Source organism: Streptomyces sp. NPDC047085, assembly GCF_040643735.1.
Taxonomy (GTDB): domain Bacteria; phylum Actinomycetota; class Actinomycetes; order Streptomycetales; family Streptomycetaceae; genus Streptomyces.
In genome coordinates this window covers 816,954-871,387 of sequence record NZ_JBEYUW010000003.1, presented here as the reverse complement: position 1 = coordinate 871,387, position 54,434 = coordinate 816,954, and the positions used below count along the sequence as shown (strand labels likewise).

58 protein-coding genes and 2 pseudogenes (2 of these 60 cut by a window edge) are annotated in these 54,434 nt (G+C 69.0%); 24 read left to right on the top strand and 36 right to left on the bottom strand.

Annotated elements, in window-relative coordinates:
* On the top strand, positions 1 to 5 hold the end of the coding sequence (locus ABZ865_RS15010) for a hypothetical protein (protein ID WP_361229346.1). It extends 208 nt beyond the left edge of the window; the window shows 5 of its 213 coding nt (coding positions 209-213); its start codon lies off the left edge, out of view; its stop codon occupies positions 3 to 5.
* 138 nt (positions 6 to 143) lie between these two features.
* Positions 144 to 335, top strand: coding sequence for a hypothetical protein (locus ABZ865_RS15005; RefSeq protein ID WP_067045490.1), 192 nt, complete (start codon positions 144 to 146; stop codon positions 333 to 335).
* A gap of 497 nt (positions 336 to 832) precedes the next feature.
* Here the strand turns inward: ABZ865_RS15005 and ABZ865_RS15000 are convergent, their stop codons facing one another.
* Positions 833 to 1,009 carry a hypothetical protein gene (locus tag ABZ865_RS15000; protein ID WP_356318074.1) on the bottom strand — a complete coding sequence of 59 codons (177 nt, stop codon included), beginning with the start codon at positions 1,007 to 1,009 and terminating at the stop codon, positions 833 to 835.
* A gap of 278 nt (positions 1,010 to 1,287) precedes the next feature.
* Between ABZ865_RS15000 and ABZ865_RS14995 the strand changes: the two are divergent.
* A pseudogene (locus ABZ865_RS14995) lies at positions 1,288 to 1,608 on the top strand (replication initiator); the annotation flags it as partial.
* 10 nt (positions 1,609 to 1,618) lie between these two features.
* Here the strand turns inward: ABZ865_RS14995 and ABZ865_RS14990 are convergent.
* From ABZ865_RS14990 to ABZ865_RS14975, 4 genes and pseudogenes are all read right to left on the bottom strand, one after another.
* Positions 1,619 to 2,617 (bottom strand): transcriptional regulator, encoded by a 999-nt coding sequence (locus ABZ865_RS14990; RefSeq protein ID WP_361229341.1) that lies wholly within the window; start codon positions 2,615 to 2,617, stop codon positions 1,619 to 1,621.
* 290 nt (positions 2,618 to 2,907) lie between these two features.
* Positions 2,908 to 3,735 carry an MBL fold metallo-hydrolase gene (locus tag ABZ865_RS14985; protein ID WP_361229338.1) on the bottom strand — a complete coding sequence of 276 codons (828 nt, stop codon included), beginning with the start codon at positions 3,733 to 3,735 and terminating at the stop codon, positions 2,908 to 2,910.
* A 520-nt stretch (positions 3,736 to 4,255) separates the two neighbouring features.
* Positions 4,256 to 6,064 carry an AAA family ATPase gene (locus tag ABZ865_RS14980; protein WP_361229742.1) on the bottom strand — a complete coding sequence of 603 codons (1,809 nt, stop codon included), beginning with the start codon at positions 6,062 to 6,064 and terminating at the stop codon, positions 4,256 to 4,258.
* Positions 6,065 to 6,151: 87 nt separating this feature from the next.
* Positions 6,152 to 6,274 (bottom strand): annotated as a pseudogene (locus ABZ865_RS14975) (AAA family ATPase); the annotation flags it as partial.
* Between the two features lie 573 nt (positions 6,275 to 6,847).
* Between ABZ865_RS14975 and ABZ865_RS14970 the strand changes: the two are divergent.
* Complete coding sequence (locus tag ABZ865_RS14970; protein WP_361229335.1) at positions 6,848 to 7,705, top strand: hypothetical protein; 858 nt, start codon at positions 6,848 to 6,850, stop codon at positions 7,703 to 7,705.
* Positions 7,706 to 8,368: 663 nt separating this feature from the next.
* Here ABZ865_RS14970 and ABZ865_RS14965 read toward each other — a convergent pair.
* Positions 8,369 to 9,112, bottom strand: coding sequence for a PaeR7I family type II restriction endonuclease (locus tag ABZ865_RS14965; RefSeq protein ID WP_361229332.1), 744 nt, complete (start codon positions 9,110 to 9,112; stop codon positions 8,369 to 8,371).
* 10 nt (positions 9,113 to 9,122) lie between these two features.
* Entirely contained in the window at positions 9,123 to 10,805 is a 1,683-nt protein-coding gene (locus tag ABZ865_RS14960; protein ID WP_361229329.1) for an Eco57I restriction-modification methylase domain-containing protein, read from the bottom strand.
* Positions 10,806 to 10,992: 187 nt separating this feature from the next.
* Between ABZ865_RS14960 and ABZ865_RS14955 the strand changes: the two genes are divergently transcribed.
* Positions 10,993 to 11,499: a hypothetical protein gene (locus ABZ865_RS14955; RefSeq protein ID WP_361229326.1), complete on the top strand. Its 507-nt coding sequence runs from the start codon at positions 10,993 to 10,995 to the stop codon at positions 11,497 to 11,499.
* 432 nt (positions 11,500 to 11,931) lie between these two features.
* On the opposite strand, the gene ABZ865_RS14950 is transcribed toward ABZ865_RS14955, so the two are convergent.
* Positions 11,932 to 13,008, bottom strand: coding sequence for a zinc-dependent alcohol dehydrogenase family protein (locus ABZ865_RS14950; RefSeq protein WP_361229323.1), 1,077 nt, complete (start codon positions 13,006 to 13,008; stop codon positions 11,932 to 11,934).
* A gap of 12 nt (positions 13,009 to 13,020) precedes the next feature.
* Positions 13,021 to 13,467 (bottom strand): hypothetical protein, encoded by a 447-nt coding sequence (locus ABZ865_RS14945; protein ID WP_361229320.1) that lies wholly within the window; start codon positions 13,465 to 13,467, stop codon positions 13,021 to 13,023.
* A 796-nt stretch (positions 13,468 to 14,263) separates the two neighbouring features.
* On the opposite strand from ABZ865_RS14945, the gene ABZ865_RS14940 reads away from it, so the two are divergent.
* Positions 14,264 to 14,464, top strand: a complete 201-nt coding sequence (locus tag ABZ865_RS14940) for a DUF6221 family protein (protein WP_361229317.1) — start codon at positions 14,264 to 14,266, stop codon at positions 14,462 to 14,464.
* On the opposite strand, the gene ABZ865_RS14935 is transcribed toward ABZ865_RS14940, so the two are convergent.
* Together ABZ865_RS14935 and ABZ865_RS14930 are read right to left on the bottom strand one after the other, a co-directional pair.
* Entirely contained in the window at positions 14,461 to 14,919 is a 459-nt protein-coding gene (locus tag ABZ865_RS14935) for a DUF5958 family protein (RefSeq protein WP_361229314.1), read from the bottom strand. The genes ABZ865_RS14940 and ABZ865_RS14935 overlap by 4 nt on opposite strands.
* A 92-nt stretch (positions 14,920 to 15,011) precedes the next feature.
* Positions 15,012 to 16,070, bottom strand: a complete 1,059-nt coding sequence (locus ABZ865_RS14930; RefSeq protein ID WP_361229311.1) for a Ku protein — start codon at positions 16,068 to 16,070, stop codon at positions 15,012 to 15,014.
* A 54-nt stretch (positions 16,071 to 16,124) separates the two neighbouring features.
* On the opposite strand from ABZ865_RS14930, the gene ligD reads away from it, so the two are divergent.
* Positions 16,125 to 17,012 carry a non-homologous end-joining DNA ligase gene (gene ligD, locus ABZ865_RS14925; RefSeq protein ID WP_361229739.1) on the top strand — a complete coding sequence of 296 codons (888 nt, stop codon included), beginning with the start codon at positions 16,125 to 16,127 and terminating at the stop codon, positions 17,010 to 17,012.
* A 679-nt stretch (positions 17,013 to 17,691) separates the two neighbouring features.
* On the opposite strand, the gene ABZ865_RS14920 is transcribed toward ligD, so the two are convergent.
* On the bottom strand, positions 17,692 to 18,507 hold the full coding sequence (locus ABZ865_RS14920; RefSeq protein ID WP_361229308.1) for a nuclease-related domain-containing protein: 816 nt from the start codon (positions 18,505 to 18,507) through the stop codon (positions 17,692 to 17,694).
* A 100-nt stretch (positions 18,508 to 18,607) separates the two neighbouring features.
* Here ABZ865_RS14920 and ABZ865_RS14915 point away from each other — a divergent pair, with 100 nt between their 5' ends.
* From ABZ865_RS14915 to ABZ865_RS14885, 7 genes are all read left to right on the top strand, one after another.
* Positions 18,608 to 19,123 carry a dual specificity protein phosphatase family protein gene (locus ABZ865_RS14915; protein WP_361229305.1) on the top strand — a complete coding sequence of 172 codons (516 nt, stop codon included), beginning with the start codon at positions 18,608 to 18,610 and terminating at the stop codon, positions 19,121 to 19,123.
* 285 nt (positions 19,124 to 19,408) lie between these two features.
* Positions 19,409 to 20,203: a hypothetical protein gene (locus ABZ865_RS14910; protein ID WP_361229736.1), complete on the top strand. Its 795-nt coding sequence runs from the start codon at positions 19,409 to 19,411 to the stop codon at positions 20,201 to 20,203.
* Entirely contained in the window at positions 20,200 to 21,462 is a 1,263-nt protein-coding gene (locus tag ABZ865_RS14905; RefSeq protein ID WP_361229302.1) for a HAMP domain-containing sensor histidine kinase, read from the top strand. The genes ABZ865_RS14910 and ABZ865_RS14905 overlap by 4 nt, the downstream gene beginning before the upstream one ends.
* A 146-nt stretch (positions 21,463 to 21,608) precedes the next feature.
* Entirely contained in the window at positions 21,609 to 22,037 is a 429-nt protein-coding gene (locus ABZ865_RS14900) for an SH3 domain-containing protein (RefSeq protein WP_361229299.1), read from the top strand.
* Between the two features lie 49 nt (positions 22,038 to 22,086).
* Entirely contained in the window at positions 22,087 to 23,448 is a 1,362-nt protein-coding gene (locus ABZ865_RS14895; RefSeq protein WP_361229296.1) for an FtsW/RodA/SpoVE family cell cycle protein, read from the top strand.
* 85 nt (positions 23,449 to 23,533) lie between these two features.
* Positions 23,534 to 24,991, top strand: a complete 1,458-nt coding sequence (locus ABZ865_RS14890; RefSeq protein WP_361229733.1) for a penicillin-binding transpeptidase domain-containing protein — start codon at positions 23,534 to 23,536, stop codon at positions 24,989 to 24,991.
* Between the two features lie 60 nt (positions 24,992 to 25,051).
* Positions 25,052 to 25,540, top strand: a complete 489-nt coding sequence (locus ABZ865_RS14885) for a DUF3291 domain-containing protein (protein ID WP_361229293.1) — start codon at positions 25,052 to 25,054, stop codon at positions 25,538 to 25,540.
* Here ABZ865_RS14885 and ABZ865_RS14880 read toward each other — a convergent pair.
* Entirely contained in the window at positions 25,524 to 26,384 is an 861-nt protein-coding gene (locus ABZ865_RS14880; protein WP_361229730.1) for a hypothetical protein, read from the bottom strand. The genes ABZ865_RS14885 and ABZ865_RS14880 overlap by 17 nt on opposite strands.
* A gap of 91 nt (positions 26,385 to 26,475) precedes the next feature.
* A complete protein-coding gene (locus ABZ865_RS14875; RefSeq protein ID WP_361229290.1) occupies positions 26,476 to 27,585 on the bottom strand; it encodes a ferritin-like domain-containing protein in 1,110 nt (369 codons plus the stop codon).
* Positions 27,586 to 27,707: 122 nt separating this feature from the next.
* Between ABZ865_RS14875 and ABZ865_RS14870 the strand changes: the two genes are divergently transcribed.
* Positions 27,708 to 28,646, top strand: coding sequence for a diiron oxygenase (locus tag ABZ865_RS14870; RefSeq protein WP_361229287.1), 939 nt, complete (start codon positions 27,708 to 27,710; stop codon positions 28,644 to 28,646).
* A 54-nt stretch (positions 28,647 to 28,700) separates the two neighbouring features.
* On the opposite strand, the gene ABZ865_RS14865 is transcribed toward ABZ865_RS14870, so the two are convergent.
* Positions 28,701 to 29,180: a hypothetical protein gene (locus ABZ865_RS14865; RefSeq protein ID WP_361229284.1), complete on the bottom strand. Its 480-nt coding sequence runs from the start codon at positions 29,178 to 29,180 to the stop codon at positions 28,701 to 28,703.
* Between the two features lie 155 nt (positions 29,181 to 29,335).
* Here ABZ865_RS14865 and ABZ865_RS14860 point away from each other — a divergent pair, with 155 nt between their 5' ends.
* The 3 genes from ABZ865_RS14860 (at position 29,336) to ABZ865_RS14850 (ending at position 31,484) form a co-directional block, all read left to right on the top strand.
* Positions 29,336 to 29,986 (top strand): TetR/AcrR family transcriptional regulator, encoded by a 651-nt coding sequence (locus tag ABZ865_RS14860; RefSeq protein WP_361229281.1) that lies wholly within the window; start codon positions 29,336 to 29,338, stop codon positions 29,984 to 29,986.
* Positions 29,987 to 29,996: 10 nt separating this feature from the next.
* Positions 29,997 to 30,326 (top strand): hypothetical protein, encoded by a 330-nt coding sequence (locus tag ABZ865_RS14855; protein WP_361229278.1) that lies wholly within the window; start codon positions 29,997 to 29,999, stop codon positions 30,324 to 30,326.
* Between the two features lie 111 nt (positions 30,327 to 30,437).
* Positions 30,438 to 31,484 (top strand): C40 family peptidase, encoded by a 1,047-nt coding sequence (locus tag ABZ865_RS14850; protein WP_361229275.1) that lies wholly within the window; start codon positions 30,438 to 30,440, stop codon positions 31,482 to 31,484.
* A 122-nt stretch (positions 31,485 to 31,606) separates the two neighbouring features.
* Here the strand turns inward: ABZ865_RS14850 and ABZ865_RS14845 are convergent, their stop codons facing one another.
* From ABZ865_RS14845 to ABZ865_RS14785, 13 genes are all read right to left on the bottom strand, one after another.
* Complete coding sequence (locus tag ABZ865_RS14845; protein ID WP_361229272.1) at positions 31,607 to 32,845, bottom strand: tyrosine-type recombinase/integrase; 1,239 nt, start codon at positions 32,843 to 32,845, stop codon at positions 31,607 to 31,609.
* A complete protein-coding gene (locus ABZ865_RS14840) occupies positions 32,845 to 33,042 on the bottom strand; it encodes a helix-turn-helix domain-containing protein (RefSeq protein WP_361229269.1) in 198 nt (65 codons plus the stop codon). The genes ABZ865_RS14845 and ABZ865_RS14840 overlap by 1 nt, the downstream gene beginning before the upstream one ends.
* 2 nt (positions 33,043 to 33,044) lie before the next feature.
* Entirely contained in the window at positions 33,045 to 34,466 is a 1,422-nt protein-coding gene (repSA, locus tag ABZ865_RS14835; protein WP_361229266.1) for a replication initiator protein RepSA, read from the bottom strand.
* Between the two features lie 7 nt (positions 34,467 to 34,473).
* On the bottom strand, positions 34,474 to 34,656 hold the full coding sequence (locus tag ABZ865_RS14830; protein ID WP_361229727.1) for a hypothetical protein: 183 nt from the start codon (positions 34,654 to 34,656) through the stop codon (positions 34,474 to 34,476).
* Positions 34,657 to 34,747: 91 nt separating this feature from the next.
* A complete protein-coding gene (locus tag ABZ865_RS14825) occupies positions 34,748 to 35,059 on the bottom strand; it encodes a SpdD protein (protein ID WP_361229263.1) in 312 nt (103 codons plus the stop codon).
* An 18-nt stretch (positions 35,060 to 35,077) separates the two neighbouring features.
* Positions 35,078 to 35,236 carry a hypothetical protein gene (locus tag ABZ865_RS14820; protein ID WP_361229260.1) on the bottom strand — a complete coding sequence of 53 codons (159 nt, stop codon included), beginning with the start codon at positions 35,234 to 35,236 and terminating at the stop codon, positions 35,078 to 35,080.
* Positions 35,237 to 35,253: 17 nt separating this feature from the next.
* Complete coding sequence (locus ABZ865_RS14815) at positions 35,254 to 35,442, bottom strand: mobile element transfer protein (protein ID WP_361229257.1); 189 nt, start codon at positions 35,440 to 35,442, stop codon at positions 35,254 to 35,256.
* 19 nt (positions 35,443 to 35,461) lie between these two features.
* Positions 35,462 to 36,124: a DUF2637 domain-containing protein gene (locus tag ABZ865_RS14810; protein WP_361229254.1), complete on the bottom strand. Its 663-nt coding sequence runs from the start codon at positions 36,122 to 36,124 to the stop codon at positions 35,462 to 35,464.
* 78 nt (positions 36,125 to 36,202) lie between these two features.
* The gene (locus tag ABZ865_RS14805; RefSeq protein WP_361229251.1) at positions 36,203 to 36,370 is read right to left on the bottom strand and encodes a hypothetical protein; all 168 of its coding nucleotides are present in this window, start codon (positions 36,368 to 36,370) and stop codon (positions 36,203 to 36,205) included.
* 5 nt (positions 36,371 to 36,375) lie between these two features.
* Positions 36,376 to 36,594, bottom strand: coding sequence for a hypothetical protein (locus ABZ865_RS14800; RefSeq protein ID WP_361229248.1), 219 nt, complete (start codon positions 36,592 to 36,594; stop codon positions 36,376 to 36,378).
* Positions 36,595 to 36,671: 77 nt separating this feature from the next.
* On the bottom strand, positions 36,672 to 38,012 hold the full coding sequence (locus tag ABZ865_RS14795) for an FtsK/SpoIIIE domain-containing protein (RefSeq protein WP_361229245.1): 1,341 nt from the start codon (positions 38,010 to 38,012) through the stop codon (positions 36,672 to 36,674).
* A 2-nt stretch (positions 38,013 to 38,014) separates the two neighbouring features.
* Positions 38,015 to 38,344 carry a hypothetical protein gene (locus ABZ865_RS14790; RefSeq protein WP_361229242.1) on the bottom strand — a complete coding sequence of 110 codons (330 nt, stop codon included), beginning with the start codon at positions 38,342 to 38,344 and terminating at the stop codon, positions 38,015 to 38,017.
* A gap of 175 nt (positions 38,345 to 38,519) precedes the next feature.
* A complete protein-coding gene (locus ABZ865_RS14785) occupies positions 38,520 to 39,254 on the bottom strand; it encodes a GntR family transcriptional regulator (RefSeq protein WP_361229239.1) in 735 nt (244 codons plus the stop codon).
* A 511-nt stretch (positions 39,255 to 39,765) separates the two neighbouring features.
* Between ABZ865_RS14785 and ABZ865_RS14780 the strand changes: the two genes are divergently transcribed.
* From ABZ865_RS14780 to ABZ865_RS14770, 3 genes are all read left to right on the top strand, one after another.
* Positions 39,766 to 40,242 (top strand): hypothetical protein, encoded by a 477-nt coding sequence (locus ABZ865_RS14780; protein WP_361229236.1) that lies wholly within the window; start codon positions 39,766 to 39,768, stop codon positions 40,240 to 40,242.
* Positions 40,243 to 40,611: 369 nt separating this feature from the next.
* Positions 40,612 to 40,779, top strand: a complete 168-nt coding sequence (locus ABZ865_RS14775) for a hypothetical protein (protein ID WP_361229233.1) — start codon at positions 40,612 to 40,614, stop codon at positions 40,777 to 40,779.
* Positions 40,780 to 41,049: 270 nt separating this feature from the next.
* A complete protein-coding gene (locus tag ABZ865_RS14770; protein WP_361229230.1) occupies positions 41,050 to 41,496 on the top strand; it encodes a hypothetical protein in 447 nt (148 codons plus the stop codon).
* A 339-nt stretch (positions 41,497 to 41,835) separates the two neighbouring features.
* Here the strand turns inward: ABZ865_RS14770 and ABZ865_RS14765 are convergent, their stop codons facing one another.
* The 5 genes from ABZ865_RS14765 to ABZ865_RS14745 are packed head-to-tail and all read right to left on the bottom strand — an operon-like array spanning position 41,836 to position 47,720.
* Positions 41,836 to 43,089: a styrene monooxygenase/indole monooxygenase family protein gene (locus ABZ865_RS14765; RefSeq protein WP_361229227.1), complete on the bottom strand. Its 1,254-nt coding sequence runs from the start codon at positions 43,087 to 43,089 to the stop codon at positions 41,836 to 41,838.
* Positions 43,090 to 43,119: 30 nt separating this feature from the next.
* Complete coding sequence (locus ABZ865_RS14760; RefSeq protein WP_361229223.1) at positions 43,120 to 43,776, bottom strand: ATP/GTP-binding protein; 657 nt, start codon at positions 43,774 to 43,776, stop codon at positions 43,120 to 43,122.
* Positions 43,757 to 44,182, bottom strand: a complete 426-nt coding sequence (locus ABZ865_RS14755) for a DUF742 domain-containing protein (RefSeq protein WP_361229220.1) — start codon at positions 44,180 to 44,182, stop codon at positions 43,757 to 43,759. Before ABZ865_RS14755 ends, ABZ865_RS14760 begins: the two co-directional genes overlap by 20 nt.
* Entirely contained in the window at positions 44,179 to 44,700 is a 522-nt protein-coding gene (locus ABZ865_RS14750) for a roadblock/LC7 domain-containing protein (protein WP_361229217.1), read from the bottom strand. Before ABZ865_RS14750 ends, ABZ865_RS14755 begins: the two co-directional genes overlap by 4 nt.
* Positions 44,697 to 47,720, bottom strand: coding sequence for a nitrate- and nitrite sensing domain-containing protein (locus ABZ865_RS14745; RefSeq protein ID WP_361229724.1), 3,024 nt, complete (start codon positions 47,718 to 47,720; stop codon positions 44,697 to 44,699). Before ABZ865_RS14745 ends, ABZ865_RS14750 begins: the two co-directional genes overlap by 4 nt.
* Before the next feature lie 390 nt (positions 47,721 to 48,110).
* On the opposite strand from ABZ865_RS14745, the gene ABZ865_RS14740 reads away from it, so the two are divergent.
* On the top strand, positions 48,111 to 48,899 hold the full coding sequence (locus ABZ865_RS14740) for a protein phosphatase 2C domain-containing protein (RefSeq protein ID WP_361229214.1): 789 nt from the start codon (positions 48,111 to 48,113) through the stop codon (positions 48,897 to 48,899).
* Positions 48,900 to 48,941: 42 nt separating this feature from the next.
* Here the strand turns inward: ABZ865_RS14740 and ABZ865_RS14735 are convergent, their stop codons facing one another.
* Positions 48,942 to 49,433, bottom strand: coding sequence for a MarR family transcriptional regulator (locus ABZ865_RS14735; protein ID WP_361229211.1), 492 nt, complete (start codon positions 49,431 to 49,433; stop codon positions 48,942 to 48,944).
* A 228-nt stretch (positions 49,434 to 49,661) separates the two neighbouring features.
* On the opposite strand from ABZ865_RS14735, the gene ABZ865_RS14730 reads away from it, so the two are divergent.
* Both ABZ865_RS14730 and ABZ865_RS14725 read left to right on the top strand, forming a co-directional pair.
* Complete coding sequence (locus ABZ865_RS14730) at positions 49,662 to 50,486, top strand: lysozyme (RefSeq protein ID WP_361229208.1); 825 nt, start codon at positions 49,662 to 49,664, stop codon at positions 50,484 to 50,486.
* Positions 50,487 to 50,659: 173 nt separating this feature from the next.
* Positions 50,660 to 53,080, top strand: coding sequence for a SpoIIE family protein phosphatase (locus tag ABZ865_RS14725; protein ID WP_361229205.1), 2,421 nt, complete (start codon positions 50,660 to 50,662; stop codon positions 53,078 to 53,080).
* A 76-nt stretch (positions 53,081 to 53,156) separates the two neighbouring features.
* Here the strand turns inward: ABZ865_RS14725 and ABZ865_RS14720 are convergent, their stop codons facing one another.
* Both ABZ865_RS14720 and ABZ865_RS14715 read right to left on the bottom strand, forming a co-directional pair.
* On the bottom strand, positions 53,157 to 53,696 hold the full coding sequence (locus ABZ865_RS14720) for a hypothetical protein (RefSeq protein ID WP_361229202.1): 540 nt from the start codon (positions 53,694 to 53,696) through the stop codon (positions 53,157 to 53,159).
* Positions 53,697 to 53,826: 130 nt separating this feature from the next.
* Positions 53,827 to 54,434 carry the 3' portion of a serine/threonine-protein kinase gene (locus tag ABZ865_RS14715; protein WP_361229199.1) on the bottom strand. It continues 400 nt past the right edge of the window, so the window shows 608 of its 1,008 coding nt (coding positions 401-1,008); its start codon lies off the right edge, out of view — the gene reads right to left on this strand; its stop codon occupies positions 53,827 to 53,829.

The following is a 54,434-nucleotide window of genomic DNA, read 5'->3' as shown; positions in this document are numbered from 1 at the left end:
GCTGAACGCCCGTCGGTGGGCCGGCGGCCGTCGTCACCTGTTCGACGCACAGCGGTCGCTGACGCACGCGGGTTCGCGTTCGCTGGGAGCGAGCCCGGCATGCGACCGGAGCTCGCCCCCCATCAAGCCAAGGAGACACAGCCATGGACCAAGGCAAGATCCATGAGTGGAACGCGGACCCGGGCGAGGGAAGCATCAAGAACGACCAAGGTGGTCCCGTGCTGTACTTCACGGTAGACGACCTCGTGATCGACCCCGACGAGATCCATCCCGGGGACACCGTCTCGTTCCAGATCCAAGGACCGGGACGCGCGGCCAAGGTCAACAAGGCCTGAGTCTCGACAGCAGCGCGCGGCAGGCACCTACCCGAAGGTGAACGGGTGGTGCCTGCGTGGGTTTCTGGGCCGTGCAGATCGGCCGCGGCCTGGTCGTGAAGGAGGGTTCGAATCCTGCCGGGGGCACCCACTATGAGGTGCCCAAAGACCCCGTCACCAGCGGAAACGCTGAGGCCGGGGTCTTCGCGTTTGTGCAGCCGCATGCCGTCCGAAGCGGCCCTATGTCGGGGTCCGTGGACGAGCTGTGGACGGGATCTTGGGGCATCGGCGCAGGTGAAGCCCGGAAACGGACGAGGCCTCTGACACGGGGCGGCCAGGTGCTCCTACACCCAGCGCGGCAGCCGGCGAGTCTCATCTCGTAACGGGTGTGGAGGCGCCGATGGATGAGCGCAAGGCCGTGCCGAGCGGCGACCGCCGGCGTCGGCTGCCGGACAGGTAGTACCTCACGCCGATGAGTCGCCCACCCTCGCAGGGGGCGACTCATCACGCTGCTGTGGTTACAGCGACCGCTCGATCTTCCGCTCCTCGACCTGCTCTTCCGCTTTGGTCTTCTCGTCGCGGACGGTGTACCTCGCCTGGGGCGACTCACCCTGGATACGCCGGATCTCTCCGGTGTGCTTCTGGTTGTCCTGCCCCTTGTACTCCACACGATCGCCCTTGTTGAACTGCGTCACTGTCTCCACCTTCCAAAGCCGACTTGCACGGGTTCGCCCGTCTGAAGCGCGAGGCCCGCCGCGCATCCGCTCTGAGCGCGGGGCGCAGTGTCATGACACCGTGACTCATCCGCCGCAGCGACCGCTGTGGGCCGAACGAGGTAAAGCGGTCCACGTTTGCCAGCTCGCACTGCTCAAAATGGCCAACCGTAGCTGACAATCGTCCGCTCACCTGCGGCGTTCTCACCACGACTGGCCATCTATTGCTGACGGTCACAGCAAAGCGGCCGTACTAAGGCGTGGCTCCAGGCCACAAACAGGGCGCTGGCGAGGTCGCCGAACACGTGGCGAGCCATCCACGCGTTTTCGCCACCTTCACCGCCCCGAGCTTCGGGCCGGTCCACAACCGTCCCTCTGGCGGTCGGAACTGCCGGTGCCGCATTCGCCACGACGAGCAGGATCCCGCGCTGGGCACTCCGCTCGATCCGGACAGGTACGACTACGAAGCGGCCGTTCTCTGGAACGCCCACGCCGGTACTCTCTGGCGACGCTTCTCGATTTACCTCCGACGGGAGGTCGCCAAGCGCGCCGGCCTCACCCAGCGCGCGTTCCGCGATCACGTCTAGTACTTCAGGTACCAGTCCGTACTTCGTGTACGCCCAACTCCGCCGCCAGGGTGCGAAGTTCCTCAGAGGGCGGCTGGGCCATGGTCAACAGGTCCGCCGCAAGCTGCTTCACCATCGGCAGGGCCCGCACCATCTCGGGCGATAGCTGACGCGCCCTCAGCAGGGCCGACACCGCGTCAGCGACCTGCCGGCGCTGGGCATAGGCCCTGGCGACATCGATCTGAAACCGCGTCTGCCGTTCGGCAGACAGTCCCGTTTCATCCACGCCCTGGGCAGCTCGCAGAGCGACTCCGGCATCCCCGAGGTCGACCGCGACAGCCACCTCGTGCAAGCCGACGTTGGTCGGTCCGAACTCGGTGTTGTAGTCGTTGCGTCCATCACCGACCCGTTCGGCCATCTCGCGAGCCTCGCCGAGATACCCGTAGGCCTCATCGGCCAGGTTCAGCCGAGCGGCAGCCACCGCCCGCTGGAGGGTCAGCGCACCTCGCAGCGCCACCGCCTCGATCTGCCCGGACTCCGCCAGAGGCCCCAGCGCATCAGCCGCACTTCCGGACACCTGGGCCGCCTGCTCGAAATGGCGGGCACCGAGAAAGACGAGCGACAACCTGAACTCGCCGGCCGCCATCAGGAGCGGATCATTGGCCCGCTCGGCAGCGACCACGGCACGGTCGACGGCGATCCAGGCCGCCTCGGGCTCCCCCATGTTCGCGAGCGCGCCGCTACACGTGTGGTACATGACCGCCAGCAGCCGGAACAGCTCGGGACGCTCCACCTCTGGAACCGAACGGGTGGCCGACTCCAGCTGAGGGACCAGCCCTTCGAGCAACTCGGCCAGGTCGGCGTAGTTGCCCTGGTGGGTAAGCGACCAGGCACGGTCCACCTCAGAACGCAGTGCCGGGATGTCAGGGGAAGCGTTCTGCTGCCCAAGGACAGCCTTCAGTGAGTGCGCAGCGCTCAGCACCATCCGCAGCCGACTCGCCCCGGGCGGCTCACCTTCGGCCACCTACGCAGCTCTCCTGCGCGCCGAGCCCTGCACCGTGTCAGTCACCCAGGCCAGCACCCGTATTACCTGGACGATTCGCCCAGTACTCTTCGTGCCGCTCGCTCACCGACAGGGCACCGAACTGCCAGCTTGCGCATACGACTTCACGCCCCACGCAACAGATGTCTAGGTTCAGTTGTACCTCTGCGGATGCGTGTCAGTTGATGCTCAGCGGTTCGCAGTGGCTCGTCTCGCGCCGCTGACCAGGCATTCGACGTGCTACGCCGATTCCAGGGGCTACATGGCCGAGTTCACGCAAGACCGGTGAGAGGAGCACTGGGTTGCCAGGAGACGGGCAGGACGACGTCGACACCGTCACGGCGGGCCAGGGGCAGCAGTCGGCTCATGGTGGTGCCGAGGTCGTCGAGCAGATAGGGCATGGGACGCAGCGGCCGGTCCAGACCGAAGAAGAAATCGTCCCAGTGCACCAAGACGACCCGCCTGGCCCCGGTCGCGACCACGACCTCGTCCCAGTAGGTGTGAAGGAACTCGGCGGGCTGTTTGCCCAGCATGCCGACGCCCAGATAGATGACGTCGGCGCGGTGACCGCGCAGCGCGCCGGGCCGGTAGTTGGCGCTGGCATGCAAGAGCACGCGGCCGTGGGGGTGGGTAACGAGCACGGAGTAGGCAGTGCCGGTCTTCCAGGCACCGGCCCGGGCCGGCGGGACCAAGGGCTCGTCGACGGTGCCTGGGTAGTGGTCGCCCGGGCTGTGCACGGAATCCAGGAAGGTCAGCGTGAAGCTGCCGTAGGTGGCGGTGTCGCCGTCGCCAACCACCCGCAAGGACGACTCGGGGACCCTCAGGCCTCGCCCGATGTTGGCGGTGGACTCCGACCCGACCAGTTCGGCGCCGGTCTCCAGCGCCCACACCGGTGCGTCGAGGGCGTGGTCGTAGTGGGAATGCGCGCACACCACAGCGGCGAGGTCGTTTGCCCGCAGCCGCTCGATGGCCGCACGGACCAGCGCGCGGTTCGGGGCGATCTTGCCCATGCCCACTCGCAGCATCCCCGGGCGGGTGACGAACCCGTCGCTGAGTACCGAGGTCTCGCCGTCCGACAGCAGCACTGAACTGGTGCCCAAGAAGTGAGCGGTCAGCCCCTCACGGTGCGCTGCAGCGCGCTGCTGGTAAGGCAGGTAGGGCCGCAGACTCGGTCGACCGATCGGCAGCTTCATACAAGCATCCTCGGCCCCCAGAGGTAGGAGTGCTAGCTCAGGATTTCGTGTGTCCTCTCACAACGGTCCGTTCCGCAAACCCCCGTTGTCACGCGCTGATGCCGCCACCAGGTCCGGACTCCCCTGCACGCGCCGATCAGACGCGCGCATAGCCAAGCCGAGGCAAGCGGTGTCAAGCATCGGGTGAAGCCACAACGTCAAGCATCAACCGAGACAAGACAAGCATCACGACGAGCCCTGAGTTACAACTTTCTCTACGGGTTCAAGGCGGCTCGCTCCGCTCCCCGCGCGCGGCCCGGCCCCCGGCCGGGCCTGCGCTCCTGCCTACGTCCCGCTCCAGCCCGGCCGGCGTCCGTGCCACGCGCACAGCAGTCAGCCGCCTGACGTCAGAGAAGGGGTACGTCGTGGCTGGGGCGGTCGGCTCATGTCATCTCAGCAGCCTCTCGATGGACAGGTGCAGATCCTGCAAGGTGGAAATGTGCGCCCGTGACAAGATATTGCCTTTCCGTGCCCTCCTCGCGACGACTTGCGCAACTAGCCGCTTACTAGGGACTGGGATTGAACGCTCTTCGCACCACTCCTTGACCGCCGAATGTCTCGCCGCCGCCGGAAATTCAAAGGACTCAGGAAGCTTTTCTTCGCTTCCTCCATCAAGGAGCTCGTTAACGCAATCTCTATATACGACCTCGTCGATCAGGTCTTCTAGTGTGAGTCCCGACTTCTCACCTCCCAGAGAAAGTACGCGTCCAACAGGCACCCCGCTATCTTGCAATTTTCGAGAAAGCGCAACACCACCCACATCTCCATCAACCAAAAAACAACTGCGTGCAGCTTCCAGATCCAACTCCTCCGCCATTTTTGGAGAAACCTCTGAAAGTCCGGGGGCGATTTGATAACCGAGCGACTTGCGACTTGTCGCCTCTCGCAGCAAAGAGGGCATCAGCAACATGTCACTAGGGCCCTCCGTCAGCACGACTCGTCGCACGGACGCAAATGCCAGTGATGCTGCACCCATGGAGATCAGCAGCGGAGAAAACCCCGCACCCTCGCTCCAAAACCAGTTTCTAATTACACTCTTCGACGTGCCCGGGATAGGGTGAACAACGCGCACACCAGTGCCGATATCTTCCGGTAGGCACCCTGCAGAGTGAGTAGAATAGATGATCTGCTTCACGATTTGCTGCTTACTGAAGACGTCAATCAGATCTGCCTGGGCGTCGTAATGAAGGTGGTTTTCCGCTTCGTCGATCACGACGATTACATCGCCGCTTTCATTGCCCTTTTCGAAGTATCGCGCCGAACTCACGCAGGCAACCAGCGCAATGAACTGGCGGAAACCGTCACTCCGGTCGTGCAAATCAGTGTACGACGTGCCATGTTCCGCACGCACCAGGATATGCAGTTTGTGGTTCGAAATATACAAGCTCGGCCATACGGAATCTTGGCGCCACGCCTGAAACGCCTGCTTCAGCGCCTGATTCGCTTTGTCGACCAGTTCAGCTACTTTGAGATGCTGGTCGGCCAGTACGGCCTCCCGCAATACCGTGCTGTCCAGACGTGCGAGCCTCAAGAGGCTAGTCAGCCCCCTCGGCATATCTTCGAAATTGAGATCGAAGGAACCAGGAAGGCTCCTATCCTCTTCGGTGAACTTAACGATCCTTGGAACTCTTGCCATAAGCGCGCTCACGATCACGCTCGCCGGCGGATTCGCGCTGAGTGAAGCCTTGAGAGCTGCAAGCTCCCGCCCAAGCTCCTTCATCGGCGCTACGGCATAACGCCCTCGCTCCATCCGGGAAAATTCGCGAATCTCCTCATCCGGAACGTCGACACCAAGTTCACCAGTGAAAGCCTCAGCGTTCCCATGTACTACTATACCCAAATGTCGCAAGGCAGAGTCAATAGACTCCATCTTTGCCGAACCGAGCGTGCCCCTTTTAAGAGATTCGAAGCTTTCAAGGTCTCGAACGAGACGCACAAGAACCTTATGGAGAGGGTCTTGAGAACTCAAGGGAGATACGATTTTCGCTTCATCTTGCTTAAAGGTTCGCCCATTCGAAAGCGCATCCTGGATTAGCTTCCTCACCTTCCTGTTTTCTTCGGGGTCGCGCCCAGGCATCGGCGATAGGGCGAGGTTTCGACGCTCGACTCCATGTCTAATGAGGAGCCACTTGGGGGTCTCCGAGTGCGGAATCTGCGAAATGACCGCCAAGTCATCTTCTTCGAGAAGAAACTTCAAGGTTACAATGGGACCCCTGTATTCCGCGCCCTGAGATACGTCGCCTGCCTTAAATGAGTTTCTATCAACTCCTCTAGCGATCGCATTCAGGATGCTCGACTTTCCTGCCTCATTCGGTCCAACGAGGGCGACGATGGGGTCGTCGATAATGAGTGAGCATTCCTCCCGGAAGCGTCGATAATTTTCGAGGATTACGGAGTGAAGTCTCATTGTCGCTCCCCGTCGATGTTCGGATTAGCAGTTATAGACCAAGGGCGACCTGTGGGTGTGACGATTCCAGAAACATCCCGGAATGTTCGATAAGTCCTCCTGTCGCGTCACTGCATACACCGACGACGGCGCAGCATGCGAACACTGCAAGAGGTAGTTGTGCCAGCGTCACGGGCTGCCCGGTCGCTTCTTCTCCGCCAAGCTACAGACGGCAGTGACGGCAACGTTGACGGCAACGACAACGGACGTCAGCGGCGTTGGGCGGCCCGGCACGGGAGCAGCAGAGTACCGCCGGACCCTGTCACCCCGGGGCGCCCACATCTTCTAAGCGCCCGCACACACCGCTCCCAGTGCTGGGCCGTCTCTGGACCATCCAGCAGTGACCAACGTCGACAGGCGACGACAGATGGCGCGCATGTCAGCGCAGGTCAGGCCAACGCTGTGCAGCATCCGTCGACTTGGGCACCCATTGAAACCAGTTCTTCGGCTACTGACCGCGGGCTCTGCCGTTTTGCCACGATCAATGGGACTCCCCCGACCCATCGTGCAACGAGGCCCTACGGTTGCGGCACCATGACCGACATGGACCTTCAGGGGATAGGTGCGGTGTCCGCAGCCGCAGTAGCGCTCATCGGGATTCCCGCCAGCGTGCTCATCGGCCGATGGCAGATGAAGGCCGCCTTGCGCACGGCGGAGGCCACCCACGAGGCCGGACTGGCTCAAGCAAGGTCCGCATACCGTGCAGCGTTGGATGCTGTTCGCGCCGAGGCGAACGCTGCTCGCCTGCACTGGCGCCGTGGCATCCAACGGGAGGCGTACGCCTCATTCCTCCTTGCAGCGAATCGCGTAAAGGAGCTGGGCGAGCGATTCGTCATGGACAACGGGGGAGATCTATCAGCGGAGAGGATCAGAGCCGGAAAGGACGCTATTGACGACGCTCTCACGACCCTTAAAGCGACTCAAACGATCATCGAATTGGAAGGTCCTGATGACGTAGCCGGCCCTGCTGCGGGGATGACTGACGCAGCTGAGACGATGGCCTATCACTTCGGCAGGCAGGCCATTTACGAGAGAGCGTGGGGCAAACTCGGTCGAATAATGAATGATCAATCGCAGAGCGTGAGAGCTCCTGCCGTGGAACTCATGCAGGCGCTGGCCGCCTTGGGCCGTCTCCGCTCTACTAACTCCTCAGGACCCGATGAGCTGGGTATGCCGGATACTCCTGAAACCCGAGCGGCGGTGCGGTCCTGTCAGGCGGCCCGGAGCACGCTGTCACCTGATGCTCTGGACGACGAGGAGTTCGAAGCCCTGCTGGAGAGCTGGCAGTCTCGTCCTCCAACAGCTAGCAGGTCACACCTCGATGCCGCTGACCAATTCAGTGAGGCAGAAACACGCTTCGTCCGTGCTGCCAAGATCGAACTGCATGGCTAAGTGGTTAAATCGGTGCGGGCTAGACGCCCCTGGGCGCCAACGCCCCGCGTGCCCAAGGCGAAGCCGATCTCTTGGCCGGTTACGGCTAGTCAACCACCGCCTGAGGCGTGGCTGACAGGGCTCCAGAAGTGACCACACCGGATCATGCGGGTCCAGTCGATCGCAGCTGGCGGATCCCGACGGCAGTAGATGACGGCAACAGAGCCGTACGCATGGGGACCTTGGCGGTAGCAGAAGGACTGCCTTGAGCCTTTGGAGTAGCAACGCGGCAGCGCGCATGTAGCCGAGAATGAACTCCTAAAGCGGGTTTCGCAGGTTCGAATCCCGCCGGGACGCCAGGAAAAGCGCCCCCGGCGCCTTTGACCTCTATCTCTCCCGAGAGATCGCGCCGACGGCGATGTGCTCTCCGGTAATGGTCCCCTGCTGTGTGGTGAACAGCAGAGAACTTGTGCCATTACCTGGCTGCAGTCGCCGGTCGCGAGTGCCTTGAGCGGAATCGTGAAGTAGAACGTTCCGGCGCCCCCACAACCCCATCCATGTTCGGCGTCCTCGGCAAACTGGAGGAAGCGCGGGGCAGACACGCCCTCAAGCTTAACGAGCCTGTCTGCCCCGGCGAATGGGCTGCGCGTGGTGAGCGGCCAGCTTGGTCAACAACTCCGAGTTTCAGAAGGGCAGTGTGCGCTCGTAAGGCAAGCCAAGATCTGCCAAGTATTTGATGCGAGCATTGATGGCTGCGGCAAAGTGGCGCCAGTCAAGGTGCACCGCCGGCTCCATCGGCTCAGGATTAGCTGGTGACGAAGTGATGTAACAAATAGAGTCGTACAAGCCCTCTGCCATCAGCCGCTCGCAGAAAACCGCAAACCGATCCTGATAGGACTTTCCGGCCCAGACACTCTCGACTGGGAAGACGCCATCCCTTGTCCCAACCGGGACACGTGATTTCGGATGGTCTTCCATTATGAAAAAGTATCCAAGCCAGGGCTTCTCGCCCGGAAAGAGTTCCGCGAGTGCAGCGCGACGCAGATCCACTGCACTACCCAAGGCTTCTTCGACTCGATTGTTGTAATTGTTTCCGAACGATGGACCGCCGAGAGCCTTGAGTTCAAACGCGGCGACGAGAGTGTTGTCGTGGGCCACCACGACATCCCACTGCTTTTGCGGCCGATAGTACCCGGGAAGTTCTAGCCCTTGCTTCTTGGTAACCCTGATGTCTTCTGGCGCATAGCCAGCCTCAAGGAAGAACTTGGCGAGAAGTGCTGCTATGCCGTCGAAGTGTTTGCCTCCGCGCACAGCGCCCGAAGTGCCGGCGCCCACCACATCCTTGATAGCGGAAAGCTCTCGTTGGCTCTCCTTGGCCCCCCAATACTCGGCGACTGCATCTTCGAAATCCTGGCGCCTAACCGTCAAGGCGTATCCCCTAGTCAGGAAGTTCGTCGAGCCCGTAGGCGCGCAGCGCAGCCTCCGTCGCGGCACGAACGTCTCGCATCTCGAAGGCCCTGGCCAGCGCGACACGATCTTCCTCCCGCATTTCTGCAGGATCAGGCACTCTAATCTTGCGAAGGTACTGCGCCTGGAAGCGGAGCGTCCCACCACGCATCTTGACTGCGTACGCTTCCACGAACGCCTCGGCGACCTTCGAGAGCAGTAGACCGCCGAGGACGCGCATGTCCCACGCGTCCGACACGATGTAGTACAGGTTGTGGTGAGGGTACAGCCCGCCTTCATCCAGCACCGGGTGGATGGTCGACTTCATGTCTGGGAGCAGGAGCTTAGGCCGCCGTGTGAGCCTGTGATCCACCTTGTCGATGGTCTTGTACCAGCGGGCAGGCTGCTTCACGGCGATGTATCGCTTAGCCAACGCAGCACGGTGCTGGTCGAAGTACGCGGCCAGCTTGGGGTACGCGTTCAGGTCCACGAGTTGGCCCTGCGCATCCCACGGGTCCACCAGGTAAGTGCCGCCCCAGTCGAGCTTCCCGCTTGTCGTGTCCCTGACCATAGCCAGAGGTAGCAGACGGTCGGTCTCCGTCGTATCCGGATCGCGGGTGATGAACACCTTGTCGGCTCCAGTCGCAACACCAATTCCGACGCGGGTTCCGGTGGTCTCGTCTTCCAGAAGGCGAAAACGATCGCTCAGGTCTTCCAGCATGGCCAGTCGGGCGGGAGACGCAGCCGGCCATGAGTCCTCCCCCGGAAACCAGTGTGGAAGGCGAGCAGCGTGGTAACTCGACGCCTTGATGAGGTGTTCGCTCGACTCCGTGGCCCACTCACCGAAGCGGCTCGCCGCCTCAGCGTCGAAGGCACCCGTCGCATCTGCCGCAACGGCTGTGCCCTGAGCGCCACGACTGATAACAGTGATGGCGGGGTATGCCGAGACTTGCTCTTCGAAAGCATCAACGTCATGCATGGTGAGGACGAGATCCATGCTGTACCCACGGGTCACAAGCTGGCGCAGGGCACGACCATACTGGTTCCTCATCCAGCGATCCGCGCAAATGAAGCCAAGCTTCCCGCCCTGCCTCAGCTTCCGCAGGCCGGCGTCGTAGAAACCGATGTAGATGTCAGCCCGGCCCTGCATGGAGGAGCACGCCTGTCGATAGGCCCTCATACGCTCGTCAGGTACGTCCTCCAGCCGGATGTAGGGCGGGTTGCCCACTACAAAATCCGCGGTTCCGGGGCTCAACTCCTGAAGGAGGAAGTCCCCCTGCGTAACCCACGAGTGGACGACCCTCTCGACGTCCTGGGCACTCCATCCATCTCCAAGAAGCTGGTCGGTGAGGGCGGCCCTACTCTGCTGGATATTCCGTTCGAGGAGGTCGAACGCCAGAATCGCGTCACTGGCATCGAGCAGAGAACGTCCCCTGCTCCGGCAGGATGCACTCAAGCGTGCCGCGATGGGGATGAGAAACGCACCCTGTCCGCAGGCAGGTTCCACTATCCGCATGTCGGCAAGATCTAGATCATCCGTGTAACCGACCAGATCCAAGATCGTCTCTACGATCCAGCGCCGAGTGAACACCTCTCCATGCTGCACAGCCACCTGCAGCGAAGTGGGCAGCGGCAGGTCACTGGTGTCGACTTCGAAGAGACTCTGAACTTCCACCCCGCGACCCTATAGCCCCGGGACCCCTCGTTGGTCTCAAGGTGACCGTTGACGGGACCCAAGAAGCGATGTCACAAGGGTCGCGGACTACACCAAGGAGCTCCAGCCGCCGCTGCGACGCGCCCTCGCTCCTCTTGCCCGTGTAGAGACCTTGACACTTCATGCGTCAACCCCTTTACATACCTCTATGTGGGATGACGATCACCTTCGGCAGGAAGCTGAACACCAGCGCATCCGGGCGGGCGAGCACTACCGTGACGCTGCAAAGGCCGACAAGCTCGGCCGGGCCGCGGAAGCAGAGCGATCCCGTGAGATGGCGGAGCATGCAACGCGCAAGGCCGAGCTGTATGAACGCCTCATCGGCCGGTGGGAGTTCGGCGGCGGGAAGCTGGAACTGCTCTCTCTCGATCTTGACGATGCACACAAACTGCTCGACCGCTTCGACAAGAACCCCGCTGAGCAGGTACTAACGCACGCCGAACGTAGTCCGCTCGCCGAGGGGCGCCTCGAAATCATCCAGGGCAAGGCGTGCTCTTGGGCGTTTGGCAACGCCGTGCGAGACGGGGCTATAAAGGAGATCGTCCGCATGGTCAACCTGATCGAGTCGGAGGGCGTCGAGATCAACATTGCGGCTCTCGCCCGCATGACAGGCATTTCCCGGCAAACCCTTCACGCCCGCCTACGAACCTCTTGATAGACGCGGCACCCCCGCCGGCGGATCGCCAGAGGGCCCCATCTTCTGGGCTGGGGCCCGGAGAAGGGCGATTCCTCGTCACTGGACCGTCTGTGGACAGATTCCCGGCAGCCTGAGCGCAAAGCACCTCTGACCTGCACATTATCTTGCAGGTGAAGGGGCCTCCGGAGCCGTGTGCGCAGGTTCGAATCCTGCCGGGGGCACTCGCCGAGGAATCAGCGGACTTCAAGCGCTGACCAGGGCGGATGCCGACAGAAGAGGGCGGGAGTCAGTCTCACTGACTCCCGCCCTCTCTTGTTGGATCGCAGCGCTCGCGACGCATCCTCCGGGATGGCGTTCGCCGGTTTAAAGGGCCTCGGGGAGGGCGGTGACGGTCGGCGCAGAGTCGGCAGGTCGTGCGGCGGCAGGCTGCCGCTGTCCAGACGCCGGGTCCTAGCTGTTGTCGCTGTGCCGAACGTCGTCGAAGACGAAGAGTGGCTTGGCGCCGCGGGCGGGGGTTTCGGCGAGGGAGATGGCTTCGGTGAAATGGTCGAGGGGGAAGGGCTGGCCCAGGGGGATGGTCAGCACGTCGTCAGCGACGAGGGTGCGGACTTCGGACAGCGCGTCCAGCGCATCCGCGGGTGAGGCGGTGCCGAACCAGCGGTTCAGCCAGAAGCCGCGGACTGCTTTGGTCTCGTAGATCACCGAGCGTGCCTGCAACGGGATCGTCAGCGCTGCCGGGTCGGTCTGACGATGGGTGGAGAGCGCGCCGTAGACCACGAGTTCTCCTCCCGGAGCCAGTGCCTGGGATACTTGCGCGCCCACGTGGCCCGCGACGCAGTCGATGGCCTTGTGCACGCCGGCCGGTCCTGCGATCTCAGCCACACGCTGCAACAGGTCCTCGTCCTCGGTGCAAATGACCTCGTCGCCACCAAGCGCCTTGATCTCCTCAACGGCATCGCGTCGCCGCACCACATTGATCGTGCGAATACCCAGATGCCTGGACAGCTGGATGACGAGCCGACCGACGGTGGAGCCCGCCGCCGTCTGCAACAGCCATTCGCCCGGCTGTGCGTTGAGTTCGCGGGTCACCAGGAGCAGGGCGGTCAAGGGGTTGACTGCGAGTTGGCAGGCGTCGGAGTCGCTCAGATGATCGGGGATCGGCAGGAGCCTTCGGGTATCGGCAACAAGGTATTCCTGCCAGGTGCCGGCTACGGGTGGACCGGGTACTGCCGGAATGGCAACGCACACCACGCGCTCGCCGATCTTCAGGCCCTCGGTATCCGGGCCCAGGGCCTCGATACGGCCCACGCATTCCATGTTTCCCCCGACAGCGGGAAACTCGGGAGAGAAGCCGTAACGGCCGCGCAGCACGTGGAGATCGCTGGCGTGAACCGGAGTCGCCGTCACACGGATCAATGCCTGACCGGCTTTTGGCGTGGGAACGGGCCGGGATTCCAGCCGCAGGACATCGGCCGGCTCGCCGACCTTTCCGGCTACGAGTGCGCGCATGGTTTGTGGTACGGACATGAGATCTCTCCTTCAGGCGTTCTCGGCATCGGCCGAGGGGGCGGCGAAGTACCGGGCGAACCGGGTCCCGGCAAAGTGCTCACCCAACAGCCGGGAGAAAAGCAGGACCGAGGTCAGCGGACGGTGGTTCACCACCAGATGCTGCGTCTTCCCTTCCGGGTTCCTGTAGACGACGGCGATGTTTGCGATCGGCTCACCGCGCACCTTCGACGCGTAGTCCTCCACGAAGCCATTCTCGCCGTACTCACCGAGGTAGACGAAGTCCTGGTACTCATACAGGGTGCGCGCATAGGCCAGGACCGTACGAACATCCTCGGCGCCGCGCACGATCCCGTTCAGGACCGAGCCTTCCATCGTCACGTCGTCGGCAAGGTTGTCGAGCCACAGGGGGTAGTAGTCCGTGCGCTGCCGCGCCGGGTCGCCGCTGCCTAGATAGGTCGGTGTCGTCTTGTCGGTCATGTTCCAGCCGTTCCGGTAGGAAACCAGCTCCAGTGAGCCGCCCCAGCGATTCTGAAATAACCGTAACACCGTTGCCTATGTCGTGTCGGTCCCGCAGTGGCGTGAACGTTTGTTCGATGCGATGGGGTGGGTCAGGGCTCGGGAGTCCATTCCACGGAGGGGGTGTGCGGCTGTAGTGGGCTCCCTTGGTGCCGTAGTGGGCGAGGTGCAGGGTCTCGCCGTCGACCTGGAGCTCTGCCGGCGGAGGGTTGGGCACGGAGATCCGCGGGTGGGAGTGGCCGTCGATGCGGACGGGCTCCCGGGGTTGGTTCCAGCCGTCCGCCCATTCCTGGGCCCGCTCGCGGGTCCAGGGGTTCTGCAGGGTCCGCGGGGCGGCGGGGTCGTGCAGGTGGCCGTTGAGGGCCCGGACCAGGCCTTCGCTGTAGATGCCCTTGACCCGGAAGTTCTCCAGGTCCTCCGCGCGTACGACCATCTTGATGTACCGGCGGCCGTTGCCTCGGTGCCGGCCCACCGCGGGCCAGCGGCAGTGGCCGGGGTCCCAGGGGACGGGCGGGATCCACAGCAGGGCGCCCGCAGGGAAGTGCTTCGTGCCGCGCTGGATGTCGAGGCCGCCCTCGCCGTGCGCGGTTTCTCGCGCCACGTTGGCCACCAGGCACCAGCCCAGCAGCTCGTCCGGTGCCTGCCCGTCCGGTGCCTCTTCTTCGATAGGTCCCCTGTCTGCCACGCGGAGAATCTTGCGGTACGCGACGGGGCGCGAGCCAGTTCTTATCAGCCGAGCCGGCCGGGGTGAACACGTGTGGATCGGCAGTCGTGGGAGACAGCGGTCTCGCTCGAACGTGCGGCGGGAACCGTCACGTTCGGCGTGCGCTGCCTTGATGCGCGACCTGGGCGGCAACGATCGGTCGCGCCGGCCTCGGCTTCCTCCGCAGGTGCCCTCCGCGTGCTCGCGCAGTCGTACGCCGAGCACCCCGATTACCGGGCAGAGTGGCGACCTTAGAACCTGGATGAAGGGGTAGTTGTGGGCGACGTCGTTCCAAGGGGGCTCATCGCCCTCGCCGATGACGAGGGAGACGGCGTCACCGCCAGGTTGTGCCACGCGTGGCTGCACCCTCCGGCGCAACGCTGCGTCCGCCTGCGGGTGTCCGCGATGGTGAAGAGGGCGATCAGCAGGCGGAACGACTTCGAAAGTTCGTAGGCCGGAAGTCCCGCCATTCCGAAGCGCCACTTCGTGAGCATCACCGCCGGCGTGTGGGTGGGGCGGATGCCGGAACGCGCAATGCTCTCCGGCACGTCGTCCTCGCAGGCGCGGGCCTGGCCGCAGAACAGCACCAGTGCGTGCAGGACCTTGCGTTGGTCGTCCTCCGAGAGGCCCTCGAACCACTCGACGCCCTCGGCCGCCGGTCTGAGCCCCTGTGCGAGTTCGTTCAGGATCACCTCGTGTGCGGACAACACAGGCTTCCTCCCCCGGTGGTTTGAGGCTGAGGGTACGCTCGCGACCGCTCGTCAGCAGCACAGTTTTACGCGCCCGGATGGCATGACCATCATCAGGCGGGGCGTTTGCGGGGGGTTGTTTTTTTGGGTGGGGTGGGTTTTTTGGCGGCCGTTGACTTGGATGTTGTCTTTGCGGCGGCCGTCTTCTTCGTGGGCTCGGTGGACTTCGAAGTTGATTTGCGGGTGGGGGTCGTCGCCTTTGGGGCGGTGGCTGTCTTGCGGGTCGTGGCGGTCGATTTTTTGCCGCCGGTTTCTTTGGGGGTGGTTCGCCGGCGAGAGGGGAGGGGGGTGATCTCGGCCTTCTCGGTGGGCGCCGTGGGCGCCGTGGATTCGGCGGCTCGGGATTCGCGGGCTTCTTGGACGCTCTTCTCCAGGGCTGCCATGAGGTCGAGCACCTTGCCGCCCGCGGCGGGGGCGGGGGCCTCCGGTGGGGTCTCGCCGGCGGCCTTGGCGGCGATGACCTCTTCCAGGGCCTCGCGGTACTCGTCGTGGAGGTCCTCCAGGTCGACCTCGCCGAGGGTGTCCATCAGGGCGTCCGCCAGGTCGAGTTCCTTGCCGCGGACGGTGACGGCGGTGTCGGGGGCGATGCCCTCGGGGGCGCGCACCTCGTCCGGCCAGAGGAGGCCGTGCATGGCGATCGCGTCGCCGACGACCCGGAGCATGCCCAGGCGTTCGCGGCCACGGAGCGCGTACTTGGCGATGGCGACCTTGTTGCTGCGTTTGAGGGCCTCGCGGAGGAGGGTGTACGGCTTGGCGGCGGGGGCTCCGCTGGCCGCGAGGTAGTAGGCCGCGTCCATCTGGAGGGGGTCGATCCGGTCGGCCGGCACGAAGGCGACGATCTCGATCGTGCGGGCGGTCGGGATCGGGAGGTGGGAGAGGTCGTCGTCGGTGATCGGGATGATCGAGCCGTCCGCGTCCTCGTAGGCCTTGCCGATCTCCGACTGGCTGACCTCGCGGTCCTCCAGTTCGCACACCTTGCGGTAGCGGATGCGGCCGTTGTCCTCGGTGTGGATCTGGCGGAAGGAGATCGCGTGGCTCTCGGTGGCGTTCACCAGCTTGATCGGAATGCTGACGAGGCCGAAGGAGATGGCGCCGTTCCATATGGATCGCACGTGCCGCGTCCTTCCTTCCAGGGCTACGTCCCGTTTGTCTGGGATTGTCATCTTATGACGCCAATCACAGAGGTGGAGGGACGGCGGGTCGCGCTCAGCAACCTGGAGAAGGTGCTGTATCCGGAGACCGGCTTCACCAAGGGGGAGCTGCTGCACTACTACGCGACCATCGCCGACGCGATGCTGCCGCACCTGCGCGACCGGGCGGTGTCCTTCCTGCGGTATCCGGACGGGCCGGAGGGGCAGGTGTTCTTCACGAAGAACGTGCCGCCGGGTACGCCCGACTGGGTCATGACAGCCGAGGTGCCGCGGTCGGAGGGGCCGGCGCGGATGGTGGTCGTGCAGGACCTGGCGAGTCTGGTGTGGGCGGCGAATCTCGTCACCGAGTTCCATACGCATCAGTGGCTGGTCCAGGCGCCGGACGTGGCTGACCGGCTGGTCTTCGATCTTGATCCTGGGGCGCCGGCGACGATCGTCGAGTGTTGTGAGGTCGCGCTGTGGTTGCGGGAGCGGCTGGCGGCGGACGGGATCGAGGCGTACGCGAAGACCGCCGGGTCGAAGGGGTTGCATCTGCTGGCGGCGGTGCGTGGGGGTTCGCCGGAGGAGGCGAGCGCGTATGCGAAGGGGCTGGCGGTGGAGGCGGAGAGGGCGATGCCGGGGTTGGTGGTGCATCGGATGACGAAGAGTCTGCGGCCGGGGAAGGTGTTCGTGGACTGGAGTCAGAACGCGGGGCGCAAGACGACGGCCGCGCCGTACACGGTGCGGGCTCGGGGGGTGCCGATGGTGTCGGCGCCGGTGGGGTGGGAGGAGGTCGAGGGGTGCCGGGGGGCGGGTGAGTTGGAGTTCTCGGCTGAGGATGTGGTGGGGCGGGTGCGGGAGTACGGGGATCTGATGGGGCCGTTGCTGGATGCGGGGCGGGCGGCTGAGTTGCCCCGGACCTGAGGCCCTGAGGTGGCCCAGCCGCTGAGGCCCAGAGGCCCTGAGGTGGGCCTGCCAGGGGTTCTGGTGGCGGTCGGTTGGTTGGGGTTCGCGCCGGGAGATTTCGCCCCCGCCGCCCCTACCCGTCCCATCGAGGGGACTCCGTCCCCTGTGACCCCTGTCGGGGGCTGCCGCCCCCGAAGCCCCGCTTCGGCCCTGAACGGGCCTCGTCCTCAAACGCCGGACGGGCTGTTGTTGCCGGCCCTCGTCAGAATGTGCCGAGTATGGGCCGGCCAGGCTGAACGTTCCAGTGGGGCGCCCGCGCTCGGACGGTGGACGGGCTGTTGTCGCACGGCCCTCGTCAGGATGTGCCGGGTATGGGCCAGCCAGGCTGAACGTTCCGGAGGATGCCCGCCCCCGGACGGCGGACGGGCTGCTGTCGCCGGCCCTCGTCAGTATCTGCCGGGTATGCGCCGACCAGGCCGATCGCTCCGGAGGGTACCCGCCCTCGGACGGCAGACGGGCTGCTGTCGCCGGCCCTCGTCAGCATCTGCCGGGTATGCGCCGACCAGGCCGATCGCTCCGGAGGGTACCCGCCCTCGGACGGCAGACGGGCTGCTGTCGCACGGCCCTCGTCAGAATGTGCCGAGTATGCGCCGGCCAGGCTGAACATTCCGAGGGGCGCCCGCCCTCGGACGGTGGACTACACCCTCCCCCACGTGTTCCGGTCCCGGGCCATCGCATGCAGCGCTTCCACGTCGCCCGGCTTCAGGGCGGTGCCCAGGCGGGACAGGGTGTCCAGGTCGGTGTGCTGGAGGATGCGGACGGAGCGGGGGGTGGCGGTGACGCGGAGGTCGGCGGGGCCGGCCAGGGCGAGGAGGGGGTGGACCTCGGCGGTGAGGGCGTAGGAGGCGCGGTCGGCCGTCGCGCGGAGGACGCGGAGGAGGGGCTCGGGGGCGTGGCGGGCCACGGTGACCATGGGGTCGGCGACGAGGACCCGCTGTTTGCGGGCGTAGAGCGCGTGTACGGCGTAGAGGCCGGCGGGGCCGATGAGCAGGTGGTGGATGCGGTCGCCGCCGGGGAGCGGGATGGAGTGCAGGGTGTGCCAGCCCGCGCCCTCCAGGCGGTCCAGGGCCTCGCCGACGGTCTGCTCGGCGACCAGGGCACGCCGGCGCGGGTGGGGGCGCAGGCGGGGACGGTGGAGGTGAGCGGGGGCGGGCTCGCGGTCCAGGGCTATGAGCAGGGCCTCACCGGGGCGGTTGGGGGCCAGGTCGTCGTCCGGGTGGAGGGTCAGCCGGGCCAGCTCGGCGGGTGTGGGCACCGGGGGCGGGCCCACGGTCACCGGGCCGGCCACGAAGGGCTTGAGGGCTTCCAGTACGTCGTCACGGCGGTCTTCGCCGATCAGATTGACCCGGCCCGTGTCCCGGTCGTACCAGGCGACACTGCTTCCGTCCGCCTCGCAGACGTACAGCCGTTCGTGACCGTGCCGCCAGGTCGGCACCACGCGCAGTCCGCTCATGCGCCATCACCCCTCGACCATGGGAACAGGGAGGGTGCTCCTGGGGCAAGAACCCGGTTACCGTGGACGTGACCCGGCGAGGGGAGTTGGGGAGGCGCCGTTGCGGACCCGCGAAGTTCAGCCCGACGTACCGGCTCCGTCCAGCCCGTGGAACGAGATCGTGCCCGGCCTGTGGATGGGTGGGCATGAGTTCCGGGGGCGTTCGGGGCGGCTGGAACTGGCTGTCGTAGGCGATGAGTTCGGTCTGGTGCAGACGCTGTTGCGGCTGCCGGGGTACGGGCCCCGCCCGGGGGTCGAGCATCATGTGTGGCCGATTCCGGACGGCCCGCTGGACGGCACGCAGCTCGCGGGCGTGATCCGGCTGGCACGGGCGGTGAACGAGGCGCTGGACGCCGGCCGCTCCGTCCTGGTCCGCTGCTACCACGGCTACAACCGCTCGGGGCTGGTCGTCGCGCACGCCTTGGTCCGCCGCGGCTGCTCCGCCGAGGAGGCGATCGAGCTGATCCGCGCCCGTCGCTCGCCGTGGGCGCTGCACAACCGGCTGTTCGTGGAGTACCTGCGCGCCGGGCTGCCCACCGCCCGGCTGCTGGAGGAGCTGGGGGAGCTCGCCGAGTAGGCGGGGAAGCGGAGAAGGAGAAGAAGCGCGCGTCACGTGTTCTCCCCGCACCCCCGTGGGGAGCAAAACGGACTTGCCTACGAATCTACGAATATGGTGTACGGGGCCGTCGTCACCCCCGAAACCCCAGGAGCCCCGAGCACCGTGTCAGCCCGTCGCCCCGTGCGCCCGGCGCGCCCTGCACGCCCGGCGTGCCTTGTGCGCCGTGCGCGCCCCGTGCGCCCCAAGCGCCCCGTGCGCCCCGCGCGCCCCGTGCGCGCCGTCCTCACCGCGGCCGTCGTCGCCCTGCTGTCGGCGGCGGCGGTGGCCTGCGGCGACTCGGGCGGTCTGGACGCGGCCGGGGCGACCCCGACGGCGGTCAGCCCGGAGAAGCTGTGGCCGAATCTGCGCCCCGCGTCCAGCCCGGCCTTCCCCTACGACGTGGCGGTCAGGGCGGTCGTCAAGGGGATCCGGGTGCCCGGCGACGACATCCGGAAGGTCGATCCGGTGGACGTCCTGGAGGCGGAGATCGCCGCGCATCCGGACGACTACGGGTCGAAGGGGGCGTACCACGCGACCGTGGACCGGGTGAAGGAGTGCCGTCCGGGCGGGGACCGGGCGCGCTGCCCGCTGCTGAAGGCCTACTACCGGGACCTGACCGGGGACGGCCGGGACGATCTGACGCTCGGCTTCCGGCTCTACCCGACCAACCAGACGGCGGTACGGGTGTTCACGGTCGAGAACCACAAGCTGGTCCAGGTGCTCGCCGACAACGACGCGATCACCGGGGTGGAGCTGGCCGGGCGTGCGGTGATCGTGCGCTCGCCTGCCGAGATTCCCGGGTACGAGTACCGCACCACCTGGGCCTGGGATCCCGAGCAGCGGTCGATGGTGTTCTCCCGGGACGAGTTCCTGCGCACCGGCAAGGGGCGGCACAGTCACACGCCGTCGCCGGGCGCGTCCGCCTCCCCGTCCGCCTTCGCCACGGACGGCACCCCCGAGGTGCCCCCGGAGATGCCGCCGGAGACGCCCCCGGCCGTCCCCACGGCCACCTCTCCCTCCACCGCTTCGTCCGGCTCCTCGTCCGCGAGCGCGCGATGAGGCTCGCGCTGCCCCAGTGGGCCGGGACGCTCGCCGTGAAGGCGGCCGCGTTCATCACGGTGATGTGCTGCGCGCTGGCCGCACTGCTCGGCGTCCTGGTGCATGTGTCGGTGACCAACCAGACCGTCGGCCAGGCCCGTGACCTGGCGCTGTCCCGGCTGAGCGACGCCACGGAGGCGTACGAGGCCGGGGACGCGCTGCTGCCCGGGGCCGGCCTGGACCCCGGGGGGCTGCCCGCGCCGCTCAGGGAGCTCGCCCTGTCCGGGAAGCGGGGCACGATGGTCTCCACGCACCAGGGTCGGCCGACCATGTGGGCTGCGGGCCCGGCCGACGGCCACCGGGCGCTCGCGGTGGAGGTCGACTACTCGCAGCAGGCCCGCACCATCGCCGGGCTCGACCGGTCCATCCTGTGGTCGTCCGCGCTGGCGATCGGGGCGACGGCGCTGGTCGGTGCGTTCGCGGTGACCCGGGTGACCCGGCGGATGCACGGCACCGCCCGGGTGGCCCGGCGGATCAGCGCGGGCGATCTGGACGCCCGGGTGAACGATCCTCGTACGAAGGATCCGACGCGGCCGCAGGACGAGGTGGCGACGGTGGCGGCCGCGCTGGACTCCATGGCGTCGAGCCTGCAGAGCAAGCTGCTGAGCGAGCAGCGGTTCACCGCGGACGTGGCCCATGAGCTGCGCACCCCGCTGACCGGGCTGCACGCGGCCGCCGAGCTGCTGCCGCCGGGACGGCCGACCGAGCTGGTCCGGGACCGGGTGGCGGCGCTGCGCACGCTCACCGAGGACCTGCTGGAGATCTCCCGCCTGGACACCGGCCGGGAGAGGCTGGAGGTGGACAGCGAGGAGCTGGGCGCGCTGGCCGAGCGGGTGGTGCGGGCGTCCGGGACGGACACCGAGGTGCGGGTCGTACGGGATGTCCGGGTGGAGACCGACCGGCGCCGGCTGGAGCGGGTGCTGGGGAATCTGGTGGCCAACGCGCACAAGCACGGGGCGCCTCCGGTGGTGCTGACCGTGGACGGGCCCGTGGTGACCGTGCGGGATCACGGGGGCGGGTATCCGGAGTACCTGGTGGCGCACGGGCCGCAGCGGTTCCGTACGGAGGGTGGGGCCAAGGGGCATGGGCTGGGGCTGACCATCGCGTCGGGGCAGGCGGAGGTGCTGGGGGCGCGGCTGTCCTTCGCGAACGCGGTGGATGAGGGCGCGGTCGCTGTGCTGACGTTGCCGGTGATTGCTGACGATGCCGGCGGTCACTGACCCTGCTGGTGGCTGCTGACCTTGCCGGTGGCTGCTGACCTCGCCGATGGCTGCTGCGCCCCTTCGGCCTACTGCGGCGAGCCCCTCCCGTCACACGCCCTTAATGTGGCGATTGGTCAGATCCGCCGCATTCCGGAGGTACCCCCATGTCCCTGCGCTCCGCCCTCCCCCGCGGTCTCGCCATGGCCGCAGCGACGGGCGCTCTGGTCTCGAGCGTGGCGGTTCTCCCGGCGATGGCCGCCGACGACAACGGTGGCGACGACGGCACCACGAGTGCCAGTCAGCCGGACGGTGGCGGGCCGGACAAGGGGCGCGGCGACAGAGGCGATCGCGATCCGCGCCGGTATCAGGGGGTCGTCACCGCTCATGGCGGTGTCTGGCTGCACGACCGGCCGGACCGGGGCAGCCGGCGGGTCCGGTTCGTGGCACAGGGCGAGACGGTCACCATCTACTGCAAGGCCGGCGGCGCGGGCGTGGACGGCAACCCGCGCTGGTACATGCTCACGGGCGACACCTGGGCGTGGGTCGCGGCGCGGTACATCGACAATGTCGGGCCCGCGCCACGCTGGTGCTGACATCCGGGCAAACGGCACACAACACGCCCCATTTGGGTAGGTTCCGGACATGACCAAGGCCGGAACCGTCGTGGCGGAGACGCGGACACCCGCTCGCGTCGTGCGCCTGCCCCGGCGCCGTGGCGTCGAACTCGCCCTGATCGTGCTGGCCGTCCTGCTGTGCGTGTACGGCTACTGCGCGGTGGGGCTGGCGCGCACCGGCACCGTGCCGCCGGGCGCGGTCGGTTACGGCGCCGGGCTCGGCGTGCTCGCCCTGGTCGCCCATCTCGCCGTACGCATCCGGGCGCCGTACGCCGATCCGCTCCCGCTGCCCATCGGCGTGCTGCTCAACGGCCTCGGTCTGGTCCTGATCTACCGGCTGGACCTGGAGACTCCGGGCGACCGGGCGGCTCCGGCCCAACTCGTGTGGTCCACGCTGGGGGTGGGGCTGTTCATCGCGGTCGTCCTGCTGCTGCGCGACCACCGGGTGCTGCAGCGGTACTCGTACGTGTGCGTGGTCGCCGCCCTCGTCCTCCTGCTGCTGCCGATCCTCTTCCCCGCGGTCAACGGCGCCCGGATCTGGATCCGGTTCGCCGGATTCTCCATCCAGCCGGGCGAGTTCGCGAAGGTGCTGCTCGCGGTGTTCTTCGCCGCGTACCTGGCCGACAACCGCAACGCGCTCGCGTACGCGGGGCGGCGGCTGTGGGGGCTGCGGTTGCCGACCGGGCGGGTGCTCGGACCGATCGTGACGGTCTGGCTGGTGAGCGTCGGGGTGCTGGTCCTGGAGCGGGACCTCGGCACCTCGCTGCTCTTCTTCGGCCTGTTCGTGGTCCTGTTGTACGTCGCCACCGGCCGCACCGGCTGGATCGCGATGGGGCTGGTGCTCGCGGTGCTCGGGGCGTTCGCCGTGGGCCGGCTGGAGCCGCATGTGAACGGCCGGATCGAGGACTGGCTGCACCCCTTCGCCACCATCGAGGCCGGGCAGGGCCCCAACCAGCTCGCGCAGTCCCTGTTCGCCTTCGCGGCGGGCGGTGTCCTCGGCACCGGGCTCGGGCTCGGCCACTCCACCCTCATCGGCTTCGCCACCAAGTCCGACTTCATCCTGGCGACCGCCGGGGAGGAGCTGGGCCTGGCGGGTCTCGCGGCGATCTTCCTGCTCTACGCGCTGCTCGTGGAGCGCGGCTACCGGGCGGGCCTCGCCCTGCGCGAGCCCTTCGGGCGGCTGCTCGCGGTCGGGCTCGCCTCGCTGGTGGCGCTGCAGGTGTTCGTGATCGCGGGCGGGGTGACCGGGCTGATCCCGCTGACCGGCATGGCGATGCCGTTCCTCGCGCAGGGCGGCTCCTCGGTCGTCACCAACTGGGCGATCGTGGCGCTGCTGATCCGGGTGAGCGACTCGGCGCGCAGCCAGTACGACGGGCAGGAGGCTCCGTGACCGCGTACGAGTACGCGTACGAGTACGAGCACGAGTACGACGCGCAGGAGGCGGCCCCGTGAGCGAGTACGGGAACGGGCGGCCCATGACGAAGTACATCCGGCACGCGTGGGCGTTCTGCGCGCTGCTACTCGTGGCCCTGCTGGTCAATGCGCTGCGGGTGCAGGTGGTCGAGGCCGGCTCGTACGACGCCAGCCCCGCCAACCGCCGTGCCACGATCGCCCGTTACCAGCAGCCGCGCGGCGACATCCTGGTCGGCGGCGAGCCGGTGACCGGGTCCACGGACACCGGCGAGCAGCTGCGCTACGAACGCACCTACCGGGACGGCCCGTTGTACGCGCCGGTCACCGGCTTCGCCTCGCAGCGGTACGGCTCCACGTTCCTGGAGGACGCGGAGGACGGGGTGCTCTCCGGCACCGATCCGATGCTGTCGCCGTTCCCGCTGTGGAACGACGTGTCCCGCACGCCGAGCCCGGGCGGCAACGTCCTCACCACCCTGAACCGGGCCGCGCAGGAGGCGGCGTACCGGGGGCTGGCCCGGCGCAAGGGGGCGGTGGCGGCGATCGAGCCGGGCACCGGCCGGATCCTCGCGCTGGTGTCGACCCCGTCGTACGACCCCGCCGAACTGTCCGGCAACAGCGAGGCGACGGCCTCGGCGTGGGCCCGGCTCAACCACGACCCGGAGAAGCCGATGCTCAACCGGGCGGTGCGGCAGACGTATCCGCCGGGGTCGACGTTCAAGGTGGTCACCGCGGCGGCGGCGCTGGACGCGGGGGTGGTCACGGACCTGGACGCGTCCACCGACTCCCCCGACCCCTACCGGCTGCCCGGCACCACGACCCGGCTGACCAACGAGGGCGACGGCTGCGACGACGCCTCGCTGCGGGAGGCCTTCACGTGGTCCTGCAACACGGTGTTCGCGAAGCTGGGCGTGGACGTCGGGGTGCGGGGGATGACGGAGACGGCCCAGGCGTTCGGTTTCAACGACACCGGGCTGCGCGTTCCCTTCGCGGTCTCCCCCAGCACCTTCGACACACAGGTGGACAAGGCGCAGCTGGCGCTGTCCTCGATCGGGCAGTACAACACCCGGGCCACTCCGCTGCAGATGGCGATGGTCGCGGCGGCCGTCGCCAACGACGGCCAGCTGCGGACGCCATATCTGGTGGAGGGGACCACCCGCCGGGGCGGCGAGGTGCTCACGGGCGGCCTTCCGCGTCCGGTTCTGCAGGTGATGCGTCCGACGACGGCCGTGCAGCTGAAGCGGCTGATGACCGACGTGGTGAAGGACGGCACCGGTACGAACGCGGCGATCCGCGGTGCCACGGTGGGCGGCAAGACGGGCACCGCCCAGCACGGTCTCGGCAACTCCGGTGTGCCGTACGCCTGGTTCGTGTCCTGGGCCCAGGCCGACGGCGATCTGGAGCCGAAGGTCGCCGTCGCCGTGGTGGTGGAGGACGCGGCGGCGGACCGGGGCGAGATCAGCGGCGGCGGGGACGCGGCGCCGATCGCCCGGGACGTGATGCGGGCCGTTCTCGGGTTGTGAGTTCTCGGTTTGTGAGACGAGGGGTACCGGACGCCGGTGCGGCCGACCTACGGTTCGGGCATGACCGAGAACCGGCCCGCGTACGAACTCGCCGAAGTGAACATCGCCCGCCTCAAGTTCCCTCTGGACTCACCCGAGTTGAAGGATTTCGTCGAAGCCCTGGATCCGGTGAACGCGATGGCGGACGCCGCCGACGGATTCGTGTGGCGACTGCAGAGCGACACCGGAAACGCGACCGACATCCCCGTCCTCGGCGACGAGTGGCTCGTCGTCAACATGTCGGTGTGGCGGGACATGAACGCGCTGACGGCGTTCATGTACCAGGGACAGCACCGGGAGTTGCTGGCCCGGCGCCGGGAGTGGTTCGAGCGGCTGGAGGAGGCGGTGACCACCCTGTGGTGGGTGCCGGCGGGCCACCGGCCGACCGTGGCCGAGGCGGAGGAGCGGCTGCTGCACCTGAGGGCGCACGGCGCGACGCCGTACGCCTTCACGCTGCGGACGTCCTTCCCCGCGCAGGAGGCGGCCGAGGTGGTCAGCCGATCGGCTTGAGCATCTCGGAGCGGACCTTGAGGGTGTGCCGGGCGGCGGTGTCGAGGTCCACGTCGGCGGAGTCGCCCGGCGGCAGGGCGAGTTCGCCGACGACGGCGGCCGTGTTGCCGTCCGCCCAGGCGCAGACCGGGTAGGTGATCGTCATCCCGGCCTTCGTCTGGGTGAGCACCTCGCAGCTGATGGTGGTGTCCGCACCGGGCGGGGTGACGTCCTTCGCGGGTTCGGCCACGGTCACGCCGTCGGCCTCCGTGGCGCCCTTGAGCATGTGGCTCCGGACGTCGTCCTTGTGCATGAACCTGCCGTACATGCCGGACACCAGCAGCATGCCCTTGGTGTCGTCGCCGCCCGGGCTGTAGCGGCCGACCAGGGAGTGTATGTCCTTGGCGTCCCAGGCGCCCTCGGCCTCCTCCTCGACCTTCTTCCCCTCGGTGGCGGAGAGGTCCTCGGCGAGGACGTACTTGTCGTCCAGCAGCTTGTGGGGCAGGGTCAGCCGGTTCTTCGCCTCGGGCAAGCCGCTCTCGACCAGCAGGCCGAGCAGCACCAGCCCGACGACGCCGAGCGTGACGACACCGCCGACGATGCCGAGCACCAGACCGATCCGCCGCTTCTTCGGCGGCGGCCCCATGGGCGGCACTCCCCAGGCGGGGTACGGCTGCTGCCCCGGATACGGCTGCTGCTGCGGGAAGGGCTGCTGCTGGGGGAACGGGGTGCCGTACGGGCCGGGGGCCTGCGCGGGCTGCGGGCCGTACGGGCCCGGGGCCTGCTGCCCGTAGGGACCGGGCGGCTGCTGGGCGTACGGGCCGTTGGGGTACGGCTGCTGGGGCTGCTGAGGCGGCGGAGGCATGGACACGCCAGCACGCTACTGCACCCGCACCCCGCACCGTCGGTCAGCCCTCGGCCGCCTCCCTCTCTCGCCAAGCCGCCCCCGAACCAGGTCAGCCCTCCGCCGCTCCCGAATCGATCGCCTCCCGGACCTCCGCCACCCGTTCCCGCTCCTCCTGGGCAAAGCGTTCCGCGTCCAACTGCTCGGCGATCTCCTCGTCCTGGGCCATCAGCAGGTCCAGGTTGGAGTCGCCCAGTTCGAAGACGCCCATGTCGGCGTAGGCCTGCTGAAGGCGCTTGCCCCACAGGCCGATGTCCTTGACGCAGGGGACGATGCGGCTGAAGAGCAGCTTGCGGAAGAGCTGGAGGAACTCGGAGCGCTCGCTGAGCTGTTCCGCCTCGGCCTTGGGGATGCCGAAGTTCTCCAGGACCTCCACCCCGCGCAGCCGGTCGCGCATGAGGTAGCAGCCCTCGATGACGAACTCCTCGCGCTCGCGCAGTTCGGCGTCGGTGAGCTGCTTGTAGTAGTCGCGCAGCGCCATGCGCCCGAAGGCCACGTGCCGGGCCTCGTCCTGCATGACGTAGGCCAGGATCTGCTTGGGCAGCGGCTTGTCGGTGGTGTCCCGGATCATGCCGAACGCGGCCAGCGCGAGGCCCTCGATCAGCACCTGCATGCCCAGGTACGGCATGTCCCAGCGGCTGTCGCGCAGGGTGTCGCCGAGCAGGGACTGGAGGTTGTCGTTGATCGGGTAGACCATCCCGATCTTCTCGTGCAGGAAGCGGGCGTAGATCTCGGCGTGCCGGGCCTCGTCCATCGTCTGGGTCGCGGAGTAGAACTTGGCGTCCAGGTCGGGGACGGACTCCACGATCCGGGCGGCGCAGATCATCGCGCCCTGCTCGCCGTGCAGGAACTGGCTGAATTGCCAGGAGGCGAAGTGCTGCCGCAGCTCCCCCTTGTCCCGGTCGGTCATCTTCGCCCAGTACGGCGTGCCGTACAGGGTCATGGCCTCGTCCGGGGTGCCGAGGGGGTCGTACGGATCGACCTCCAGCTCCCAGTCGATGCGCTTCTGCCCGTCCCACTGCTTGTCCTTGCCCTTCTGGTACAGGGCGAGCAGGCGGTCACGGCCGTCGTCGTACTCCCAGCTGAAGCGGGCCGAACCGGAGGCGGGCACCTGCCAGAGCGGGTCTCCTGGGTCCTTGGCGTACAGGTCGAAAGTCGGCATACCCCGCAGGCTCACACGTAGACGCGGAGTCAACAAGTCACGTGCAGGGGATTGACGCCCTTGCTGACAGCCAGTCTCATAAAAGGCGGACGACGTACCCCGGGTAACGAGGTGAGAGAGCGATGACGACCCTGACGGAAGCGGACGCGCTGGACGGGCTGCGCGACGCGCTCGGCCTGCTCAAGGACCGCGAGCAGGTGGCCGAGCGGCTGCTCGCCTCTTCCGCCAAACACTCCTTCGACCCGGACAAGGAGCTGGACTGGGACGCGCCCTTCGAGGAGGGCAAGTGGTTCTGGCCGCCGGAGCTGGTCTCGCTGTACGACACCCCGATGTGGAAGCGGATGAGCGAGGAGCAGCGGATCCTGCTCTCCCAGCACGAGGCGGCCGCGCTGGCCTCTCTCGGCATCTGGTTCGAGCTGATCCTGATACAGCTGCTCGTCCGGCACATCTACGACAAGGCGGCGACGAGCGCGCATGTGCGGTACGCGCTGACCGAGATCGAGGACGAGTGCCGGCACTCCAAGATGTTCGCCCGCGTGATCTCGCGCGGCGGAACCCCCTGGTACCCGGTGAGCCGGGTCCACCAGAACCTCGGCCGCCTGTTCAAGACCATCTCCACGACCCCCGGTTCCTTCACGGCCACGCTGCTCGGCGAGGAGGTGCTGGACTGGATGCAGCGGCTGACCTTCCCGGACGAGCGCGTCCAGCCGCTGATCCGCGGGGTCACGCGCATCCACGTGGTCGAGGAGGCCCGGCACGTGCGCTACGCCCGCGAGGAGCTGCGCCGCCAGATGGTCACGGCTCCCAAGTGGTCGCAGGAGTTCACCCGGGTCACGTCCGGCGAGTTCGCCCGGGTGTTCTCCATCGCCTTCATCAACCCCGAGGTGTACACCAACGTCGGCCTCGACAAGCGGGAGGCCATGGCCCAGGTCAAGGCCAGCGCGCACCGGCGCGAGGTCATGCAGACGGGCGCCAAGCGGCTGACTGACTTCCTTGACGAGATCGGCGTGCTGCGGGGCGTCGGCCGACGGCTGTGGAGGTCGTCGGGACTGCTGGCCTGAGCCCCCCGCCCAGTAGACCTGAGCCTCGCCCGGTAGAAGACCGAGCCCCGTTCGCTACCGGTAGATCACAATGAGGGAGGCCAGGAGCAGCGCGGTCGCGGCGGACAGGCCCAGGATCCGGTAGGGGCGCCATACCGCCAGGGCCGGCGCGGCGGCCCACACCGCTCCGGCGACGGTGGCCGGCCAGAAACCGGCCGCCGACTCCGTGGCGGACAGCGGGAACGGTGCCAGCAGGAGCGTCGGCGGGATCACGGCCAACCGGGGGCGGATGTCCAGCAGCCGGTACCCCACGACGAGTACGACGAGCGCGATGGCGAACGCGGCGGCGATCGAGACGGCCGGCCACGGCGTCATGCAGAAGTCCGGCGCGTCGGCGCAGGTGCGGGCGTCGTGGCGGTGCCCCGCGTCCACCAGCCCGAGCGACACGTATGAGAGAGCGGCACCGAGTCCGGCGGCGCCCAGGACCCGCGCGGCCAGTCCCCCACCGGCAGGCGCGCCACGCTCGTCGTGGTGCTGCGCGGAAGTAGCGTTCATGACAGCATCGTTGCCGTTCGTGGCGGCCGGGGCCTGAGTACGCGTACTCAGGCGGGCCGCCGGTCACGGCGGAACAGGCGCATCCGGTGCGCCTTCGGCCCGGCCCCGCGGGGCAGCCGCGCCTCCGCGGCCCGACGGCGATTAGGCTGCCGGTCATGACCCCGGCCCCCACTCCCGCCTACCGTCGACTGAGCGTCGAGGAGCGGCGAAGTCAGCTGCTCACCACCGCCCTGTCGCTCTTCGCGCACCGCGCCCCGGAGGACGTGTCGCTGGACGACGTGGCGGAGGCGGCCGGGGTGTCGCGGCCACTGGTGTACCGCTACTTCCCCGGCGGCAAGCAGCAGCTGTACGAGGCCGCGCTCGGGTCGGCCGCCGAGGCGCTCCAGCAGTGCTTCGACGAGCCCCGCGTGGGGCCCCCGCTGCCCCGGCTGTCCCGGGCGCTGGACCGGTATCTGGCCTTCGTGGACGAGCACGACACCGGGTTCAGCGCGCTGCTCCAGGGCGGCAGCGTGGTGGAGACCTCGCGGACCACGGCCATCGTGGACGGGGTGCGCCGGGCCGCCGCCGAGCACATCTACAGCCACCTCGGCATCGCCGAGCCGGGTCCGCGGCTGCGCATGACCGTCCGGATGTGGATCACGGCGGTGGAGGCGGCCTCCCTGATCTGGCTCGACGAGGGCAAGCAGCCGCCGGCGGGCGAACTGCGCGACTGGCTGGTCGAGCAGTTCCTGGCGCTCCTCACGGTGACCGCCGCCCGCGACCCGCAGACGGCCGGCCTCGTCGGCACGCTGGCCGAGGCAGGCTGAGACTGAATCCGTGAAGAGCGAGAACACCCCCTTCGAGGGCGGCCCCATGGACGGGCGGGTGCTGCCGGTGCTGGTCGGTCCGACCGGCCACCCCCCGAAGACGTACCGCATCCCCGTACCGGACGCCGCCGGCGGCCCGCCCACCGTGCTCGTCTACCGCCGCGTGCCGCGCGGGCACAGCAAGCGGCTGGGGCTGGTGAAGGGATGGAAGTACCAGTACGACCCCGAGGGCGAGCGGCCGGGCGACCGGCTCCGCTGGCCGTGGTCCAAGCCGGCCACCCGGCCCGGGACCGGCCCGGACGACGCGCCGTCCGGCAAGCCGGATGACGCGACCGGGTGAGATCGTTGCGCCGAACCGCGTACACCTGGCGGACATATCACCCGACACGGCTGATTATCACCGTGCGGTAGCGGGCGGAGGGTCCGCCTGCCCCGCATCGGAGGTGATGTCGTGTCAGGAGTGCTTCTGCGTCTGGCCGGTGCGGTCACGGCGGCGGCCCAGGCCGTCCTCGCGACGCCCGTACCCGCAGTGGCCGCGCCGCCCCCGCAGCAACCGGTCTCCCAGCTGCTGAGGGACCTGCAGAACCTGTACCGGCAGACCGAGCAGGCCACCGAGACCTATGACGCCACCGCGGAGAAGCTCGCGCGGAAGCGGGCCGAGGTGAACCGGCTGGACGGTGAACTGGCCCGTGCCCGGCTCGCGTTGCAGGACAGCCGGGACGACGCCGGACGGCTGGCCCGGCAGCAGTACCAGAGCAACTCCGACTTCTCCCCGTACCTCCGCCTGCTCCTCGCCCGCAACCCGCAGCAGGCACTGGACGAGGGCCATGTCATCGGCCGGGTGGCCCGCGCGCGCGCCGGGACGGTGGACCGTCTCACCAGCGCCGAGCAGCGGAAGGACACGCTGGCCAGGGCGGCGCGCAAGGCCCTGGACACCGAGCTGGCCCTCGCCGGGAAGCAGCGGAAGGCACGGGACGACGTGAAGGGCAGGCTGGCCGACGTCGAACGCCTCCTCGCCTCCCTCACCCCGCAGCAGCTGAGCGCCGTGGCCCAGCTGGAGCAGACCGGGGTGGCCTCCGCCCAGCGGAGGCTCACCGCCTCGGGCGCCCTCGGCCCCGACCGCCCCGCCTCCCCGGAGGGCAACCGGGCGGTCCGCTACGCCATGGCCCAGCTCGGCAAGCCCTACCAGTGGGGCGCCGCCGGCCCCGCCGCCTACGACTGCTCCGGCCTGACCTCCCAGGCCTGGGGACACGCGGGCACCCCCATCCCCCGCACCAGCCAGGAACAGTGGGCCCGGCTGAAGAAGGTCCCGCTGAACGACGTGCGGCCGGGCGACCTGGTCGTCTACTTCCCGGAGGCGACCCATGTCGCGATGTACGTGGGAGACGGAAAGGTCGTAGAGGCACCGAGGCCGGGTGAGAAGGTCGAGGTCTCTCCCCTGGCGTCCCACCCGGTACTCGGTGCCGTACGGCCGGACGACTCCCGGTCAGGCGACTGAGGCCAGGTAGGCGGCCGTCTTCTCCGGGTCGGAGAAGCAAACCCACGACCCCACAAGGCTTCCACCAGCGGTTTCTACCGAACTGGCCACCCTGCGCGGGGCCGTGGGCCGCCTCTGGGCCGTCAGACGGGACGTTGGGCCGTGGCGTAGACCGTCGCGATCGCCGTACGAGTCCGCTCCTGGCTACTCGGCATGAGGTGAGCGTAGATCCGTAGCGTCAGGGCGGCGTTGCTGTGCCCGAGGTACTCGCTGACTGCCTTGATGCTCTCCCCGCCGTCCAGGAGCGCGGACGCATAGAAGTGCCTCAGCGCATGCATGCCGTGTTGACGGGCCGCCCCATAACCGGCCGCCTTGGTCTCTGGCTGCGGGATGACGCCGGCCGCGACGAGCGCGGGCTTCCACGCCTCCTCGTTCAGGGAAGTACGCCACACGTGGTTGCCCCCAGGCGCCATGAAGATGAGCCGCCGGGTCACCTTCGGCCCGTCAGGCGTCTTCCAGGGCAGCGTGATCTCAACCGGCGGGAACTGCTTCATGTGGGCCCTGAGCGCGTCGGCCACGGGGCCGGGAAGCGGTACATCCCTGGTCTTGCCGCCCTTGGGCAAGGCGAACACGGGCTTGCTCCGGCTGAGCTTGAGCTGCTGAACCACGTGCAGCGTGTCGGAGTCGAAGTCGATCGCGTCCACAGCGACACCCAGGATCTCCCCCTGGCGCATGCCGCAGCCCGCCCCTAGGTCGACCATGGCCCGGTACCGTTCCGCCATCGCTGCCCGTACAGCGAACACCCGCTCTACCGACCAGGGCACCACGCGCTTGGGGTCAAGCGCCGGCGGCTTGACTGATCGGGCGGAGACCGGGTTGCGGCTCAGGTATCCGTCGTCAACGGCGGCGCTCAGGGCCGCTCGTACGTTCGCATAGATGATCCGGCCGTATGACCCGGGCACGCTGGCTTCAAGGGCCGCCACCCACTCTCGGATGTGCTCCGGTTTGAACGATCCGAGCGGGCGGGTCCCGATGTACGGGAAGGCGTGGAGCCGGAGCTGGGAGTTCATGGACTCCATCGTGTTCGGGTCGGCACCGAGGGTCGTGAGCCACTTCTCCGTGTACTCCTGGAACGTCACCTTGGCCGCACCCGGGTCAACGTAGTGCCCGGTCGACATGTCCGCCTCGATGCGGTCCAGCCACCGCTCAGCCTCCCGCTTCTTTCGATCGGGGAAGCTCTTGGACTTCTCGGTACCGTCGGGACCGACGTACCGGGCCCGGTAGCGCATGCCGGTGCCATAGCGGTCGGTCTTGACCTTGACCGGCTTGCCGTCCGGCCCTGTCTCGGTCTTGTACCAGCGATCTTGGATATGGCCAGCCATCAGGCAGCCTCCCCAAGCTGAGAGTCCACCCAAGCCCGCACATCACTGGGGTCGAAGCGCAGGTGCCGACCGGCTCGGAAGCCGCGGGGACCAGTGTGCTTGCGGCGCCACTGGTAGACCGTCTCCACGCTGGGGAGTTCGAACATCTCGACCAGGTCCTCAGGGGTCAGGAACCGGTTCGGCAGCTCTGAGGCCATGGTCAGCAGTTCCTTTCGTCGGCGAGCAGGGCGGGTAGTTCCTCGCGGGCGGTTTCGCGGTTGTGCTGGATGTCGCGGCGGATGTTGGCGGCGAGCCAGGATTCGCCGGGGGTGTGACCGTGGCCGGCGTAGGTCCAGTGGGCGAGGGTCAGAGTGGTGGCCTCCGTCTCGTCGTCGGGGTCGGGAAGGCCGAGGGCGGCGCGTTGTTGGGCGGCGCGGTAGTCGGCGCGGGTCTGGCGCAGGGCGCCGAGGGTGGTGGAGTAGCGGCGGGACTTGGTGGAGAAGTGGCCGCGAAAGCCGAGCATGTGGGCCCAGTCGCGGAGCTTGCGATCCGGGTAGAGCGGGTGCAGGTCGAGGCAGGCCGCGATGAGCCGGGCGGGGTGGTCCGGGACACCGAGGAGGTCGAGGGCTTCTTTGCTGCCGATGCGGCGGTCGACGGTGCCGGTGGTCTCGGCGGCCTTGGTGGCGTACTTGGCGACGTAGGAGGCCACGGCCTGTTCGGTGATCTCGGAACCGTCGCCGAAGGCGCGGATCGGGCGGACGTCGAGCTGGGTCCCCCATGTGAGGGTGCGGCCCGGCTCGACGCGGGCCGGTTGGTCGGGATCCGGCTGGTACCGAGCCGGGGGCACGTCGACCGCGACGCGGGCGGCGGCAGCATGGATGGCGTCGGTGAGCAGGTCGAGGGTGGCCCAGGCCGGCGGGGGATCGTCGGGTCCGTCGGGGCCGTCGAAGCGGATCACGGCATGGAAGTGGACCGCGCCGCGCTTTTGGTACTCGGCGACCTTGCCGAAGGAGACGCGGGACTGTTCGCGGGCGGCTTTCTGCGTGAGGCCGGCACGGCGGGCAATCTCGCGGCGCAGGTAGATCGTGAAGTAACGCCACAGCTCGGAGGCGTGGTTGTTCCACAACACCGCACCCGCGTAGTCGTAGCCGTCGGGGTCCAGTGGGGTGCCGAGTTCGGGTGCGTCCTCCGGGTGGTGGGTGCCGCAGCGGCAGGGCCGGTTGCCGGGCCGATTGTGGACCGGGCCGAACGACGGGGCGGTGAGGGTGGCGAAGACGCGGGGGTGATCGCGGATGGTGTGCGGGGTGCCCTTGTCAGGGTCGCCGACCAGTCCGGCGCGGATCAGATGGTAGGTGTCGCCCGCGTAGGTCCAGGCGCAGGCCGGGCAGCGGGAGGCACGGCGGTTACCGCAGGCGAGGCGGAGCCGGCCGCCGGGTTCGGTGTCGGTCGAGTACGCGTGCAGCACCTGCCCCGTGTTCGCGTCGCGAGTGACGGTCGAGCCCATCAGGTGGATGGGGTCGGAGCAGCCGCCGGTGCGGCGGATCTGGTCCTGGATGCGGTCGAAGCCGGTGGACCCGGCCAGCCTCAGCACGTCCGCGAGGGTGGCCGGGTCCAGGCCCGCCATGGTGGCGGTGTCGATCACGCGCCCGTCACCGCCCGGTCTTGGCGAGCGCAGCGGCGGGGGCGGTGTGGCCGGTGCCCTTGCAGGTCGGGCAGGTGACGCGGAGGGTGGCGCGGGTGCCGTCGGCGTGGCGGGTGCCGGTGGTGATGGCGGCGGTGGCGAAGCCGTCGCAGTCGCGGCAGACGCGCGTGATCTGGGCGTGCTGGGGCATCATGAGGCTTCCCTTTCGGGTCCGATGGGTCTGGAAGGGGTGCAGGCGCCGGGGCGGCGGATCTTTGGCGAGAGAGCCGCCCCGGGGCCGTTCAGCGGTGGTTGTGCATGTCCTTGATGAGCAGGCGCAGGACGACCGCGACCACGGCGACGGAGACGCCGGTGATGGCGACCGCAAGCAGCAGCGAGACCAGGACCGCGCCGACGACGAGGACCACGGCACCGCCGCCAGCGGCGAGGGCGAGCGCGCTGCCGGGGGTGAGCTGGACGGTGGGCCGGTTGGAGACCGGAGCTGCGGGGACGACGACTGGGGCCGAGGCCTGGACGGCAGGGGCCGAGGCAGTGGCCTGGGGCTGGATGACGGCCGGGGCGGTGTCCTGGGGCGGGTACTTCGGGGTAAACACGATGGGTGTCCCTTCGGGTCAGTTGTGGACGAGGGAGCCGACGACGGGGGCGAGGATGCTGTGGGCGACGAGGTAGCCGCCGAGGAGGAGCAGGGCCACGAGCCACCACGGCGGGCGGGCGAGCTTGACGCCGAGATAGGCGACGACGGCGACGGCGAGCCAGAGCGGAACGTCCATGACGGGTGTCCTGCCTTTCAGGCCTTGCAGCGGTGGGTGCGGGCGGCGAGTTCGGCGCCGGCACGAGTGGAGTAGTCGGCGTCGAAGCCGCAGCCGGGGGCGGTGCAGGCGGCGGTGTGCGTCTCGCGGCCACGGCCGTCGTACGAGGTGCCGACCTGCACGGGGCCTATGCGGATCACGTTGCGGAAGCGGCGGTAGGCGGTCACGGGTGAACCTCCCTTCCATTCAGGCGAGTTGGAGTTGGTCGGTGATCGCACGGGTCATGTCGTCGGGCAGGCCGAGACGGGCCGAGAGAGCATCGGCGGGCATCGGCGACCCCGTGGAAACCCGGTGGGCCTCCGCGAGCTTGCGGGCGTGGTCCAGCAGCGCGGCCGGGACGACCGGGGCCGGGGCCGCGGGCTTCGCCGGGGCCGATTCCGGTGCGGGGGCCAGTTCAGGAGCAGGGGCGGGCGCGGGTTCGTCGGCGCGGTGCATCTCGACTTCCGGCGCAGCCACCTCATCCACAGGCTGCGCGGGAGCGGCCGGGTCGGTGGACGAATGGACCAGGAGGGTTCCGCCCAAGAAGGCCAGAGCGGGCCAGCCGGCCACGAGGATGCACAGCCAGGCGGGCACGTGGGCCAGATCCAGGAGCCCGGCGGTGGCGATGTTCGCGCCGAGCGAGGCGAACAGGGCGATGACAAACCAGGTCCAGGCGGAGCGGTCGCGGCGGGCCGTCCGCAGCCGGCGCCAGGCGGCGACCAACAGCAGGTCAACCGAGACCGGGTAGGCCCAGGCCTTCCAGCCGGACTGACCGGCCGCCGCCGCGAGGTCGTGCAGGTGGGCGAAGGACAGCGCACCAGCGATGACGGCCTGTACAAGTACGGCATCAACGCGGATCGAGCGGGACATGCGGGGCACCTCCCTTCAGGGAAGTCGTGCCAGGGACGGACGGGGAGCGGTGTCCAGCCGTCCCGCCCCGGCGGGGATTCAGTCGGTGGGGGCTTCGCCGGAACCGAGACAGGCCAGACAGAGGCCGGTCTGTCGTCCGACGGTGCGGCGCCTGCGGCCGACGCGGACGGTGCGGGAGACCTCACCGGTTCCCTTGCAGGTCGGGCACTGCTTGGCCTGGGGTTCGGTCAACTTGCGCGACGTCATGGCGATCACGACTCCAGACGCGGGTAGTCGTGGCCGGCGGGCGGATAGACGCCGGCCGCGCGGTGGCTGAACTCGGCGTCGAAGGCGTTACTCAGGGTGGTGACGAAGGCGTCCCGCTCGGGGTGGAAGTGCAGGTAGTCGAACAGAGTTTCGAGCAGGACACCGAGCCGGTTGGCGTCGTCCCGCTCCAGCGGGGTGAACTCGTACCAGGGCTTGCCGGGCATTGCTGGCCTCCTGTTTTCGGCATGGCTCGGGTAGGGACCTGACACGAGGCGGTCGCGCCGACCGTGGAACGGGGGTGTTACTCGGTGACCGGTCGCGGCTTGACCAGCGACGGGCCGTCCGCCGGCGCCTCGGCGGGCACGTCGGGGCGGAAGGGTTCGAGGAACGGGAGATCCGGGACCAGGTGGGCGAAGTCCCGACAGACGGCGGCCACTTCGGCACGGGTGACAGAGGGGGTGCGGATCTTGGACCAGCCACCCGAGGTGTCCGCCGCGACAGCGGTTCCGGGGCGCTCCATCGGGATCAGACTCGCGGCCGGCACCGCGTCCGGGGCCACGTCCGCCAGGCCCATCTCGGCGGTCTGCTTGTCGTTGACCCGGTGCACGACACGGCCCGTGAGCTGTGCCCGGAGCATGGTGGCGCCCTTGCCCAGGTCGGAACCGAAGCGCTGCCCGCAGATCTCCAGATGGATCCCGACCGCACGGGCCATCTGCGCCAGCCGGATCAACGCGGTCACGATCCGCTCGCGCCGCTCCTCATCCTTGCGGGAGGAGATCAGGAACAGCTCCGCCACCTCATCCACCAGGACGATCACAGGCACCGGGCGGAGGTCTTCCGGCAGTTCCCACAGGTCCGAGGCACCATGCTTGCTCAGCAGGTCGAAACGGTCCTCCATCTCCGCGACCAGCACCCCGAACAGCGAGGCGGCATCATCCGGGGTGATGGCCAGGGCCGACAGGCGCGGCGCGTAGGCGGACTGCTCCACCCCCCGCTTGCAGTCGACACCGACCAGGGCGATCGGAAGTTGGGCCAAGCCCTTGATCAGGTTGCGCTGATACATGGACTTGCCCGACCCGTTCGCGCCCAGGGTGAGCGCCATCGGCGCCTTGCGGTAGTCCCGCTCGAAGGCCTTGCCGTCTTCACGCAGGGCCACCGGCACGACCATGTCGCGGGGCCGAGCCGTGCGGGGCATCCGGACTCGACGCAGCACGTCGTACCCCGTCATGCGCAGTTCGATGAACCCCGGCTTGGTCTCCGTCACGGTCACCGAGTGGACGCCCCAGGCGTGCCGCAGCCGTTCGGAGGCGGCGACGACGTCGGCGGGCTCCAGGCCGGCGGGGAGCCGCAGGGTCACCCGCAGCCCGGTCGAGGTGCCCCGCACCCGGCGGATCTTCGGCGGGACCGGCTGCACCTCACGGCGGGCGACGTTGCGGGTCACGAACGCCCGCAGGCCCGACGGCTGAACCGTCAGCCCGCACACGTCCATCGTGGACCGGTAGGAGAACCCGAACCGGGCCACCGTCACCGGCAGTCCGACCAGCGCCCAGTACGCACGCGGCGCCCGTACCTTCGCGTAGCCGACACCACCGGCGCCCGCTAAGCCGGCCGTGGCCTCCAGCCACATCGTCAGGTCCGACATGGTCAGACCGCCGGGGTGATCGCGACCGCGCGGAACGAGATCCCGTGCCGCTTCTGGCCGTTGAACTCGTTCTCCCAGTCACGCGCCTTCAGCCCGACGACCCGCACCGGCGTGCCCGGCACCAACCCCTCCTGGAAACCCGTCTCCGGGATGGTCACCTGGTACAGGTTCCCCTCACCCTCGTCCGAGACCAGCAGGCCCACCGTCGACAGGCCGGCGCCCGTCTCCCGGTCCATGGCCCGCTCCCCGGTCTTCGCGTTGGCCAGCTTCGGCGTCGGCGCGGTCGCCACGAACACCACAGCGGTCGAAAGGTCAATCTTGAAGGACGGCATGGAAAGCACTCCTCGAAGAGGCCGACAGCGGGAGGCAAGCCAACCTCCCTAGGGAGATTGAATCGCGACCTCCCTAGGGAGGTCAAGCGGCTAGTCGTCGAAGGCGCCCCTGGGGACAGCAAAAAGGCCCACCGAAGTGGGCCTTTGCGTTCAATGCTTATTTTCTGACGACGCGTCAACTTCCGAACGAGTAGCGCAGCGCGTAGGCGCCGGCGTCGAGCAACATCTGGTTGACCTCAACCGCCCTGCCGTCCGAGGTGTACGCCGTGCGGCAGATCTCGATCACCGGCGTGCCGGGGAGGACCGACAGGCCTACCGACTCCTCGGAGCTGGGCATGCGGGCACGCAGATCCTCGCTGAAGCGAACCGGCTCGGCACCGAGTTCCGCCAAGCGCTTGTACGTTCCACCCGGTCCCGAGTCCGGTTCGGCGATGCGCGAGTCGCGAACCAGGTCGGCTGGAAGGTACGAGACCGCATTCTGGACCGGTTCGCCCTCGACCAGGAACCGCCGACTGCGGACGATGACACGTGCGCCTTCATCGAGATCAAGAATGCGAGCCACCCAGCGCGGCGCGTCGGTCTCGTACACCTCAAGATCGGTCACAGTCATCGGTCGCTCACCGACGTCCGCAGACCAGATCGACTTTCCTGCCGCCCACTGATCGCGGGAGAGGCGCTTGGTCGCGTCTCGCAGGATCGGCTTGAACTCCCGCACGTACGTGCCTGAGCCAGGGCGCGAGACGGCTACGCCCTCTGCCACCAGCAGCTTCAGCGCACCACTTGCTGTCATCTTCGCTACGCCGTACTCCCTGACGAGCGCGGGTTCCCCAGGCAGCCGGGCACCAGGCCCAAACTCACCATCGTCGATCCGTGCCCGTAGGTCGTCGGCGATCTGCCGCGCGTCGGGCATCGATCAGCCTCCAGTTCCCTAGGGTGGTTCTACCGTAGTGGGTAGTCACGACACCCGCGAACTCAAGGTCGAGCGATGCAGCCGTGTTGTTACAGGTTTCCCTACCTCATCAAGCACCCGTCGTCGCTTCGCTCCTCCGGGCGGGCGCGGGCGGCCGGCGGCGCCCGCGCTCATGTCTCCGCCCCGCTCGGCACCGCCGCCCGCCCGCTCCCGCCCAAGAGGCAGGCACACAGTGCATGAGGTCAAAACACGTCGTGGCTGGGGCGGTCGGCTCCGCGACTTTAGCCAGCCACTTTGGCGCGAGCCTCGAAGATCATGGCCCCAACGTCGTGCTTTACCGGGCAGGTCCACAGACTGCCCGACGCGCCGGAAGCTTACGGGGCCATGATCACTCGCGCCAAAGCAGCTCCCGGCCAAAGTCGCTACGCCGACCTCACCGGAGTTACCTGAACCATCGATGCGCCAGGTATGCGCCTGTTACTCACTGTGTTCCGCTCATACTGTTGGCGGAGTGGAATGGCTGACCTTGATCAGCACGTTGAGCGGCGGCGTGCTTGGTGTGGGCTCAACACTGGCCGTTGAAGCTTTTCGTGCCAAGCAAGAGCGGGGACACCATCATGCAGAGCTGCAACGCACGGCGTGCGTCCGGTACCTCACAGCACTCACCGAGACCGAGACAGCGCTACAGACACTCGCGCTGAGTCGTTCGACCCCTGTCGCGAACGGCGAAGTGGTCGAAGCCTTTCGCTCACACCACGTGATAGCAGCCCGGTACGAGCTGTTCCTGGTGGCACCACCAACGGTGTACGACGCTGCCCGCAAAGCCTACGACCGGCTGAGGGCTATACGGGTAGCCATAGCCACAACCAACGTCGTCGTGGCTGACGACTCAGCAGACTGGCAGGCGATTCATGCCCCGTACGACGACGCATTCCGCCAGCTCCGCGTAGTCATGCGCGAATCGTTGAACCACGGTCTCAGGCTCTGACGTGAGGGTTGTCCGGTCGGCGTCGATGGTCGTCGCAGCCTTCCTGACCAGGCCAGGAGACCTCAGCGACCTTCATGCCCGTAGTTCGCATCGAGGAGGCGGTCGTGCCCCTTGCGTGCCCGCTTCAGCGGGGAGCCACGGGGAACACCGGTCAGTCACGGTAGCCGGACACGAGAAAGGCCCCCGACGAATTAACCAGGTCGGGGGCCGTTTCCGCTGCTCTCAGAGCGGAGGCGGTGGGATTTAAACCCACGGTGACATCGCTGCCACGACGGTTTTCAAGATCGACGCAGGCTTGAACGGACATTCAGACGCCGCCGACCTACAGAGCGGCGCATACCCTGATCGCACCAATAGCCAGGAGACCCCATGGAAGACCTGACGGTTTCGGCTGTGACACGCGTGCTGAGAGCCGTTGTGTCGGCAGCTTTCTTCGTGTTGGAAGCGGTCGCGAACTTCCTCGGCGTCCGAGACCGGATAAAAGGTATGAGGTGGGACAAGAACGGCGATCGCGACCCGCCAGTGACTGGCAAGTGATCCCCTGTGAGTTCATGCCCGACCAGCTGAGTCCGCTGCTGAGCGCGCATACGCGATCTTCCAAACGGGTGCTCCAGGACCCGGGCAACGGCGTTTGGCTGGGTCAGACTCCACCTTCTGTGCGGCGTAGGTTGAAAAGAGCCGTCCCGGACCACTAGCCGAAGATCATCTCATCCCCCTAGTATCCCGTCGCAGCCCAGCCCGCTTTGACGTCGGCCCAGTGGGTGCCTCGGTCACAGCTGGAAACCGTGCGAGACAAGGATCACTAGGATGAAGAAGCGTTCCAAGGCATTCGGCGCTGCTACAGCGGGTCTGCTGGCTGTACTTGCGGTGGCTACCCCGGCCTCCGCCGCCACCTACACCGTCACGAGCTCCGCCCCCCACACCGGCGACGTGTGTACCGTCAACCCCTACTACTGCCACGGGTCCGCGTCGTTCGTCAAGGACGGTGACCACCTGCTGGTCTGGGACAACAACAGTGACGGCCACTCGGTGGTGGTCAGGTACATCCGGTCCGACGACGGCGGCGCGAGGCACGACGACTGGAACCACTACGGGGCCGGAACCAAGCTGGACATCAACATGGACCTCCCGGAGGGCCAGTGGCCGCAGGCTTGGATCGAGTACGAAGTCTGCCTGGGTGAGTACAACAACGGCTACGACGCGACCATCATGCTCGACACCTGCTCGGGATACAGAATCGAAGACACCGCCTGATCCCTCTGCCCGCCGCAAAAACGCGCGTGCCGGCTGTTGGTCCCTGCGACTGGCAGTCGGCCGCTCCATCCCCAGGTGGCCTTCCAAACCGGTTGCTGTACAGCGGTGAAGTACAGCAACCGTGGCGACCGTGGCCGCCCGACAGCAGCTCCCAACCCCTGCTCAGCCACCTCGGCGACCCTCAGCGACCGAAGTGCCCATAGTTCGCATCGAGGGAGCTGAGCGCCGGCGGACCCCAGCGGCCCCGGTACAGCCGGGGCCGTCTGTGGGCCGTCCGAGGGCGGCCAACGGCGACCAACAACGACAGAGGACGACAGCCGGACCCAGGTCAGAGACCCGTCAGGCTCCAGCGACCGAGGCCAGATAGGCGGCAGTCTTCTCCGGGTCGTAGAAGAAGTTCTCGAAGTCGGCCGGGTCGTCGAAGGCGTTGGCGAAACGGTCCGCCACCGGCTGCAGCTGTCCCGCCGCGCCGATGAGGTTCAGCACGTGCTCCGGCGGCGGCGCCAGCATCGCGTTCGTCCACTTGGTGACGTGCGACGCCGTGCCCCAGTACCGCTCGAACGTGCCCCGCATCCACTCCTCGTCGAACGGCTTGTCCTCCCGCTCGAGAATCGAGGCGAGGTAGGCGGCCGCGCACTTGGAAGCGGAGTTGGAGCCCTGCCCGGTGATCGGGTCGTTGGCGACGACCACGTCGGCCACGCCGAGGACCAGGCCGCCGGAGGGCAGCCGGCCGATGGGGTTGCGGACGGTCGGGGCGTAGCGGCCGGCCAGCGTGCCGCCGGCGTCCGTCAGCTCGACCTTGGTGGCCCGCGCGTACTCCCAGGGAGTGAACTTCTCCATGAGTTCCAGGGTCAGGGAGAGGTGCTCCGCCGGGTCCTTGACGCCGTTGAAGACGTCGAGCGGGCCGCCGGGTATGCCCTCCCAGAACAGGATGTCGGCGCGTCCGGAGGTGGTCAGCGTCGGCATGACGAACAGCTCGCCGACGCCGGGGACGAGGTTGCAGCGGACCGCGTCGAACTCCGGGTGCTCCGGGCGCGGGCCCAGTCCGTGCACGTACGCCACCGCGAGGGCGCGCTGCGGCTCGGTGTACGGGGAGCGCTCCGGGTCGCGGGCGAACATCGACACCAGCTCGCCCTTGCCGGCGGCGACGAGGACGAGGTCGTAGGCGCGGGAGAAGTAGTCGAGGTCGCCGACGGCCGCGCCGTGGATGACCAGCTGGCCGCCGCGCTGGGCGAAGGTCTCCATCCAGCCGGCCATCTTGACCCGCTGGTCGACCGACTGCGCGTATCCGTCCAGCCTGCCCACCCAGTCGATCGCCCGCTGGGTGGGGCCCGGGTCGTGCGAGCCGGGGGCCGCGACCGAGACGCCGAGTCCTTCGATCTTCGGGGCCTGGGACTCCCAGAAGTTCAGCTGGAGATCGCGCTCGTGCCCCAGTGCCGTGTCGAACATGCACTGCGTCGACATGACCCGGCCGGAGCGGATCTCGTCCGCGGTCCGGTTCGACATCAGGGTGACCTCGTAGCCGTGCGACTGCAGGCCGAGGGCGAGCTGGAGGCCGGACTGGCCGGCTCCGACGACGAGTATCTTCCGCATGCGGGTGGTGGCTCCCAGGTTCCTAGGTGACTACTCGGGGGTTTCGTCCAGCGCGTGGCCCACCAGGGCCAGGAGGGTCTCGATCACCGAGATCCGGCGCCGGGCGTCCATGATCATGACCGGGATGTGCGCGGGTATGGTCAGCGCCTCCCGGACGTCCTCCGGCTCGAACAGGTCGCTGCCGTCGAAGTGGTTGACCGCGACGACGTACGGCAGTCCGCAGCTCTCGAAGTAGTCGAGCGCCGGGAAGCAGTCCTTCAGCCGGCGGGTGTCGGCGAGGACGACGGCGCCGATCGCGCCGCGCACCAGGTCGTCCCACATGAACCAGAACCGCTGCTGGCCCGGGGTGCCGAACAGATAGAGGACGAGGTCGTCGTCGAGGGTGAGCCGGCCGAAGTCCATGGCCACCGTGGTGGTCAGCTTGTCGGGCGTGTCCGAGAGGTCGTCGGTGCCCTCGCTCGCCTGGGTCATCAGCGCCTCGGTCTGCAGCGGCGTGATCTCCGAGACGGCCGTGACCAGCGTGGTCTTGCCGACGCCGAAGCCGCCCGCCACCACGATCTTCGTGGCGACGGGAGCCCTGTCGCGGTCCGTCTGCCAGGCTTTCAGGTCCTCGTCGGGCTCGGCGAACCCGGCGACGAGGGGGACGCCTCCGAGGGAGGCGGTGGCGTCAGAGACGGCGGAGTCCACTCAGCACCCTTTCCAGCAGAGCGCGGTCCGGGCGGCCGGTGCCGTGACCGGTTCCGGTGCCGTACACACGGATCTTTCCCTGGTCCGCGAGGTCGCTCAGCAGGACGCGGACCACGCCGAGCGGCATCTTCAGCAGCGCGGCGATCTCGGCCACCGTGCGCATGCGGCGGCAGAGTTCGACGATGGCCCTCATCTCGGGCATGACCCGGGTGGTGAGGGAGCCGTTCGTCAGTTCCTTGCGCTCCTCGGGGGCTTCGAGGGCCGCCGTGGCGGCCACGAACGTCTCCACGAGGAGGACGTGGCCGAAACGGGTACGGCCGCCGGTGAGCGAGTAGGGGCGGACGCGGGCGGCCTTGCGATCGCCGCCGCGCACCGGGAGCCGGTTGCTCTTGGCCGTGCCGCTCATCGGGGGCTCCCCATCGACTCGGCTTCCAGGGATTTGCGCAGCTCGCTGCGGAGTTCGGGGGTCAGGACGTGGCCGGCGCGGCCGACGAAGAGGGCCATGTGGTACGCCACCACGCTCATGTCGCACTCGGCGGAGCCGTGCACGCCGAGCAGGGAGCCGTCGCTGATCGACATCACGAACAGGCTGCCCTCGTCCATCGCGACCATGGTGTGCTTGACGGCGCCGTGGTCCAGCAGCTTGGCGGCGCCGAGGGTGAGGCTGCCGATGCCGGAGACGATGGTGGCGAGGTCGGCGGAGGAGCCGCGGGGGCCCTTCGCCGGGCGGTGGCGGTTGGTGCGGGACTCCTCCGTGCGGGCGGGGTCCGAGGACAGCAGGAGCAGGCCGTCGGAGGAGACGACCGCGACGGACTGGATGCCGGGTACTTCCTCGACCAGGTTGGTCAGCAGCCAGTGCAGGTTGCGGGCTTCACTGCTCAGTCCGTAGGTACTGGAGGTACGAGAGGTACTGGGCGTGGTCAACTGCTTGCCTCCTCGGCTGTGCCCCCCGTGGTGTGTTCGGTGTGTGCGGCGATCTCTGCGGCTACGTCGCGGTAGCCGGCCTGGGCGCCCTGGCGGAAGCCGCCCAGTCTCCTGCGGAGGGCTTCGGCGTCGACCGAGCCGGTCCGCTGGCGCGGGGCGTGGGCGGGGGCGGTGATCTTGGGGGTGCGCTTGGGGAGGCCTTTGCTGGTCAGCGGGTCGGCCTGCGGCGCGTCTGCCTGCGGCGCTTCGGCGGACGTCGCCTCGGCTTCGCCTTCGGCGCCGTTGTTCCCACCCGCACCACCCGTGCGGGTCTCGTTGTCGAGTGCGGGTGGCCCCTGTGGGGGTGCCCCGCCGTCGGCGGCCGCGGGTGCGTGGGACGCCGCGGCGCGCTCGCGCGCTTCAAACGCCGAGACACGCTCGGGGAAGTCGAACGCCGTGGCGCGCTCGGGGGTGTCGGACGCGGAGAAGCGCTCGCGTGCGTCGGAGGCGGAGGCGCGCTCGGCGGTGGCGGACGCGGAGGCGGGGTCGGGGGTGTCTGACGCGGAGGCGGGGTCGGGGGTGTGGGACTCCGGGGAGGCCTGGGTGGCTTCCGGGAGGAGGAGTTCCATTGTTTGTTCGGGGAAGGTTTCCGCCGGGGCCTTGGGGCGGGTGGGGGAGTCCGCTGGGGCCGGTTCGGGTGCGTCCGCGCGGGCGTGGGTGTCCGTGGGGAGGGGCAGCTCCCGATCGGGGTCCGGGTCGGCCGCGCTGGTGTGCGCCGCCAGAGCTTCGGGAGCCGGGGTCGTCTCTGTGTCGCGTACCGCGCGTTCCGCCAGGGCCACCAGGGGGTCCTGGGCCTTGGGGCGGGTGGGGAGGAGGTTGGAGTTGGCTTCGGCGGCGGCGCCGGGGAGGGCGAAGGTCTGGGTGGTGTCGGAGCGGGTGACGGGGGGCGGGAGCGGGGCGGAGGGGGCCTCGGCGAGGAGGGACTGGGGCAGGACGACGACCGCGGCCACCCCGCCCTGCTTCTGCTCGCGCAGCTGGACGCGGACGCGGTGGCGGTGGGCGAGGCGGGCGACGACGTAGAGGCCGAGGCCCAGGCCGTCCTCGCCCTCCTGGTCGTAGGGCGAGTCCGGGTCGAAGTCGGCGAGGCGGGAGTTGAGGCGGTCGAGGCGGTCGGAGGCCATGCCGATGCCCTCGTCCTGGACCGAGAGCATCACCTCGCCGCTCTCCAGGAGCCAGCCGGACACCTCGACGGGCAGGTCCGGCGGGCAGAACGAGGTGGCGTTCTCCATGAGTTCGGCGAGCAGGTGGGAGAGGTCGTCGGCCGCGAAGCCCGCGATGTGGGCGTGCGGGGGCAGCGCCGCGATGCGGACGCGTTCGTAGCGCTCGATCTCGCTGACCGCCGCGCGGACCACGTCGACCAGGGGGATCGGGCCGTGGTGCTGCTGGACGTGCTCGGTGCCGGCGAGGACCAGGAGGTTCTCGCTGTGGCGGCGCATGACCGTGGCGAAGTGGTCGAGCTTGAAGAGGGTGGCCAGGCGCTCGGGATCCTGTTCGCGCTCTTCCAGGCCCTCGATGACCGCGAGCTGGCGTTCGACCAGACCCAGCGTGCGCAGGGCGAGGTTGACGAACGTACCGCCGATGCTGGCGCGCAGCCGCTCCAGCTGGGCGGCGGACTCGGCGAGTTCGGCGCGCAGCTCCTCGCGGGCGTCGGCCATCTTCTGCCGCTGGCCGACCAGGTGCTTGCGGTCGGTCTCCAGGGTGCCGACCCGCTCGTGCAGGGTGACGGCGTGCGCGTGCAGGGCGTTGACGGAGCGGACGACCTGGGCGAACTCGTCGTTGCGGCCGGTGAAGGTGACCGGTTCCTGGGCGGCCGGGTCCTCGGCCTCGGCCAGCCGGGCCGAGCCGCGGCGCAGGACGGACAGCGGTCGGGTGAGGGTGCGGGCCATGGCGGTGGCGATGCCGACGGCGACCAGCATCAGGGCGCCGAGGACGGCGACGCGGATCTCCAGGGCGGTGACGTCGTCGTCCCGGAGCGTCGCGAGGTCCTTGGTGCGGTGGTCGTAGAGGGCCGACTCGGTGCCGCGCATCAGGTCGACGCGGGCGGACAGGGCCGCGTCCAGCTTCTTGGTGCTGGTGGTCAGCTCGTTGTCGGCGAGGGTGGGCTGGTCGGTGAGCGCGGCGACGTACTGGTCGGCGGAGTTGACCTCGGGTCCGGTGACCGTGGAGTCGTAGGAGTCGACGGCGGCCTGGGGCGCGGTGGCGCGGAAGCCGGCGAGGGCGGCGTCGGCGCGCAGCCGGGCCTGCTGGGCGGCGGCGGTGAGCGCGTCGCGCTGTTTGCGGTCCGCGTCGGTGGTGGTGCGGGTCGTGGTGGGCAGGCCGGTGACCGGGTTGATCACGGTCTGCTGGGTGGAGGGGATGTTGAGCGCGGCCAGCAGCAGGCCGCGGGCGGCGGCGGACTGCTGGACGGCGGAGTCCAGTTCGGCGAGCGCATGGGCGCCGGAGCCGGCCCGCGGGGGCATCTGCTCGGCCAGCTGCTCGGCGAGCCGGTGCAGGGCGGTGATGGTGGCCGAGTACGCCTGGTGGGTCCCCAGGGCGTCCGTCTTGCCGGTGAGGGCGGCCCGGCGGACGGCCGCGATGTCGTCGAGGCCGGCGCGCAGCGCGGCCGGGGTGTCGGTGTCGGCGCGCAGTTCCTCGACCTGACGGTCGACGCGGGCGCTGCGCTGCTCGGACGGGGCCTTGTCCTTGGGGCGGCCGGCGGCGACGTAGGAAGTGACCTCGTCACGTTCGTCGGCGAGGGAGTGGGCGAGCGTCAGCGCGTCCTGGGTGCGGGCGGCCAGCGTCACCAGGTCCTGGGAGTCGCTGACGTCCGCGGAGGCGGTGAGCAGCGCGGGGGCGCCGGCTCCGGCGATGGCGGCGGCCACCACGGCCACGGCCACGATCAGCCGGGTGCGCACATGGGTGGGGCGGCCGGTGCCCACGGGGGTCTGCTCGTCGGCCCCCTCGGGGGTCGTCTGCCTGCCTGTGCGCCGAGGCCGCTTCATCTGCACCGGTGCTCGCAATCCTGAACTCGTCTACCCAGGGGCCCGGATGGCGCCCCGTGGTCTCGATGCCAAGTGGTGCGTACACCCGGTTCGTACGGTTCCCGACCCTCCCAGCGCCGGTGGGCGGTGGTCGCGCATCACCTGACCCGCCACCCGAAGGAGTGAACATCGGAGGAGAGTTGACGGGCAAGTTCCTCCGGCGTGTGCGGCGGCCCTCCGCGGCGGGCCGGTTGGACGCGCGCGGCAGGCTTTGGCAGTATTCGCCGCCACGCCTTTCCGGAGTGCGTCATATACCCGCAAATCAGGCGCGTGACCTGCACGGTCGTGTCAATTCGGCCGCGCTTGGCGGTCTTTGGCGGAGCCTGTGAAAGGGTCGTGCAGACTGGCCGGATGCGAACCGATCTCGTTTCGGAACCCGGCGACACGTCCCGCCCCAACGAGGACTTCGCCGGTGTCGGACTACCCGCCTCCGGTCAGGGCGGTTGCGTGATCTTGCTGGACGGGGTGACTCCCCCACGAGGCGGCACGGGGTGTCTGCATTCCGTCCCCTGGTTCACCGCGCGGCTCGGCGGCGCGCTGACCGAACTGACCGTTTCCGGCCGAGATCTGACGCTGACGGAGATTCTCGCGCGGGCCGTCGCACGCACCGCCGACGCCCACGCGGACACCTGTGACCTTTCTCACCCGCGCACCCCGCAGGCGACCGTCGTCCTGACCCGGTGGTCCGCCGACACCGTGGAACACCTGGTTCTGTCCGACTCCGTGCTGCTCCTGGGCGCGCCGGACGGCACGGTCACCCCGGTCCTGGACGACCGCCTCGCCCGGCTGCCCCGCTCCGCCCTGGCCACCGACGCCCTGATCGACGCCAATCTGCGCAACAAGGAGGGCGGCTTCTTCACGGCCGCCGCCGACCCCTCGGTCGCCGCCCGCGCGGTCACCGGCACCGTGCCCCGCCGGGACGTCCGGGCCCTGGCGGCGCTGACGGACGGCGTCGGCCGGTGGACGGAGAAGTTCCACGAGGGCGACTGGGCGGCCCTGTTCGACTTCGTCGCGAAGGAGGGGGCGCGGTCCCTGGTCGACCGGGTACGGGAGCTGGAGACGGCGGACCGCGAGGAGCGGGCGTTCCTGGGACGCAGCAAGACGCACGACGACGCGACGGTCGTGTACGTCGAGCTGTGAGCCCGCTTCCCTGCTTCCCTGCTCCTCCGCTTCTCTGCTTCCCTACTTCTCCATGACACCGTTCAACTGGTGCAGCAGCCGGGCCAGTTCGGCCACCTCGCTGCGGTCCCAGTGGGCGAGCTGGCTGACGTAGCGGGCGCGGCGGGCCTCGCGGACCCGGCCGACCCGGCCGCGGCCCTCCTCGGTGAGCGTGACCAGCCAGGCGCGGCCGTCGGCCGGGTCGGGCTCGCGGGCGACCAGGCCCAGCTCCTCCAGGGCGCGCAGCTGACGGGACATGGTGGCCTTGCCGACGCCGATGTAGGCGGCGAGTTCGGTGGCGCGCTGGCCGCCGAGTTCGTCGAGGCGGATGAGCAGCCCGTACGCGGAGGACTCCAGATCGGGGTGGACCTCTCGGGCCATCTCACCCTGGTTGGCCCGGGCGCGCCGGAACAGCACGGTCAACTCCCGCTCCAGTGCCAGGAATTCCTGGTCCGCGCCACTCGGCGTCACCTCGTCGGCGACACGTTGTACGTCGCCGTTTGCGTGCTCGTGCACGTCAGCACCCCTGATCGGTTTCGCGATCCTGAAAGTTTCCGTCAAACCCCGTCATTGCCGCAGCTCCGTCAGTATTTCGCAGGCGTAGACCAACGGCAGCCTCCGGACCCCCTTCCCACGCAGCTGTCTACGTGCGTAGCTTCTTCACGAGGCAACGAATGGCATGCCCACGCCAGTGGGCGGCGGTACCACCAGGGTCCCCCCACCTCTCTCCTCCGGAGGCACGTCATGCCCGTGCACAGACCCGGCTCCATCCGCCCCCGTCCGCTCGCCGTGCTCGTCACGGCCCTGCTCGCGGCGCTCTCCCTCTCGCTCCCCCTCACCACCGCCCAGGCCGCGACCACCCCCGCCCGCGGCTCCGCCCACATGGGCATGGGCGTCCTCGCCCACGACGGTCAGAACGGCACCCCCACCACGGGTGACGTCACCCAGACCGAGGGCGTAGACGTCTCCGGCTACCAGGGCAACGTCGCCTGGAGCACCCTCTGGAACAGCGGCGTCCGCTGGGCCTACACGAAGGCCACGGAGGGCACGTACTACACGAACCCGTACTTCGCGCAGCAGTACAACGGCTCGTACAACATCGGCATGATCCGCGGCGCGTACCACTTCGCGACCCCGGACACCACGAGCGGCGCCACCCAGGCCAACTACTTCGTGGACCACGGCGGCGGCTGGTCCCGCGACGGCAAGACGCTGCCGGGCGCGCTCGACATCGAGTGGAACCCGTACGGCGCCGCCTGCTACGGCAAGACACAGAGCGGGATGGTCAGCTGGATCGCCGACTTCCTGAACCAGTACCACGCCCGCACCGGCCGCTGGGCCGTGATCTACACCGCCACCAGCTGGTGGACCCAGTGCACCGGCAACTACGGCGGCTTCGCGGTGAACAACCCGCTGTGGATCGCCCGCTACGCCTCGGACCCGGGCACGCTGCCGGCGGGGTGGTCGTACTACACGATGTGGCAGTACACCTCGTCCGGCCCGACGGTCGGGGACCACGACAAGTTCAATGGGGCGCTCGACCGGGTGCAGGCGCTGGCCAACGGCTGACCCCGAGCGATGCCTGTGCGGCGGCCGTCCTTCGGGGCGGCCGCCGTTCGTCTGGGGCGGCCCCTGTTCTCGCCCGGGGGTGGCCGCCGTTCCGCTGCGTTGGTGCTCCGCGCCGCCCCGGATGATGCTGGTCGAGAGAGCCTGCCTCCGTAGCAAGGGTGAGATGAGCCGCGATGGAGCGACAGTCGACGTACACGGCCACGGCCACCATCGATGAGCGGGGCATCCTGACCGGCTGGAGCGAGGGCGCCCAGCGGCTGCTCGGCTACGAACCCTCGGCGGTGCTCGGACGGCCTGCCACCGGGCTGCTCGCCACGCAGGGCGGGGCGGCCCACCGGGCGCTGTCGGGGCGGTGGCGCTGGAACGGCACCGTGCCGCTGCGGCACCGGGACGGCCGGTGCCTGGAGCTGGCTCTGCTCGCGCACCGCCGGACGTCGGACAACGGGTCGACCGACTGGCTGGTGGTCACCGCCGTACCGTCCCGCCCGCGCCCGCCCGAGGGCGTGCCCCTGGAGGAATGGGCCTTTCTGCAGTCCCCTTTCCCCTTCGGCATCTTCGACACCGACCTGCGCCTGATGCGCGCCAACCGCCGCCTGGAGCGCGCGCTCTCCCTGCCCGAGGCGGCGATCCGGGGGCTGCGGCTGACCCACATCGTGCCCGGCGCCGCCGGCGAGGAGACCGACCGGGCGATACGCGGGGTGCTGGAGACCGGCGAGCCCCAGGAGGCGCCCGCCCTGTTCGCCCCGCACGTCGGCGGGCCCAGCGTCCTCACCCCGCTGAAGGACCCGAAGGGGCAGGTGCGCGCCGTCTGCCTGGCCGTGCGCCAGCGCACCCAGGACACCGGCGCCGTACCGCCCGCGCCGGGCGAGCCGGCGGCACGGGCCGATGCGGGTGAGACGGCGACGGGGGCCGGTGCGGGTGAGACGGTGGCGGGGGCCGGCGCGGGCGCGGCCGACCTCGCGAGCGCCGCGCGGGAGCTCGCCGATGCCGCGGTCCCCCGGCTCGCCGACTTCGTGGCCGTCGACCTGCTGGACTCCCCCCGTACGCGCGACTGGTCCAGCACGTCGGCGGGCCCGGTCGTGCTGCGCCGCGCCGCGGTGCGCTGGGTCCCGCAGGGCGAACCGCTGCCGGGGGCGCGCGAGGGCGAGGCGAGCGCCTACGAGCCCGGGTCGCCGCCCGCGGAGTGCCTGGCGTCGGGCCAGGCCGTCCTGTACGGCGTCTCGGACCCGATGGTCGCCGGGTGGGCCGCGATGGACCCGGCGGCCGCGTGGCTGCGCGTGTCCAACACCCACTCGCTGATGGTCGTACCGGTGCTCGCCGAGGGCAGCACGCTCGGCGTCGCCCTGTTCGGCCGGCACCGGCCCTGGGTGCCCTTCGGCCCGGAGGACCTGCGGATCGCCGAGGACCTCACCGGCCGGGCGGCCACCGGTCTGCACCACGCCCGCCGCTACTCACGGGCGCGCACCACGACCATGTCCCTGCAGCGCAGCCTGCTCCCGCACGCCCTGCCCGACCAGGACGCGCTGGAGATCGCCTCCCGCTATCTGCCCGCCGCCACCAAGGCCGGCGTGGGCGGCGACTGGTTCGACGTGATCCCGCTGTCCGGCGCGCGGGTCGCCCTCGTCGTCGGGGACGTCGTCGGGCACGGCATCCGCGCCTCCGCCACCATGGGCCGGCTGCGCACCGCGGTCCGCACGCTGGCCGACGTCGATCTGCCCGCCGACGAGCTGCTCACCCACCTCGACGACCTCGTGCTGCGCCTGGCCGCCGACGAGGGCACCGCGGACCCGTCCGCCGAGACCGCCGGGGGCATCGGCACCACCTGCCTGTACGCGGTCTACGACCCCGTCTCGCGCCGGTGCACCGTCGCCCGGGCCGGCCATCCGCCGCCCGCCGTGGTCACCCCGGACGGCACCGCCCGCTTTCTGGACGTGCCCGCCGGTCCGCCGCTGGGGCTCGGCGGGCTGCCCTTCGAGGCCTTCGAGACCGAACTGCCCGAGGACAGCCTGCTCGCCCTCTACACCGACGGGCTGCTGGAGGCCCGCGACCACGACATCGACGAGGCGCTGGACAAGCTGTTCGCCGCGCTCGTCCGCCCGGCGCCGACCCTGGACGCCGTCTGCGACCGGGTCCTCACCGAGCTGCTCAGCCACCGGCCCGAGGACGACATCGCCCTGCTGGTCGCCCGCACCCGGGCGCTGCACGCCGACCGGGTCACCACCTGGGAGCTGGAGAGCGACCCCAGCATCGTCGCCCGCGCCCGCAAGTACGCCGACGAACAGCTCACCGCCTGGGGGCTGGACGACGCCGCCTTCACCACCGAGCTGATCGTCAGCGAACTGGTCACCAACGCCATCCGCTACGGCCGGCCGCCCATCCAGCTCCGGCTCATCCACCAGGACTCCACCCTGATCAGCGAGGTCTACGACTCCAGCGGCTCGACCCCGCACATGCGGCGCGCCCGGATCTTCGACGAGGGCGGCCGGGGCCTGCTGCTGGTCGCCCAGCTCGCCGACCGTTGGGGCACCCGGCACGACCGGATCGGCAAGACGGTGTGGGCGGAGCAGTCCGTCGACCGGCCGCGCACGGGGTGAGCCACGGCGCACAGGGAACCGCCCCGCCGGGGGAGGCGGGGCAGTCGGTTCGCTCATGTGGCTGAGGAGCGGGCGGTCACTTGACGATCGGGCCGGTGGGGGCGGGGGTGCCGGTGCCGGTCCCCGTACCCGTGCCGGTCCCCGTACCCGTGCCGGTCCCCGTGCCGGTGCCAGTGCCAGTCCCCGTGCCGGTGCCGGTCCCCGTACCCGTGCCAGTGCCAGTGCCAGTCCCTGTGCCGGTCCCCGTACCCGTGCCGGTCCCCGTGCCGGTGCCAGTGCCAGTCCCCGTGCCGGTGCCGGTCCCCGTGCCAGAGCCAGAGCCGGAACCCGAGCCGGAACCCGAGCCGGAGCCCTTGCACTTGCCGTCGTGGCTGTCGTGGCTCTTGTGCTTGTCATGCTTGTCGTGGCTCTTGTGCTTGTCGTGATGGCTGTCGCTCTTGTGATGGTCCTTGGCGACCAGCGTCACCGCCGAGGATTCCGGCATCGGAGCCGCCGTCGCCGCGGCCGCCGGCACGATCACTCCGCCGATGACGACCACGGCCGAGGCCACGAGCGTCGTGAGGCGGATGCCGCGGTGGGAACGGTTCTCGGCACGGTTCTTGGCGATGCGCGTCATGATCTCTCCTACTTGAGTCTCTTGGGTCGGGCCCTTTTCGGTTTCCGGTCCGTCCGGTGGGGCCGTGCTTCAAGTAGGCCGGAATTCCGCGACGCGCTCACGTTCCGAGGATTCGGGACTTGACCGCACGCTAGGCGTCGGGTAGCAGCACCGGGCCGGCCCAGGCGGGCGGCTCGGGCACCGGCGTCGGAGCCGCCGCGGGCGGGGGCTCAGGCGCGGGCGGAGGCGCAGGTGGGGGCGGAGGCTCGGGCGGGGGCTCGTACGGAGCCGCATCGCCGGCCATCGCGGAGCGGAGTGCCGCGACGAACTCCAGGCAGGTGTCGTAGCGGTCCTCCGGGGCCTTCGCCAGGGCCTTGTGGAGGACGGCGTCGGCGGGCGGCGGGATGCCGGGCCGCTCCTCGCTCAGGACGGGCGGGGGGTCGTACTGGTGCGCCCACAGCAGTTCGAGGTCGTCCTCGCGCCGGAACGGCGGCAGGCCCGCGAGCATCTCGTAGACGACGCAGGCGAGGCTGTAGAGGTCGGACCGGCCGTCCACGGGGCGGCCGGCGATCCGCTCCGGCGCCACGTAGTCGAGGGTGCCGACGAACTCGCCCGCGGTGGTGAACCCCGTCAGCGACAGGGACTTCTTCGCCAGTCCGAAGTCGGTGAGGTAGACGTGCTCGGGGTGGTCGCTGTCGACGCCCTTGGCGACCAGGACGTTGCCGGGCTTGACGTCCCGGTGCACCAGTTCGCGCTCGT

What these genes read in the sequence shown, in the direction of transcription:
- ligD (WP_361229739.1), top strand. Translation starts at nt 16,125, where the DNA reads ATGACGCCAATCACAGAGGTGGAGGGACGGCGGGTCGCGCTCAGCAAC.
- ABZ865_RS14745 (WP_361229724.1), bottom strand. Translation starts at nt 47,720, where the DNA reads ATGAAGCGGCCTCGGCGCACAGGCAGGCAGACGACCCCCGAGGGGGCC.
- ABZ865_RS14885 (WP_361229293.1), top strand. Translation starts at nt 25,052, where the DNA reads ATGACCGAGAACCGGCCCGCGTACGAACTCGCCGAAGTGAACATCGCC.
- ABZ865_RS14860 (WP_361229281.1), top strand. Translation starts at nt 29,336, where the DNA reads ATGACCCCGGCCCCCACTCCCGCCTACCGTCGACTGAGCGTCGAGGAG.
- ABZ865_RS14720 (WP_361229202.1), bottom strand. Translation starts at nt 53,696, where the DNA reads ATGACGCGCATCGCCAAGAACCGTGCCGAGAACCGTTCCCACCGCGGC.
- ABZ865_RS14865 (WP_361229284.1), bottom strand. Translation starts at nt 29,180, where the DNA reads ATGAACGCTACTTCCGCGCAGCACCACGACGAGCGTGGCGCGCCTGCC.
- ABZ865_RS14725 (WP_361229205.1), top strand. Translation starts at nt 50,660, where the DNA reads ATGGAGCGACAGTCGACGTACACGGCCACGGCCACCATCGATGAGCGG.
- ABZ865_RS14785 (WP_361229239.1), bottom strand. Translation starts at nt 39,254, where the DNA reads ATGCCCGACGCGCGGCAGATCGCCGACGACCTACGGGCACGGATCGAC.
- ABZ865_RS14795 (WP_361229245.1), bottom strand. Translation starts at nt 38,012, where the DNA reads ATGTCGGACCTGACGATGTGGCTGGAGGCCACGGCCGGCTTAGCGGGC.
- ABZ865_RS14880 (WP_361229730.1), bottom strand. Translation starts at nt 26,384, where the DNA reads ATGCCTCCGCCGCCTCAGCAGCCCCAGCAGCCGTACCCCAACGGCCCG.
- ABZ865_RS14895 (WP_361229296.1), top strand. Translation starts at nt 22,087, where the DNA reads ATGACCAAGGCCGGAACCGTCGTGGCGGAGACGCGGACACCCGCTCGC.
- ABZ865_RS14970 (WP_361229335.1), top strand. Translation starts at nt 6,848, where the DNA reads ATGACCGACATGGACCTTCAGGGGATAGGTGCGGTGTCCGCAGCCGCA.
- ABZ865_RS14740 (WP_361229214.1), top strand. Translation starts at nt 48,111, where the DNA reads ATGCGAACCGATCTCGTTTCGGAACCCGGCGACACGTCCCGCCCCAAC.
- ABZ865_RS14775 (WP_361229233.1), top strand. Translation starts at nt 40,612, where the DNA reads ATGGAAGACCTGACGGTTTCGGCTGTGACACGCGTGCTGAGAGCCGTT.
- ABZ865_RS14765 (WP_361229227.1), bottom strand. Translation starts at nt 43,089, where the DNA reads ATGCGGAAGATACTCGTCGTCGGAGCCGGCCAGTCCGGCCTCCAGCTC.
- ABZ865_RS14730 (WP_361229208.1), top strand. Translation starts at nt 49,662, where the DNA reads ATGCCCGTGCACAGACCCGGCTCCATCCGCCCCCGTCCGCTCGCCGTG.
- ABZ865_RS14890 (WP_361229733.1), top strand. Translation starts at nt 23,534, where the DNA reads ATGACGAAGTACATCCGGCACGCGTGGGCGTTCTGCGCGCTGCTACTC.
- ABZ865_RS14875 (WP_361229290.1), bottom strand. Translation starts at nt 27,585, where the DNA reads ATGCCGACTTTCGACCTGTACGCCAAGGACCCAGGAGACCCGCTCTGG.
- ABZ865_RS14845 (WP_361229272.1), bottom strand. Translation starts at nt 32,845, where the DNA reads ATGGCTGGCCATATCCAAGATCGCTGGTACAAGACCGAGACAGGGCCG.
- ABZ865_RS14905 (WP_361229302.1), top strand. Translation starts at nt 20,200, where the DNA reads ATGAGGCTCGCGCTGCCCCAGTGGGCCGGGACGCTCGCCGTGAAGGCG.
- ABZ865_RS15005 (WP_067045490.1), top strand. Translation starts at nt 144, where the DNA reads ATGGACCAAGGCAAGATCCATGAGTGGAACGCGGACCCGGGCGAGGGA.
- ABZ865_RS14770 (WP_361229230.1), top strand. Translation starts at nt 41,050, where the DNA reads ATGAAGAAGCGTTCCAAGGCATTCGGCGCTGCTACAGCGGGTCTGCTG.
- ABZ865_RS14955 (WP_361229326.1), top strand. Translation starts at nt 10,993, where the DNA reads ATGTGGGATGACGATCACCTTCGGCAGGAAGCTGAACACCAGCGCATC.
- ABZ865_RS14755 (WP_361229220.1), bottom strand. Translation starts at nt 44,182, where the DNA reads ATGAGCGGCACGGCCAAGAGCAACCGGCTCCCGGTGCGCGGCGGCGAT.
- ABZ865_RS14870 (WP_361229287.1), top strand. Translation starts at nt 27,708, where the DNA reads ATGACGACCCTGACGGAAGCGGACGCGCTGGACGGGCTGCGCGACGCG.
- ABZ865_RS14790 (WP_361229242.1), bottom strand. Translation starts at nt 38,344, where the DNA reads ATGCCGTCCTTCAAGATTGACCTTTCGACCGCTGTGGTGTTCGTGGCG.
- ABZ865_RS14800 (WP_361229248.1), bottom strand. Translation starts at nt 36,594, where the DNA reads ATGCCCGGCAAGCCCTGGTACGAGTTCACCCCGCTGGAGCGGGACGAC.
- ABZ865_RS14820 (WP_361229260.1), bottom strand. Translation starts at nt 35,236, where the DNA reads ATGGACGTTCCGCTCTGGCTCGCCGTCGCCGTCGTCGCCTATCTCGGC.
- ABZ865_RS14830 (WP_361229727.1), bottom strand. Translation starts at nt 34,656, where the DNA reads ATGCCCCAGCACGCCCAGATCACGCGCGTCTGCCGCGACTGCGACGGC.
- ABZ865_RS14950 (WP_361229323.1), bottom strand. Translation starts at nt 13,008, where the DNA reads ATGTCCGTACCACAAACCATGCGCGCACTCGTAGCCGGAAAGGTCGGC.
- ABZ865_RS14945 (WP_361229320.1), bottom strand. Translation starts at nt 13,467, where the DNA reads ATGACCGACAAGACGACACCGACCTATCTAGGCAGCGGCGACCCGGCG.
- ABZ865_RS14810 (WP_361229254.1), bottom strand. Translation starts at nt 36,124, where the DNA reads ATGTCCCGCTCGATCCGCGTTGATGCCGTACTTGTACAGGCCGTCATC.
- ABZ865_RS14805 (WP_361229251.1), bottom strand. Translation starts at nt 36,370, where the DNA reads ATGACGTCGCGCAAGTTGACCGAACCCCAGGCCAAGCAGTGCCCGACC.
- ABZ865_RS14900 (WP_361229299.1), top strand. Translation starts at nt 21,609, where the DNA reads ATGTCCCTGCGCTCCGCCCTCCCCCGCGGTCTCGCCATGGCCGCAGCG.
- ABZ865_RS14920 (WP_361229308.1), bottom strand. Translation starts at nt 18,507, where the DNA reads ATGAGCGGACTGCGCGTGGTGCCGACCTGGCGGCACGGTCACGAACGG.
- ABZ865_RS14840 (WP_361229269.1), bottom strand. Translation starts at nt 33,042, where the DNA reads ATGGCCTCAGAGCTGCCGAACCGGTTCCTGACCCCTGAGGACCTGGTC.